At 63.6% G+C, this 57671-nt stretch carries 56 protein-coding genes and 3 pseudogenes (2 of these 59 cut by a window edge); 43 read left to right on the plus strand and 16 right to left on the minus strand.

Annotated elements, in window-relative coordinates:
* The 7 genes from MSM1_RS19005 to MSM1_RS19035 form a co-directional block, all read left to right on the plus strand.
* Window positions 1-763, plus strand: partial view of a catechol 2,3-dioxygenase gene (locus MSM1_RS19005; protein ID WP_213445292.1) — the 3' portion only. 149 nt of this gene lie to the left of the window's left edge; only the last 763 of its 912 coding nucleotides appear in the window; the start codon falls outside the window, past its left edge; the stop codon is at window positions 761-763.
* 32 nt (window positions 764-795) lie between these two features.
* Entirely contained in the window at window positions 796-1857 is a 1062-nt protein-coding gene (locus MSM1_RS19010; RefSeq protein WP_213445295.1) for an NADH:ubiquinone reductase (Na(+)-transporting) subunit F, read from the plus strand.
* Between the two features lie 104 nt (window positions 1858-1961).
* The gene (locus tag MSM1_RS19015) at window positions 1962-2414 is read left to right on the plus strand and encodes a hypothetical protein (protein WP_213445297.1); all 453 of its coding nucleotides are present in this window, start codon (window positions 1962-1964) and stop codon (window positions 2412-2414) included.
* Window positions 2415-2468: 54 nt separating this feature from the next.
* The gene (locus MSM1_RS19020; RefSeq protein WP_213445299.1) at window positions 2469-2777 is read left to right on the plus strand and encodes a hypothetical protein; all 309 of its coding nucleotides are present in this window, start codon (window positions 2469-2471) and stop codon (window positions 2775-2777) included.
* A 250-nt stretch (window positions 2778-3027) separates the two neighbouring features.
* Window positions 3028-3597: a hypothetical protein gene (locus tag MSM1_RS19025; protein WP_213445301.1), complete on the plus strand. Its 570-nt coding sequence runs from the start codon at window positions 3028-3030 to the stop codon at window positions 3595-3597.
* Complete coding sequence (locus MSM1_RS19030) at window positions 3536-4081, plus strand: hypothetical protein (protein WP_213445303.1); 546 nt, start codon at window positions 3536-3538, stop codon at window positions 4079-4081. The genes MSM1_RS19025 and MSM1_RS19030 overlap by 62 nt, the downstream gene beginning before the upstream one ends.
* A 49-nt stretch (window positions 4082-4130) precedes the next feature.
* The gene (locus tag MSM1_RS19035) at window positions 4131-4979 is read left to right on the plus strand and encodes a hypothetical protein (protein ID WP_213445305.1); all 849 of its coding nucleotides are present in this window, start codon (window positions 4131-4133) and stop codon (window positions 4977-4979) included.
* Here MSM1_RS19035 and MSM1_RS19040 read toward each other — a convergent pair.
* On the minus strand, window positions 4891-5742 hold the full coding sequence (locus tag MSM1_RS19040; RefSeq protein ID WP_213445307.1) for a TetR family transcriptional regulator: 852 nt from the start codon (window positions 5740-5742) through the stop codon (window positions 4891-4893). The two genes, MSM1_RS19035 and MSM1_RS19040, sit on opposite strands and share 89 nt — an antisense overlap.
* Window positions 5743-5919: 177 nt before the next feature.
* On the opposite strand from MSM1_RS19040, the gene MSM1_RS19045 reads away from it, so the two are divergent.
* From MSM1_RS19045 to MSM1_RS19105, 13 genes and pseudogenes are all read left to right on the plus strand, one after another.
* Window positions 5920-7125, plus strand: coding sequence for an acyl-CoA dehydrogenase family protein (locus MSM1_RS19045; RefSeq protein ID WP_213445309.1), 1206 nt, complete (start codon window positions 5920-5922; stop codon window positions 7123-7125).
* A 2-nt stretch (window positions 7126-7127) separates the two neighbouring features.
* Window positions 7128-8141 (plus strand): phosphotransferase family protein, encoded by a 1014-nt coding sequence (locus MSM1_RS19050; RefSeq protein WP_213445312.1) that lies wholly within the window; start codon window positions 7128-7130, stop codon window positions 8139-8141.
* Between the two features lie 43 nt (window positions 8142-8184).
* Window positions 8185-8946, plus strand: a complete 762-nt coding sequence (locus MSM1_RS19055) for an SDR family NAD(P)-dependent oxidoreductase (protein ID WP_213445314.1) — start codon at window positions 8185-8187, stop codon at window positions 8944-8946.
* Window positions 8947-9213: 267 nt separating this feature from the next.
* Window positions 9214-9927, plus strand: a complete 714-nt coding sequence (locus tag MSM1_RS19060; protein ID WP_213445317.1) for a TetR/AcrR family transcriptional regulator — start codon at window positions 9214-9216, stop codon at window positions 9925-9927.
* Complete coding sequence (locus MSM1_RS19065) at window positions 9924-10835, plus strand: Phenylacetic acid catabolic protein (RefSeq protein WP_213445319.1); 912 nt, start codon at window positions 9924-9926, stop codon at window positions 10833-10835. The genes MSM1_RS19060 and MSM1_RS19065 overlap by 4 nt, the downstream gene beginning before the upstream one ends.
* A complete protein-coding gene (locus MSM1_RS19070) occupies window positions 10823-11149 on the plus strand; it encodes a metal-sulfur cluster assembly factor (protein WP_213445321.1) in 327 nt (108 codons plus the stop codon). Before MSM1_RS19065 ends, MSM1_RS19070 begins: the two co-directional genes overlap by 13 nt.
* 26 nt (window positions 11150-11175) lie before the next feature.
* Window positions 11176-11397 (plus strand): hypothetical protein, encoded by a 222-nt coding sequence (locus MSM1_RS19075; RefSeq protein WP_213445324.1) that lies wholly within the window; start codon window positions 11176-11178, stop codon window positions 11395-11397.
* Between the two features lie 25 nt (window positions 11398-11422).
* A complete protein-coding gene (locus MSM1_RS19080; RefSeq protein ID WP_213445327.1) occupies window positions 11423-12184 on the plus strand; it encodes a Phenylacetic acid catabolic protein in 762 nt (253 codons plus the stop codon).
* Between the two features lie 246 nt (window positions 12185-12430).
* Window positions 12431-13195 (plus strand): SDR family oxidoreductase, encoded by a 765-nt coding sequence (locus MSM1_RS19085; protein WP_213445329.1) that lies wholly within the window; start codon window positions 12431-12433, stop codon window positions 13193-13195.
* Window positions 13196-13205: 10 nt separating this feature from the next.
* Entirely contained in the window at window positions 13206-14777 is a 1572-nt protein-coding gene (locus MSM1_RS19090) for an AMP-binding protein (protein WP_213445331.1), read from the plus strand.
* A 356-nt stretch (window positions 14778-15133) separates the two neighbouring features.
* Window positions 15134-15967: pseudogene (locus tag MSM1_RS19095) on the plus strand (DDE-type integrase/transposase/recombinase); the annotation flags it as partial.
* A gap of 254 nt (window positions 15968-16221) precedes the next feature.
* Window positions 16222-16830 (plus strand): UbiX family flavin prenyltransferase, encoded by a 609-nt coding sequence (locus MSM1_RS19100; protein WP_307857441.1) that lies wholly within the window; start codon window positions 16222-16224, stop codon window positions 16828-16830.
* The gene (locus MSM1_RS19105) at window positions 16830-18428 is read left to right on the plus strand and encodes a UbiD family decarboxylase (protein WP_213445333.1); all 1599 of its coding nucleotides are present in this window, start codon (window positions 16830-16832) and stop codon (window positions 18426-18428) included. The genes MSM1_RS19100 and MSM1_RS19105 overlap by 1 nt, the downstream gene beginning before the upstream one ends.
* A 204-nt stretch (window positions 18429-18632) precedes the next feature.
* On the opposite strand, the gene MSM1_RS19110 is transcribed toward MSM1_RS19105, so the two are convergent.
* Window positions 18633-18884, minus strand: coding sequence for a hypothetical protein (locus MSM1_RS19110; protein ID WP_213445335.1), 252 nt, complete (start codon window positions 18882-18884; stop codon window positions 18633-18635).
* A 101-nt stretch (window positions 18885-18985) separates the two neighbouring features.
* On the opposite strand from MSM1_RS19110, the gene MSM1_RS19115 reads away from it, so the two are divergent.
* A protein-coding gene (locus tag MSM1_RS19115) for an IS3 family transposase (RefSeq protein ID WP_213445337.1) occupies window positions 18986-20133 on the plus strand; the annotation gives its coding sequence in 2 pieces (ribosomal slippage) (window positions 18986-19253 and window positions 19253-20133; 1149 coding nt in all).
* A gap of 110 nt (window positions 20134-20243) precedes the next feature.
* On the opposite strand, the pseudogene MSM1_RS19120 reads toward MSM1_RS19115, so the two are convergent.
* The 13 genes and pseudogenes from MSM1_RS19120 to MSM1_RS19180 all read right to left on the minus strand — a co-directional run.
* A pseudogene (locus MSM1_RS19120) lies at window positions 20244-21059 on the minus strand (IS1634 family transposase); the annotation flags it as partial.
* Between the two features lie 50 nt (window positions 21060-21109).
* Entirely contained in the window at window positions 21110-22003 is an 894-nt protein-coding gene (locus MSM1_RS19125) for a cyclase family protein (RefSeq protein ID WP_213445340.1), read from the minus strand.
* A gap of 106 nt (window positions 22004-22109) precedes the next feature.
* Window positions 22110-22490, minus strand: a complete 381-nt coding sequence (locus MSM1_RS19130) for a Rieske 2Fe-2S domain-containing protein (protein WP_236056904.1) — start codon at window positions 22488-22490, stop codon at window positions 22110-22112.
* Window positions 22491-22738: 248 nt separating this feature from the next.
* A complete protein-coding gene (locus MSM1_RS19135; protein ID WP_213445776.1) occupies window positions 22739-23188 on the minus strand; it encodes a hypothetical protein in 450 nt (149 codons plus the stop codon).
* A gap of 121 nt (window positions 23189-23309) precedes the next feature.
* Window positions 23310-23720 (minus strand): SCP2 sterol-binding domain-containing protein, encoded by a 411-nt coding sequence (locus MSM1_RS19140; RefSeq protein ID WP_213445342.1) that lies wholly within the window; start codon window positions 23718-23720, stop codon window positions 23310-23312.
* 59 nt (window positions 23721-23779) lie between these two features.
* Window positions 23780-24805 (minus strand): toluene hydroxylase, encoded by a 1026-nt coding sequence (locus MSM1_RS19145; RefSeq protein ID WP_213445344.1) that lies wholly within the window; start codon window positions 24803-24805, stop codon window positions 23780-23782.
* Window positions 24798-25103, minus strand: coding sequence for an MmoB/DmpM family protein (locus MSM1_RS19150; RefSeq protein ID WP_213445347.1), 306 nt, complete (start codon window positions 25101-25103; stop codon window positions 24798-24800). Before MSM1_RS19150 ends, MSM1_RS19145 begins: the two co-directional genes overlap by 8 nt.
* A 228-nt stretch (window positions 25104-25331) precedes the next feature.
* Window positions 25332-25610 carry a toluene-4-monooxygenase system B family protein gene (locus MSM1_RS19155; RefSeq protein ID WP_213445349.1) on the minus strand — a complete coding sequence of 93 codons (279 nt, stop codon included), beginning with the start codon at window positions 25608-25610 and terminating at the stop codon, window positions 25332-25334.
* A gap of 244 nt (window positions 25611-25854) precedes the next feature.
* Window positions 25855-27318, minus strand: coding sequence for a YHS domain-containing protein (locus tag MSM1_RS19160; protein WP_236056907.1), 1464 nt, complete (start codon window positions 27316-27318; stop codon window positions 25855-25857).
* A gap of 163 nt (window positions 27319-27481) precedes the next feature.
* Window positions 27482-27799, minus strand: a complete 318-nt coding sequence (locus MSM1_RS19165) for a YdhR family protein (RefSeq protein ID WP_213445354.1) — start codon at window positions 27797-27799, stop codon at window positions 27482-27484.
* 657 nt (window positions 27800-28456) lie between these two features.
* Window positions 28457-29557 carry an NAD(P)-dependent alcohol dehydrogenase gene (locus MSM1_RS19170; protein ID WP_213445356.1) on the minus strand — a complete coding sequence of 367 codons (1101 nt, stop codon included), beginning with the start codon at window positions 29555-29557 and terminating at the stop codon, window positions 28457-28459.
* Window positions 29558-29595: 38 nt separating this feature from the next.
* Entirely contained in the window at window positions 29596-31056 is a 1461-nt protein-coding gene (locus MSM1_RS19175; RefSeq protein ID WP_213445358.1) for an aldehyde dehydrogenase, read from the minus strand.
* Between the two features lie 475 nt (window positions 31057-31531).
* Window positions 31532-32398, minus strand: a pseudogene (locus tag MSM1_RS19180) (IS5 family transposase); the annotation flags it as partial.
* 755 nt (window positions 32399-33153) lie between these two features.
* Here MSM1_RS19180 and MSM1_RS22585 point away from each other — a divergent pair.
* The 9 genes from MSM1_RS22585 (at window position 33154) to MSM1_RS19225 (ending at window position 43805) form a co-directional block, all read left to right on the plus strand.
* The gene (locus MSM1_RS22585) at window positions 33154-34512 is read left to right on the plus strand and encodes a 3-oxoacid CoA-transferase subunit B (RefSeq protein ID WP_213445361.1); all 1359 of its coding nucleotides are present in this window, start codon (window positions 33154-33156) and stop codon (window positions 34510-34512) included.
* A 469-nt stretch (window positions 34513-34981) separates the two neighbouring features.
* Window positions 34982-35341 carry a hypothetical protein gene (locus MSM1_RS19190; RefSeq protein WP_213445363.1) on the plus strand — a complete coding sequence of 120 codons (360 nt, stop codon included), beginning with the start codon at window positions 34982-34984 and terminating at the stop codon, window positions 35339-35341.
* A 77-nt stretch (window positions 35342-35418) separates the two neighbouring features.
* Complete coding sequence (locus MSM1_RS19195) at window positions 35419-36441, plus strand: thiamine pyrophosphate-dependent dehydrogenase E1 component subunit alpha (RefSeq protein ID WP_236056909.1); 1023 nt, start codon at window positions 35419-35421, stop codon at window positions 36439-36441.
* Entirely contained in the window at window positions 36431-37441 is a 1011-nt protein-coding gene (locus MSM1_RS19200; protein ID WP_213445365.1) for an alpha-ketoacid dehydrogenase subunit beta, read from the plus strand. The genes MSM1_RS19195 and MSM1_RS19200 overlap by 11 nt, the downstream gene beginning before the upstream one ends.
* Entirely contained in the window at window positions 37438-38844 is a 1407-nt protein-coding gene (gene lpdA, locus MSM1_RS19205) for a dihydrolipoyl dehydrogenase (protein ID WP_213445367.1), read from the plus strand. Before MSM1_RS19200 ends, lpdA begins: the two co-directional genes overlap by 4 nt.
* Window positions 38845-38855: 11 nt before the next feature.
* Window positions 38856-40160 (plus strand): dihydrolipoamide acetyltransferase family protein, encoded by a 1305-nt coding sequence (locus MSM1_RS19210; RefSeq protein WP_213445370.1) that lies wholly within the window; start codon window positions 38856-38858, stop codon window positions 40158-40160.
* Between the two features lie 89 nt (window positions 40161-40249).
* Window positions 40250-42070: a PEP-utilizing enzyme gene (locus tag MSM1_RS19215; protein ID WP_213445372.1), complete on the plus strand. Its 1821-nt coding sequence runs from the start codon at window positions 40250-40252 to the stop codon at window positions 42068-42070.
* Window positions 42067-43146, plus strand: a complete 1080-nt coding sequence (locus MSM1_RS19220; RefSeq protein WP_213445374.1) for a PEP/pyruvate-binding domain-containing protein — start codon at window positions 42067-42069, stop codon at window positions 43144-43146. The genes MSM1_RS19215 and MSM1_RS19220 overlap by 4 nt, the downstream gene beginning before the upstream one ends.
* Window positions 43143-43805 (plus strand): HAD-IA family hydrolase, encoded by a 663-nt coding sequence (locus tag MSM1_RS19225; protein WP_213445377.1) that lies wholly within the window; start codon window positions 43143-43145, stop codon window positions 43803-43805. The genes MSM1_RS19220 and MSM1_RS19225 overlap by 4 nt, the downstream gene beginning before the upstream one ends.
* Before the next feature lie 84 nt (window positions 43806-43889).
* Here MSM1_RS19225 and MSM1_RS19230 read toward each other — a convergent pair whose 3' ends face one another.
* Window positions 43890-44747: an NAD(P)-dependent oxidoreductase gene (locus MSM1_RS19230; RefSeq protein WP_213445379.1), complete on the minus strand. Its 858-nt coding sequence runs from the start codon at window positions 44745-44747 to the stop codon at window positions 43890-43892.
* 183 nt (window positions 44748-44930) lie between these two features.
* On the opposite strand from MSM1_RS19230, the gene MSM1_RS19235 reads away from it, so the two are divergent.
* From MSM1_RS19235 to murF, 13 genes are all read left to right on the plus strand, one after another.
* A complete protein-coding gene (locus MSM1_RS19235) occupies window positions 44931-45794 on the plus strand; it encodes an IclR family transcriptional regulator (RefSeq protein ID WP_213445381.1) in 864 nt (287 codons plus the stop codon).
* Window positions 45795-45973: 179 nt separating this feature from the next.
* Window positions 45974-47494, plus strand: coding sequence for an aromatic/alkene/methane monooxygenase hydroxylase/oxygenase subunit alpha (locus MSM1_RS19240; protein ID WP_213445384.1), 1521 nt, complete (start codon window positions 45974-45976; stop codon window positions 47492-47494).
* A 34-nt stretch (window positions 47495-47528) separates the two neighbouring features.
* Complete coding sequence (locus tag MSM1_RS19245; protein ID WP_213445386.1) at window positions 47529-47774, plus strand: toluene-4-monooxygenase system B family protein; 246 nt, start codon at window positions 47529-47531, stop codon at window positions 47772-47774.
* On the plus strand, window positions 47771-48157 hold the full coding sequence (locus MSM1_RS19250; RefSeq protein WP_213445388.1) for a Rieske 2Fe-2S domain-containing protein: 387 nt from the start codon (window positions 47771-47773) through the stop codon (window positions 48155-48157). Before MSM1_RS19245 ends, MSM1_RS19250 begins: the two co-directional genes overlap by 4 nt.
* Before the next feature lie 2 nt (window positions 48158-48159).
* A complete protein-coding gene (locus MSM1_RS19255; RefSeq protein ID WP_374101745.1) occupies window positions 48160-48465 on the plus strand; it encodes an MmoB/DmpM family protein in 306 nt (101 codons plus the stop codon).
* Window positions 48466-48469: 4 nt separating this feature from the next.
* Window positions 48470-49486, plus strand: coding sequence for an aromatic/alkene monooxygenase hydroxylase subunit beta (locus MSM1_RS19260; RefSeq protein WP_213445393.1), 1017 nt, complete (start codon window positions 48470-48472; stop codon window positions 49484-49486).
* Window positions 49458-50483, plus strand: a complete 1026-nt coding sequence (locus tag MSM1_RS19265) for a 2Fe-2S iron-sulfur cluster binding domain-containing protein (RefSeq protein ID WP_213445395.1) — start codon at window positions 49458-49460, stop codon at window positions 50481-50483. Before MSM1_RS19260 ends, MSM1_RS19265 begins: the two co-directional genes overlap by 29 nt.
* 51 nt (window positions 50484-50534) lie before the next feature.
* Complete coding sequence (locus MSM1_RS19270) at window positions 50535-51605, plus strand: alcohol dehydrogenase catalytic domain-containing protein (protein WP_213445397.1); 1071 nt, start codon at window positions 50535-50537, stop codon at window positions 51603-51605.
* Window positions 51606-51866: 261 nt separating this feature from the next.
* Window positions 51867-52166: a YdhR family protein gene (locus MSM1_RS19275; protein ID WP_282100977.1), complete on the plus strand. Its 300-nt coding sequence runs from the start codon at window positions 51867-51869 to the stop codon at window positions 52164-52166.
* Window positions 52167-52314: 148 nt separating this feature from the next.
* Window positions 52315-53736: a Xaa-Pro peptidase family protein gene (locus tag MSM1_RS19280; RefSeq protein ID WP_213445402.1), complete on the plus strand. Its 1422-nt coding sequence runs from the start codon at window positions 52315-52317 to the stop codon at window positions 53734-53736.
* A gap of 98 nt (window positions 53737-53834) precedes the next feature.
* Window positions 53835-54728 (plus strand): cyclase family protein, encoded by an 894-nt coding sequence (locus MSM1_RS19285; protein ID WP_213445340.1) that lies wholly within the window; start codon window positions 53835-53837, stop codon window positions 54726-54728.
* A gap of 303 nt (window positions 54729-55031) precedes the next feature.
* On the plus strand, window positions 55032-56561 hold the full coding sequence (locus tag MSM1_RS19290; protein WP_213445404.1) for a UDP-N-acetylmuramoyl-L-alanyl-D-glutamate--2,6-diaminopimelate ligase: 1530 nt from the start codon (window positions 55032-55034) through the stop codon (window positions 56559-56561).
* Between the two features lie 46 nt (window positions 56562-56607).
* Window positions 56608-57671, plus strand: the 5' portion of a protein-coding gene (gene murF, locus MSM1_RS19295) for a UDP-N-acetylmuramoyl-tripeptide--D-alanyl-D-alanine ligase (protein ID WP_213445406.1). It continues 436 nt past the right edge of the window; 1064 of the gene's 1500 nt are visible here — the first part of the coding sequence; the start codon lies at window positions 56608-56610; its stop codon lies off the right edge, out of view.

Below are 57671 nucleotides of genomic sequence, written 5' to 3' on the forward strand. Positions count from 1 at the left end.
CTCGGTGGTTCTCGAGGAAGGCGGGGTCGGGCTGGTCAAGCTCGGCTTCAAGGTGCACACCGAAGACGACCTGGCCGAGTTCGAGAACCGCATCGCCCGGTTCGGGGCGAAAAGCGAGCGGATGAGCAAGGGCGAAAACCTCGCGGTCGGCGAGGGTCTACGGGTGGTTCTGCCGTCAGAACACGTGCTCGAGCTGTACACCGAGATGGAATACGTTGGCACCGAAACCGGCACGCTCAACCCGGATCCCTGGCCCCGTCACGCCAGGGGAGTGGCGGTGCACCGGCTGGATCACGCCCTGATCGCGGCAGAAGACCCGGCGCTCGTCGAACGCTTCTTCATCGAGTGCCTCGACTTCCACATCGCCGAGCGGCTGATCACCGAGCCCGGCAACCCGGATCTTATCGGGACGTGGATGTTCTGCGGGCAGAAGCCGCATGACCTTGCGGTGATCAAGGGCGAGAACGGCAAGCTGCACCACTGGGCGTACTGGCTCGAGGACTGGAGCCAGATCCTGCGTGCCGGTGACATCTTCGCGATGGACGACGTGCCGATCGATATCGGCCCCACCCGCCACGGCATCACCCGCGGGAAGACGATCTATTTCTTCGACCCGTCGGGCAACCGCAACGAGGTGTTTGCCGGCGGCTACATCACCGGGGCCGACTTCCCGACGATCACTTGGACCGCCGACCAAATCGGAAAGGGGATCTTCTACATCACCCGCGAGCTCAACGACCGGTTCACCACCGTATTCACCTGAGCGCGACGCAGCAGCGGAGGTCAAGACGCCACATGACCGAGACCTTCACCATCACGGTCGAACCGCTCGGCCGGCAGGTGCGGTGCCGCGCCGACCAGAGCATTCTCGACGCGTGCCTGCGCGAGGGTATCTGGTTGCCGCATGCCTGCACCCACGGCACGTGCGCCACCTGCAAAGTGCAGGTGCTCGAAGGCGAGGTCGAGCACAACGACGCATCGAGCTTCGCGCTGATGGACTACGAGCGCACTGAGGGCAAGGCCCTCATCTGTGTGGCGACCCCGAACTCCGACATCGTTTTCGAAGCCGATGTCGACGTCGAGGAAGGGGTGGTGTTCCACCCGGTTCGCGACTACACCGGCACGGTGACCGCCATCGAAGACTGTGCTCGCGCGACCCGCCGGCTGCTGATCGAGCTGAACGGTGAGATGTCCTTCAACCCGGGCCAATACGTCCAGGTCTCCATCCCCGGCAAAGGCGTGAACCGCAGTTGGTCAATGGCCAATCCGCCCGGCCAGCCCGGCCTCATCGAGCTGCAGATCCGCAACACCCCGGGCGGACTGGGCACCGAGGGCTGGGTGTTCAAAGACCTTGCCGTCGGTGACGAGGTGCAGCTGGCCGGCCCCTACGGCCGGTTCTTTCTCCGGGAAGCCCGTAGCCAGCCGGCGATCCTCATCGGCGGAGGCACCGGAGTCGCCCCGCTCAAGGCGATTGTTAGGCACGTGCTGGAAACCGGCCTGCCGCACCGGCTGTATCTCTACCAAGGCGCGCGAACCGAAGCCGACCTCTATGACGTCGAGTTGTTCCGGGGCCTGGCGACACGGTTCCCTGAGCAGTTCACCTATCGGCCCTGCCTGTCCGACGAGCAGGTCGACGGTTTCGCCCACGGGCTGGTCACCGACGTCGTGGCAGACGATTTCCAGAGCTGCCGCGGCCATGTCGCCTACCTGTGCGGGCCGCCGCCGATGGTGGAGGCGGCGATCAAAATGCTGATCAAAAAGCGGTTGTTCCCCCGCGATATTTTCCGGGAGGACTTCTTCGACGCGTCCGACAAGGCCACCGGCGGTATCCGCAGCCCGTTGATTAAAACACCCTGACATGCATCGGCACAGCCAGCGCCGCAGGCCCGCTCCGAAATGCTGGCCAGCAACGCTCTCGCCGAAAAAACCTAACGAATGTGACAGGCGGGCAAGGAGATCCGATGACGAGCGACGACAGCCAACGTGACGTCGTCTTCACCCCGTTCATGTTACGGGTGCGCGACGCGGTACGTGGCGCCCGCACGGCGCCGGCCAAACTGCGGTTCGAGCCGAGCGGCACCTGCTCTATTGCCGTCGCAGTGGACGAATGGGTGGAGCTGCGCGCCTACGCGGAGCAGATGATCGCGGAGGCCAACGCGATGCTCGACGCCGACACCGAACGCATCACGCTCCATGACGAATACGGCACCGGTGTGCTGGCATTCGAGCTCAGCTGGCGCGGGCACAGATTTCGCTTGCTGGTGCACCGTGACCCGCTTGGCCACACCGCACATCTCGAGATCGGTGACGATCTACATGCCGAACCCGAGAAGCCAGCGGGCAGAACCGCACTCGATGACATCATCATCGATATGCTGGCACAGGCTACGCAAGCGGCGGCAACTGAAGGTTGAGTCACCGCCCGGGGCAATGACTTCGAGGATTTCCTGGCCGGCTGAGGAGGAGACGTGGGAACAGTACTGGCGGCCTTGGATTTTCGGGGTGACACCGACCAGCTTAAGGCATGTTACGACAAGGCGCTGCTTCGCATCGTAGAGATCTCGCCGGCGCGGCCGCTGATCCACCTCGCGGTGCCACGCGATTACGGGCTGATGGTCTGCGATGTCTGGGATTCTGAGGATGCGCTACGGGCGTTCCGGCAAAACGCGCAGATCCGCGAAGCGATCGCGGCCAGCGGCTTGCCCGAGCCGACGTACCGGGTCTTCGAAATACACAATCTCGGCTGGCCGATATCGGCAACGCCAATGTATCGCTGAGTAGACGAGGGCGAGGCAAGCACCGCGTCGTCGATCACACTAACCGCACATTGCGCGCAGCAGCAGATTGGGGCATTGTTTCAGCGCCCTACGCCCGACTTTCGCAGTTCGTAGGCAAATTTTGGGGTTGCTCGAAACGATTGTGCTGGTAGGAGGCTTTGGGGGCCGCCGGATAGGCGACTTCGTGTAGGCACACGATATGTGGCGTGTCGCTTGATTTCCCCAGCAGATATGCGGTGGCAGTGTAGGTGTGTATCTGCGGGAGACGAAGAGGCGCAACCGCGACGGGTCGACGGTGTCATACCTGCAGCTGGCGCATAGGGAATGCCACCCGGTGACCGGGGTGCCCTCGGCGAAGGTGATCCACAACTTCGGCCGCGCCGATGCCGTGGATCGCGACGCGCTGGCCCGACTGGTCGCCTCGATCTCGCGGTTCCTCGACCCGGCACAGGTGATCACGGCTGCGCAGTCCGGTGAGATCGACGTGCTGGACTCGCGGCGCTTCGGCGGGGCGTGGGTGCTCGACCAACTCTGGGGCCGGCTCGGTGTTGGCGCTGCGCTGCACCGGATCGCCGCGAAGCGGCGCCTGGATGCGGAGGTGACCGAGCGGGTGCTGTTGGCGCTGGCCGCGCAGCGAGCGCTGGATGCGGGCAGCAAGCGGGCCGTCACGCGGTGGGTGGCCGAGCGGGTCGCGATCACCGGCTGCCCAGGGTTTTCCGACGACGCGCGTATCGGGCGATGGACTTTTGCTCGACGCCTTGGACCAGATCGCCGCGGAGATATTCGATTCGGTCGCGCACCTGCTCAACCTCGACGTTGACCTCGTCTTCGTCGACACCACCTTCACCTACTGGGAGCTCGACGTGCGAGACGAGCTGTGCGAGCTGAAGCCCGAACCGGGGCCCGACGACGGCACCTCGAAAGCGGTCGAGCACGCCGCGCGCCGGTTCGGCAACTCCACGGACCATCGCGACGACTTGCCTCAGGTGGTGATCGCGATGGCGGTCACCATAGACGGCATCCCGGTGCGGGCCTGGACCTTTCCCGGCAGCGAAAGCGACCAGCGGGTCATCCGCACGGTCAAAGACGACCTGGGCGCCTGCAAGCTGCACCGGTTGGTGTGGGTCGCCGACCGCGGGGTCGCCTCCGCGGCCGACCGCGCCGACCTGGCCCGCGGGGGCGGGCACTGCATCCACGCCGAGAGGCGCCGCGTCACACCACCGCCGAGGCCGCCGCCGCGCTGGCCCGCCCCGGCCGCTACCGCGACGTGGCCGACAACCTGCGGGCCAAAGAGCTTCGGGTAGCACCCGGCGACGGCAATACCGCGGGGGCGCGCGCGGAGGGGTTCGTGGTGTGCCACAACCGGATGCCGCCCAACGTGACGCCGCGGTGCGCCAGCGGCTCATCGAGCACCTGTCGGGGCTGATCGGCGGTTCCGACGCCTGGTCCAAGCGCCGCCGCGAGGAGTTCGTCGGCTACGTGAAAGGCAAGCCCGGGCTGCGCAGGCTGTTGCGGCGCACCAAGACCGGGCTGCTGCGCATCGACCACGCTGCCGCGCAACGCGAAGCCCACGACGACGGCAAGTGGCTGCTGCGCACCTCCGACCTCACCCTGATCACCGAGGATCTGGCCGCCGCCTACAAGCAGCTGCTCGCCGTAAAACGCGGCTGGCGCGACGCCAAGAGCAGTCTGGGGCTGCGCCCGCTCTACCACCACCGCGAGGACCGCATCCGCGCTCACGCCCAATTGTGTTGGCTGGCCCTGCTTCTTATCCGCGTCGCAGAAACCCGCACCGGCGACGCCTGGCGCAACCTGCGCCACGCACTCGACCGCATGCACCTGGTCACCTTCGCCACCGCCGACGGCCGCGTCGCCCAAGGCTCCATTCTCACCACCGGCCAAAAGACCATCCTGGCCGCCCTCGACCTGCCCGAACCCCCCAAATACCTCGACTTCACACCCGGCACCGGCGCTGCGTCGCCGACTGACCAACCCGCCCGGATCCCGCGTGCCCACCATCTGCGGAAGTCAGGACAGGGGGACTTGCAAAAGTCAGGCCGCGGCATCTGCGATCGAAGGGACATTGTGCGTGAACCTGAAGCTGCTGTGGGGACTATTCGCTGCCGTAGCGCAGCATTGCGATCGCCAGCCCCGCATAGGTGTGGGCGATGTCTTCCGGTGTCGCCGGCCCGCTCTCCTTGAACCATTGCGGCAGTGACGTGCACATCGTGGCGATGGCCCGACCTACGGCGCGGGGTTCAGCCGTACTCCACCCGTTCTCGCTCACCGCACGGTCGATCGCGTCGTCGATGAAGTGCTGAATTGCGTTGCGCGAACGTGTAATCCTCGCCCTGTTCACATCTGTCAGGCTGCGCATCTCGCTGGCGCCGATAAAAGCCAGTTTGCGGCGGTGAGTGTGAAACAACGCGAGCGCCTCGACGATGAGCCGGACTTCGTTAATGCCGTCGACGGCTTCCGCACGGGCCAGGGCGACGCGTTGATGGAGTTCGTCCATGGTGATCTCCAGGATGCGAACCAGCAGGCGCTGCTTGTCCGGATAGTAGTGATAGACACCCGGCACACTCAGACCGGCACGCTTGGCGATGTCTCGCATCGAGCTGCCGTGGTATCCGGTCTCCACAAATGCATCGATGGCAGCGGACAGTGGTGGGTCGAGATCCATCGGCGGGAAGATGCGCCAATCCCCGGTATTGGGGGCCCTGATCGCGAATGTATCCGGCCGACGGTTCGACCGCATCGTGGCCGCGGGTGGCAACAGCCGCTCTAGGGGGATGTCGAGCGCTTCAGCGAACTGCGCCAACCGCGCCACCGACACCCCGGTTTTGCCCTTTTCGATCGCGCTGATGGTGGCCGGGCTGAGCTGCATGCGCTCGGCTACGGCACGGGTGGTCAGCCCGGCCCGGAGGCGGGCGTCACGAATTAACGACCCACAATCTTGCGTCATTGACAGCACCATACTATTCAGGAATTCCGAATACGGCCCCGCTTGGGCGTGTCGCATGGTCGCAGCACCGTAGACCAGTTTTTTGCATAAGAGACGGTGTCCATGTCATCCTTCATAGGGCCACCGATCGAGCGATCGGATGGTCTGAACATATCGTCGAGTCGGGGATTCGCAAACATGACGATCGATTTGACCTACAGTGCGGAGGTAGCCGCCCTGATCGAGCGCACCCGGAAATTCGTGCGCGACACCGTGTTGCCGATCGAGGACCAGCATGACGGCGATATCCAGGCTGCGGGTGGTGACGAGTTACGCCGTGAGCTGCAGACGGTTGCACGCCATGCCGGAGTGTTCGCGCCGCACGTGCCCCCGGAATTCGGCGGGCGTGGATTGAACATGTCGGACCGGGCACCGGTGTTCGAAGAGGCCGGCTACTCCTTGTTTGGCCCACTCGCACTTAATATTGCCGCACCGGACGAAGGTAACGCGCACCTGCTGGCCCACGTTGCTACGGCTGATCAACGAGAGCAGTTCCTCGCTCCCCTGGCTGCCGGGGAGGTGCGTTCGGCATTCGCCATGACCGAACCGGCGCCGGGCGCAGGATCGGACCCCTCGGCTCTGGCTACGCGTGCCGAGCGCCGGGGCAGCAACTGGGTCATCAATGGGCGTAAGTGTTTCATCACCGGCGCTGACGGCGCAGGGTTCTTTATCATCATGGCACGAACTAGCGCAGCGTCAAAACAACGCGGTGGCGCCACGATGTTTCTGGCCCCCGCCAGTTCCCCGGGGCTGGACGTCACGCGGCACATGCACACCATCGACCGGTCGATGGTGGGCGGGCACTGTGAAGTCACGTTCACCGACCTGGTGGTGCCGGACAGTGCTGTACTCGGTGAAGTCGACCGCGGCTTCGAGTACGCCCAGGTGCGGTTGGGTCCGGCCCGGATGACCCACGTCATGCGCTGGCTGGGTGCGGCGCGCCGTGCCCATGACGCTGCAGTGCGCTATGTCGCGGAGCGCCAGGCGTTCGGTGGCCGACTTAGCGATCTGGGTATGGCGCAGCAGATGATCGCCGACAATGAGATCGACATGGCAGCCACCCGGGCACTCCTGGTGCGGGCGTGCTGGGAATTGGATCGTGGTGCAACCGGCGCCCAGGCAACGTCGATCGCCAAGACTTTCGCGGCCGAGGCGCTGTTCCGGATCGCTGATCGCAGCGTTCAGCTGTGCGGCGGCCTGGGCGTCTCTGCTGAGTTGCCGGTGGCGCGGGTGGCCCGCGAGATCCGTCCATTCCGGATTTACGACGGGCCGTCAGAGGTGCATCGTTGGGCCATCGCCAAGCGCGTAATCCGGGCCGTTGCAGCGAAATTCCCCGTGGCATAAAGATGGATGGCCACGATCTCACCGCGCTGCGCACGTTCCTTGAACGCCGGGGCGTCGCCGTCGTTGGAGAGCTGATCGCTGAACGACTGCCGGGCGGACGGTCCAACGTTACCTACAAGATCAGCGACGAGCAGTCCACCTGGGTGGTTCGGCATCCGCCATTGGCCGGCGCCACCCCGTCGGCGCACGACATGGTGCGAGAATTCACGGTCACGCAGGCCCTGCAGAACAGCGCGGTGCCGGTGGCGCGAACCGTCGCACTGGATTCTGAGGGCATGGTGTTGGGCGTTCCCTTAAGCATCGTCGAGTTCGTCGAAGGTCGGGTATTCCGTCGGAGCGCAGATCTGGACGCACTGGATCCTCGGGACGCCGAGTCGTTGTCCGAATCGTTGCTGCGGATACTCGCGAGCCTGCACAACGTCGACTATCGCGCCGTGGGCCTTGGCGAATTCGGGCGTCCGGACGGCTATCTGATCCGGCAGATAAATCGATGGGCCGGCCAGTGGGGGCGGGTCAAGACCGACGACCACACCGAGATCACCGACATTGTCGCTGCCCTGCAGGAACGTGTTCCGACGGAAGTGGATACCACGCTGGTGCACGGTGATTTCCGGGTCGACAACACGATCGTCGCCGGCAACAGCAGTAACTCGGTGCTGGCGGTGGTGGACTGGGAACTGTCGACGCTCGGTGATCCGCTGTCCGATGTGGCGTTGATGTGTGCATATCGGGCGCGCGCCTTCGACCTGGTTCAAGGGTACCCGACAGCATGGGCCAGCCCTCGGTGGCCGTCCGCTGACGCGCTGGCTCAGAAGTACTCGATCTGCTCAGGACGTGAGCTGCGCAATTGGGACTTCTACCTGGGTCTGGCCAATTTCAAGATCGGGGTGATCGCGGCCGGCATCGCCTATCGCGGCCGCCTCAACGCAGCTGACCCGGCAGCCACCGGAACTACTGCAGCTCTGGCCGCACCGGAGTTCTTCGCGGCAGCTCGCGAAGCCTTGCGATCGAAATGACATGGTAACAAATTGTTTTGATAAAGATAAAGGAATACAAAAAATGAGCATCCTCGATCGGTTCCAGGTGCGCGACCGTGTGGTGATCGTGACCGGAGCGTCCTCCGGGCTCGGTGTCGCATTCGCCCGAGGTTTCGCCGAAGCCGGCGCCGACCTGGTATTGGCTGCGCGACGCCGGGACAAGCTGGACAGCACCGCAGCTCTGGTTACCGGTGTTGGCCGGCGAGCGCTGCGCGTAAAGGCCGATGTCGCCGACCCCGATCAGGTCCAGGCGATGGTCGATGCCGCGATGGCCGAGTTCGGCCGGGTTGACGTGCTGATCAACAATGCCGGCATCGGCACTGCACATCCGGCGACGCGAGAGAGTCCCGAGCAGTTCCGCAACGTCATTGACATCAACCTCAACGGCTCGTACTGGGCCGCTCAAGCCTGCGGCCGGGTGATGCGTCCGGGTTCTTCGATCGTCAACATCAGCAGCATCCTGGGCATCACCACCGCCGGCCTGCCGCAGGCCGCGTACACCGCAAGCAAGGCCGCAATTATTGGACTGACCCGCGACCTCGCCCAGCAATGGGGCCCCCGTAAGGGAATCCGGGTCAACGCTATTGCACCGGGATTTTTTAAATCCGAGATGACTGATCAGTACAAGCCTGGTTATCTGGAGAGCCAGTCACCGCGCATGCTGCTCGGCCGCATGGGCGATCTGGAAGAACTCGCCGCCACCGCAGTGTGGTTGGCCTCCGCCGCAGCGGGCTACGTCACCGGGCAGACGATTGTGGTCGACGGTGGGGTAACCATCACCTGACCGGGAGTCGTAGCGGGTGAGCAGACGACGTCGGTGAACAAACCAAACCACACCGGGTGCCATAGCCGCGATCGCGTTGCACCGATGGCTCCAGCATCGGCGCTCTTGCCCCTGGTGGGCTTCGCGCTGATCTCGGCCGCGAGACGAGGCCGGCAGTCCACTTACCTTGCCTGTCGAGGCTGTCGAGGATAACTGTGTCACGGAGCGCTAACCTGATATTGAGGGAACTGTTGAAAACATACTGACAAGATAGTATGTTTCCTAAATGTGACGACGGCGACAGACAAACTACGTACGCAAGTTGCTTTGCCGCGGCCCAGTCGTGGTTCGTGTATCCCGAACGCCCAGCGCCGAAGAGAGGCCACGGACCGTATCACTGACGCGGCGCTGACCTTGTTTATTCGCCAGGGCCTCGATGCGACGTCGATGGAGCAAATCGGGCAGGCCGCGGGCATGACCAAGGGCAGTGTGTACTTTTACTTTAACTCCAAAAATGGCGTGCTGATGCACCTGCTTGACCGGGCCGAGGAAGTTGCGGTCAACCGGACCTGTGCCCGTGTCGAGCAGTCCTCCGGTAGCGCCACCGATCGTCTCGTGGCATTTCTGCACAGCCATGCGGTCATCGGAGAGGCCGACGCGCGTTACATGATCTTGATCATGTTGATCAGCATCGAGCGCCCTGGCGTCGGTGGAGCCGTTGAGCGTCGCGTTACCGAGTTCATGGCTCGACTCACAGCGCTGGTGGAGGGCATCATTCGCCAAGGCCAGGCTGAAAAGGTATTTCGTGACGATCTTGATGCGCATGGGCTGGCGAGGATGATCATGGCCGTAGATATCGGCTGCTTCGTGGAGTGGGCGCGGCGCTTGACCGTAGACCAGTCAGGCGCCGAGTTCGTGCGGACCATGCGCCGCTTTACCCTTGCAGGCCTGATGCCCCAACATGACACCGTCGCAATTCCCTCAAGGAAGGCCGGCTCATGACCACCACCACCGTCACCACCGATCGTTTGATCGAAGATCCGGCGGAGGTTTCCCAGGAGTACCAGCAGGTTCTCGCCGAAACCATGCTGATCGCTGCCGATTTGGAATTGTCTACTCTTCCTTGGGCGTATGAGGTCTTCGCCAGCTGCCCTGATCTTGGAGCTAAGATCGCTACCGCTGCCGCGATCCAGGACGAGATGGGCCACGCGCATCAGATGTACATGATGCTTCGCGACTTTGGCTACCGGACCGAGGACACGATCTTCAACAGGGATCCGGGCAGCTTCAGGATCTTCTATATGCTTCAGTTCCCGCTTCGTAACTACATCGAACTGGTGGTGGGTCAGGCGCTGCTTGATCGTGCCGGGAGAGTGACGACACTGGATTTGGAGGAGAACTGCTCATACGCGCCGTACCGCCGCGCACTAAGGAAGGTCAACTTCGAAGAGCGGTTCCACGTCGCTCACGGCGAACGCTGGACCAAATACTACTGGGACCTGTCGGAGGCCACCCGAGAGAAGGTGCGCGAATACATCAAGTGGCTTTTCCCGCACGGAATGAGCTGGTTCGGCGTGACCGATGACCGTAAGAAACGAAGCGGGCAACTGACCTTCCGGATTCGGGGCAGGTCGAATGACGAGATGCGCCAGGTTTGGCTGAGGGAGTTGCTTGAATGGGCCAATAGCGCCGGGATTGACATTCCGGCCCATTACGATTCCGCATCCGGAAACGTCGTAGCCGATGTTTCGTTCCCGGCCACATGCGATCCCGAGCGTCGCGTCTGGAATGAGGGCTCTGCGACGTGGGAGGAGACCCTCGCGCAGTGGAAGCAGGGAGCCCCGGGCTACCGGAAGTGTATCGAGCGTCTTCAGAGTGAAGAGTGGGGTGAATCGCTATGGCAGAGCTGACCGTAGCTCCGGAGGTGATGACGGCGTTGGCGAGTGTCCTCGATCCCCATCTTCAGGTGCCGCTCGTCGAGATGGGCATGCTCAACGGTATTGAGCAGCATTCGGATGGCACTGTGGTGGTGCGCTTGGCGATGCCCTGCCTGGGATGTCCGGCATGGGAGGATCTTCAGGCCGACGTCGAGCAGGCGCTTCGCCGTGTTGACGGCGTTGACAACGTATGCGTGAAAGTCGACTGGACCAGGCGGTGGTCCAAAGACGATGTCACCGGCAGGGTTCGCGATCTCCTCTCCAGCGTGGGAGTACAGCTGTTATGAAAGAGCCAGGGATAGTGCATAAGACAATGTCTAATGCGGACCTCCCCTATGAGGTATTCGCCCGCAGGGATTGGGAACTGCCGTTGTGCCACGTCGGGACGGTGACGGCTCCCAACGCGAAACTGGCGCAGGTGCAGGCCTATACCACCTACGATGAGCATCGCTGGGTGGAGATGTGCCTAGTGCTAGCCGATGAGGTCCGCGCCGTGATGGGGGCGCATTCGAATCGGAGGTTGGGCATTGTCTAGCCCGGGGTCGCAAATCAATCCGAGCTTGCAAAACAGGCTGCTCAGTGTCGCGGACACCAAGTGGGTGCTCGGCCATTGGCTGATCAAAGTCGTGCCCAATGCCCGCAGACTCGATGATTTCACGGCGCTCATGGCCCTCGCTCAGGAGGAGTTAGGGCATACGCGTGCGCTGTTCGCCCATGTGGAGGAGATCGCCGGCCTTCCTGCCCAAACCCTCGAGCTGGACCGACAGCGCCTGGATGTGCGCAGCGTGGCGGTGCTTGATGCCCCACCCACTGGCTGGATGGACTTTCTGGTTCGCGCTTTTTGTGCCGACCTGGCCGCGTTGTCGCTCCTGGCTACATTCTCCGATGCGGAGGTCCCTCCGAACCTGGTGGCAAAGATCGCCGAGGAGGAGCACTACCATCGGCTTTACTTCGGCGGCTGCCTGGAGGCGCTTGACGCGACAGACAAGTCAGCGGCAGCGGCGCACGCCTCCGTCACCGTGGGGCAAATGGTGCGCTGGCTCGAATCCGTGTCCGGGGAGCATGACAAGAACGTTGCCGGCCGGTTCGTGGGCACGGTTGCCGACGAGATCAGTGCCGCCGGAATCCCATGGAGGGGCATCGATGCTGGCGATGCGGCATCGGTCGACTGGGACGCTCAGCGCGGGCGGCCGACGGGGACATCGGTGCCGGCGGCCCTCTATGAGTTTATGGTGCCCACCAACGATATGGCGTTGCTGGCCCGACGCCCTCGCGCCACCGCTGTGGTAGACGGCTTCAGCACCGCGGAGGAGTCAGGTTGACCGTGACGGGAAATCGGTTTGGGTCCGGGGTCTTTGACGAACAGCGTTGGCTTGGCACCCAGCGCCAGGTGCTGTGCCCCTACTGTGGATCACCGCATACACGGGTCGCGGCGCCTTTCGGATCGACCTTGTCAGAGGTGTGTATGAGGTGCGCTGACTGCCGCTCGGTATTCGGCTGGATTAAGTGGGGCGTGGCCGTCACTGGTCCGTCGCGCGATACGTTACCTGTGACCGGTGGGGCTTGTAATGATCAGTGAGCTCTTCTCGTTGAAGGGCCATCGCGTGCTCATCACTGGGGGTGTGCGCGGACTCGGTCGCACAATGGCCGAGGGTTTGCTTGAGGCCGGGGCGGCCGTAATCGTGACCTCACGCAAGACCCCAGATATCGATGCTGCCGTCAAGGATATGAGTCGGCTGGGCGACGCATGGGGATTCCCGTGCGATGTCACCCAGCCGGACTCCGTGGAGGCGCTGTTCGATGAGATCGTCCAACGATTCGGAGTGCCCGATGGCGTTATCGCCAACGCCGGTGCGACCTGGGGAGCTCCGACAACGGAGATGGATCTCAGCGCCTGGCACAAAGTGGTGAACACCAACCTCACGGGGACGTTTCTAGTGGCGCGGCGTTTCGCACGAGACGCGATCGCCCAGGCAGTAACCGGCAAGCTCCTGATCGTCTCCTCCATCGCCGGCCTTGCGGGCATCGAATTGTTCCGTACGGCAGGGTATTCGGCAAGCAAAGCTGGGCTCATTGGACTGACACGCCAGCTCGCTGTCGAGTGGGCCCCCCTGGGCATCACCGTCAACGCCATCGCACCTGGGTTTTTCCCGAGCAAGATGACCGAGCGCTTCATCGCGCAGCACCGCGATGATCTCTTGCGCTGGATTCCGCTGCGCCGCTTCGGCTCCGATACCGATCTGAAGGGCATTACGGTTTTTCTCATGTCGAGTGCCTCCGACTACATGACGGGACAAGTGCTGGCCATTGATGGCGGCCAGACGGCATGGTGAGGTGGTGTCGATGAACCTCAATGGCGCCACCATTGACAGCGTGCTTCGTCGCTCGGCCAGAGCCTTTCCCGCTAAGCCCGCGGTAATCGACGGCGCCCGGTCCTTGACCTATGGTCAGTTGGACGAAAAGGTCGATGCGCTGGCTCATGCTCTTGTGAAGCTTGGCCTGTGCAAGGGAGACAGGGTTGGCGTGCTGTTCGACAATCAATGGGAGATGTGCTGCGTCTACTTTGCGCTTGCCCGCATCGGGGCCTTGATGGTGTCCCTCAACGCTCGCTGGCTCCCCGGTGAGATTATCTATCCAGTTTCCGATGCGGCATGCAAGGCCGTCATCTACGCTACTCGATTCGACTCTGTGATCGCTGACGTGCGGCCCGCTGTGAACTGTGGGATCTGGATATCCGACGGTGATGAACCGGCGCCGTCGGCGACCGATTGCATGGAGGGGCTGATCAATCGGTCTGCGGACCAACGGCTACTCAAAGCCTGGACCGTCGGCGAAAGCGACGACAGCGGTATCTGGTATACCTCGGGAACCAGCGGACGTCCCAAGGGCGCGGTCGTACGCCATGCCAGCAGTGTGTGGTCGGCGGTGGCGACCGCCTTGTGCCTGCGTATGGATGAGCGTTCCCGGCTTCTCGCGGTCGCGCCGATGTTTCACCGCGGAGCGATGGAAGATTTCCATCTCGCTGGGTTCCTCGTCGGCGCCACCCACGTTATGTTGCCCCGATTTGACCCCGCCGCAATGCTCGAGATGATCGAAACACACCGCATCACCCACGCGTTCATCGTGCCGACCATGACTTGGCATGTGCTGTCGCTACCGACGAAGGACCAGTACGATCTGGCGTCGATGCGGGCGTGGATGACGGCCTCGGCACCGTTCCCGGATGAGTATCGCCTGCGTCTAGAACGTGAAACCACATTGCCCCGCAACGTCGTCTTCAACTGCTACGGCGCGACTGAATCGCTACTCAATACCTTCCTGCCGCCTGAAGCCGCCGCCAGCAAAGCCGGATCTGTAGGGTGGCCCGTTCCCGGCACGCTAGTACACATCGTCTCGCCGAGCGGCCAAGCGCCGCTGCCTGGGGGCGACATCGGCGAAGTTGTGACCAGCACCCTCACCGGTGCCCGCACTTACTGGGGGCTTCCTGACGCATGGGATGCGGTAACCTTTCAAGCCGAGGACCGGATCTGGTATCGCACCGGTGATTTGGGCTACTTAGACGAAGATGGCTGCCTTTACATTGTCGATCGGTGCAAGGACATGATCATTTCCGGAGGAGAGAACGTCTATAGCGTTGAGGTTGAAACGGCCCTGCTCCAGCATCCGGCTATCGCTGAGGTGGCGGTGGTCGGGCTACCCGATGACCGCTGGGGTGAGACCGTCGCGGCGCTGGTGGTGGCAAAGCACCCGCGTGCCATCTGCCCCGACGACGTGATCCGCTGGTCGCGATCCAAATTAGCGGGCTACAAATGCCCGACGAAGGTGGTCTTCGCTGACGCGCTCCCCCGCAACTCATTCGGGAAACTACAAAAACAGAAGGTAAAGGCCATGGTATGCGGTGGGCTGACCGGATAACTGACTTCGCTCCAACCACCCCCCTGAGCTGGCGCATGGCTGACCTCGATATTTCATGAAATTAGAGGTGCTGTGTTACGCCCGAGGGCCTGTATTCGAGCCACATCGTGGAGTGGCGGAAGGCCCGCGACACCGGTGCCGCTCTGGCCGGTCTTGCCGCGCCGCGCGGACGTAAGCGGCATGACCCACAGGCTGACCGGATCGCCCCCTAGAAGCAGACAAGCAGCGACTGGTGCAGGAGCTGCCAAATACCCGCTTCGTGGTGGACGTCCAGGCAAAACTGCACGCGCCTTTGGAGGATGCTCTCCGAGAGCGCGGATATCGCGCCAGGTCGACACCATGACTGACCGGCCGTCATGGAGTTGGCGCCGCAGGTGGGTGTGCGTGTGGGATTGGCTCTGGCCACTGCGGTGGCAGAGCCATCAGCCGCGTGCTTTAAGCGCCGCGGACCAGCAGGCGATCCTGGATGTGTTGCACAGCGGCCGGTTCGTCGACGTCGCACCGGCTGAGGTGCGGGCCGCACTGCTCGATGAAGGTGTCTACCTGGGCGCAGTCGACGTTTTATCGACTGCTGCGCCAAGCCGGCGAGGTGCGAGAGCGCCGCGGTCAGGCGCGCATCCGGCGAAGGTGAAACCCGAACTCGTCGCGGCCGGGCCCAAATGCAATGTCGTCGTGCGATATCACGAAATTGCGTGGTCCCGCAAAGTGGACGTACGGTACGTACCGTATTACTACGTGTATGTGATGTTGGACATCTTCTCCCGCTACGTCGTTGGCTGGATGGTCGCCAGCCGAGAATCGGCAGCGCTGGCCGAGGTGCTGATCCGCCAGACCTGCACCAAGCAAGGCATTGACCGTGTCCCAGTTGGCCATCCACGCCGACGGCAGTGCCATGATCAGCACGCTGGTCGCATTCTTGCTTGCCGATCTCGTTGTCACCCAGTCACATTCGCGACTACCGCACGTCTCCAACAACAACCGTTCAGCGAGTCCCAGGTCAAGACAGCGGGCTGGGCCTGCATACCGCCGCTGACGTCCACTGCGGCCGCGCAAAGGCCATCGCCGACAAGCGCGCCAGGGTATTCGACGCCGCCTACCCCGAACGGTGGATCCGCATACCACCCGAGCTGCCGAAGATCCCTGAAATCTCGTGGATCAACCGACCCGATCATCCACAGGAGGACGCTCAGCAAATACCACGCGACCGTCAGGTTGACAGGTTCCGCGCCAGACCAGCAATCCCACCAGTCAGGTGTTCACCATCCGGGGTCAACCCTACCTACAATAGTGAAGTTTCCGGTGTGCTGTAAGCAACAAGGAGCGACCTCGTGACCTTCATGAAGTGGCTCGGCCTTAGACTTAGGTTCTCACCGCAGTGTTGGAGATGGCGCACACGATCCCCGCGAATATTTTATGCGTGCTGTGACGAAAGTCCGTTGAACCTGTGAGCGCCCAGGTCAAATTGGTCGTTGGTATCACCGGAGCTACCGGCTCGGCACTGGGAATTCGTTTGCTTGAAGTGCTCGCGGAAGTGAACGTGGAGACGCATCTGATTCTCAGCGATTGGGCAAGGGCGACCATCAAGATTGAGACCGACTATCGCGTAGATGACATACGGCGGCTCGCGTCATTTTCCTATAGCAACGGCGATTTAGCTGCCTGCATCTCCAGCGGATCATTCCAAACCAACGGGATGATCATCTGCCCGTGTAGCATGAAGACGCTGGCAGCGATCCGGCTCGGCTACAGCGACAATCTCATCACGCGCGCTGCGGACGTCACGTTGAAGGAACAGCGCAAACTAGTTTTGGTCCCACGGGAAGCGCCGCTTAGCGAGATCCACTTGGACAACATGCATTACCTCGCTCGAGCCGGTGTCGTTATCCTGCCCCCCACGGTCGCCTATTACATGCGTCCGAAGCTGATCGAAGAGATGACCGACTACGTAGTGGGTCGCGTGCTTGATCAGGTCGGCATCCAACATTCCCTGATCGATCGTTGGAGAGGCGCAAAGGGGCGGCATAATTCGCCCGCAACATTCGAGGAGGACTGATGAGCGAGACTTTGACCAACGAGCCCAGCACGGACGCTAATGTCACCGATGGACCCGACTTGCGCAGCTGGCTGGAAACGCTTGACGCCGCTGGTGAGGTTAGACGTGTCCGCGCGCGCGTCGATTGGGAGGAAGAGGTGGGCGCCATCACCCGCGCGAATCTCGCCCTCGCTGGCCCGGCGCTGATATTCGAGCACATTGCCGGCTACGAAGCAGGTCGCTGCACCAAGCTGATGACCTGCGGGCTCGGCACCAAGCGCAAGGTCGAGCTCATGCTCGGTCTGGCCGAGAACACCAGCGACAAGGACATTGTGCGGCACTTGAAGGACACCTTCCGCAAGCCCGTCACGCCATGCGTCGTCGACACCGGTCCGGTCAAGCAGAACATCCTGCGCGGCGACGACATCAATCTCTGGGACTTGCCGGCTCCCAAGTGGCACCGGGCCGACGGTGGCCGCTACATCGACACCTTCTGCGGCGTGGTCACCGCCGACCAGGGCGGCTTCCGCGAGAATATCGGCATCTACCGCGGCCAGATCATTGGGCGTGACAAGATCGCCAAGTTGCTGGTGCCGACCCAGGGATGGGGCGCCCATTTCCAACAGCACCAGCAGCGTGCAGAGCCGATGCCGGTCGCGGTTGTGTACGGCTGGCACGACGCATTGCCGTTCTGTGCCGGTAGTCCGTTTCCTAAGCATGTCAGCGAATGGGACATGATGGGTGCGATCCTCGGCCAGCCGGTCGAGCTCGTGGCGTGCGAAACCGTGCCTCTGCACGTACCGGCCAGCGCTGAGGTGGTCGTAGAGGGCTTCATCGATCCGGATCCGGCCACGTTCGAAAACGAAGGTCCGTTCGCGGAGTATCCGGGCTACCTCGGCGGCTCGCCGTCACCCAAGCCAGTCCTGCGCGTCACGTGCATCACTCACCGCGATGACCCGATCATGCGGGGCTCGCTGGAGGGCTGCCGTCCCGGATTTCCCACCGAGGACTCCATGCTCTGCGCCTATGCCTGGTCGGCGATCGCGTGGAACATACTCGAGGATGCCGGTGTTGGGGGAGTCACCGACTGTTGGATGCCGCCCGTGTCGACGGGTACCAACATCGTGGTCCAGATCCACAAGATGTACCGCGGCCATGCTCAGCAATTGGCCGCAGCGCTGTGGGGTACTGGCGCTAGCCAGTGGTTCTGGAAGAACGTCATGGTCGTCGAGGAAGACATCGACATTCGTGATCCGGTAGCGCTGGACTGGGCGATGGCATTTCGGGTCAACGCCGGTACCGGCGATATCGTATTCTACGGCCCGACTTTCGGTTCACCGCTGGATCCCTCGGTGCCGCCAGAGAAAGCGAACGTGGGCAAGTACGGCAGCGGCGAGTGGACCCGGGTTCTCGTCGACGCCACCCGCAGTTGGGAGTTCGAACGCCGCCCCGAATTTGGGCACCGGCGCTACCCGCCGCTCAACAAGCTTGATGCCGAACTGGAAGCCAAGATCAAGGCTCGCTGGGACGAGTACGGGATCGGCATCCCTTATCTCGACGTCGAGCAGCGTGAAATGCTGACCATGGCGGAGCTGGCCAAGCGGTTGCCCGAGGTATGACGCCCCAGCTGTTACGGGTGCCGATGGTCAGAGCGAATCAGAGCCTGACAATTGGTCGGCGTGAGGGGCTACGTGACGAATGGCCCGGTCGCTCTGATTCCGGCAGCCGAGGTCATCGCGACGCATCACGACCGTAATGCATCAAGTCAAGATGCCCGCGAAATCTGATCCATGCATCACGTAGGAAATGCCTGCGAAACCGGGTCAGCTGGCTGCCTTGCGCTTGACGCGGATGCCCGCTTTGACGTCGGGTAGGGCGGTGGGGATGGCAGCGAGGTAGAGCTGGTCGGTCTTGTCCTTGGCGAGCTTGAGAAGGGTGGCCTGCAGGTCGGCGATCTGGCGTGCGATCGCCGCCGGGTTGAGGCTCGCGTCGTAGGAATACTTCGGGTTGCGTGGCCGGCGAGGTGCTTTCGCAATCTGGCAGCCCGCTGCCGGCGGTTGGGCGGCGAACCTCAACCGGCGCCGAGCATTGTCCCGCTGGCGTGTCCCCGGTGCATGAGTCCGCCTTGTTTAGAGTCCTGTGGCCCCGGGTGGGGCCGGAAGGGACGATGAATCACATGGCGGGTCGGAAGAAGCATTCCGCTGAGGACGTGGTCCGTAAGCTGCGCCGGGCGGACGAATTGGCCGCGGCGGGCAAGACCAACGAAGAGATCGTCGCCGAGTTGGAGGTGTCGGCGGCGACGCTGTACAACTGGCGCCGCGCATACGGTGGGATGGATCTCGACGCCGCGAAGGAGCTCAAAGAGCTGCGGGAGCAAAACACTCGCTTGAAGCGGCTGCTGGCTGAGGCCGAGCTGGAAAAGGATGCCTTGCGGGAGGTGGCCAAGGGAAAATTCTGAGCCCGGCTGCCAAGCGGAGCGCCGTAGACATGCTCAAAGAGGTCAAGGGCATGTCCGAGCGGCTGGCGTGCAAAGCGGTCGGGCTCGCCCGCTCCACCTACCGCCGCGTCCCTGTCGCGCAGACCCCCGCTGACCCTGATGCCCAGCTGCGCGAGTGGCTTCGTGACTACTCCGCTCAGCACCCGTGTCACGGGTTTCGGCGCGCGTGGGCGGCGCTGCACCACGACGAGCATCGAAACGTGAATAAAAAGAAGGTGCACCGCTTGTGGAAGGAGGAGGGTCTGCAGCGCCGTGTGCACAGCCCGCGCAAACGCGCAGGCCAGTCGTCGTGGCCGGTGCAGGTAATCGCTGATGCGCCCAAGGTGGTGTGGGCGATCGATTTCCCATTCGACTCCACCATCGACGGCAAAGCGGTCAAGATCGCATCGATGATCGACGAGCACACTCGCGAACCGCTGCTGAATATCGTGGAGCGCTCGATCACCGCTGAGCGGCTGATCGCGGAGTTGGAAACGTGTTTCACCGCCGCTGGCGGCCCGCCGAGAGTGCTGCGGATGGACAACGGCCCTGAGCTTATTTCCCAAGCGCTGCAATCGTTTTGTTCAGGGAAGGTGAGGTTGTCCTACATACCGCCGGGAGCGCCGTGGGAGAACGGCTACATCGAATCGTTCAACAACCGGCTGCGAAGGGAGTGCCTCAACCGCAACCACTGGACCAACCCGCTCGAGGCCCGCGTCGTCATCGGCGACTTCAAGCACGACCATAGCCATCGGCATCGTCACTCGGCGCTGGGCTATCTGACCCCGGCCGAGTACGCTGCCCGATGCAGCCACACCCGTCACCCCGTGGCCTGCGAGATCAACTGAAAACCGGTATCAACACAACCTGGCTCCAAAACCGGGTGGTGAAGCCTCCCGGGTTTCAACACCCCGGCAACGACGCGCCAACCCGGCCTACGCCCTCATCTGCGAAGAGCCCGTTTGACCGGCAGGTGGCCATCGACGACGCGTTGGGCCTTGGCGACCTGCTGGTCGATGCCGCGCAACGTCTTTCGCGCCCGGTCGTGCCGGTACTGGTAGTGGATCACTCGATCCGGGATGCCGCGGGCCTTTTCGCCGCTGGTCGACGGCCAAGGCTAGGTGAGCACCAGCTCGTCGGGGATCGCCTCGCCTGCGTGCTTGTCGCGCCATTCGCGGACCACGCCGGGCAGCGATGGGATCCGCGCGCCGAGGATGTCGGTCAGCCCGGCGTGCAGCGCGACCTGGTTGGCCTCCGAGATCATCGCGGCATCAGCGACCACGGTGACATCGGTGAGCTGATGGGCGGTCTTAAACGCGTTGATCACCGCCACCATCGTGGCGGTCTCGGCCCGGTTGCCTTCGAACGCTGTGACGTTGAGTGGCAGGCCGCTGGCGTCGGTGAGCAATCCTACCGTGATCTGCGGATCCAGCCGCCGCTCCGTAGAGAATCCAGGTTCGCACAACCCGTCACCGGCATCGGTCTCGAAATGCAGCGTGGTCACGTCATACAGCACCAGACTGGCTGGACCCAACGGGGCATGGGCCGCGCATGCGGTTAAAAGCGCGTGCCGGAATTCAGGTGTGGCGAAGACCGGCAGACGCCGCTTAAGGGCGCGGTAGGCCACCGGCTCGACTCCGGTCTCCTCGAGCACCCGCAGCGCATCGACCTTGCTGGTCGGCTCGATGATGCGCGCGCCGACCAGATCGCGAAACACCTCATCACCACCGGTGGCGCTGCCGAAACCCAGTACTCGGTAGGCCGCGCACTTACCCGATCGACACACCACGCAATCAAGACACTACGCAAGGCAGCGGGCGGGGCTTAGACGACTGCGATCGCCCTCACCGGGGATGCGGTCGCGCCGACGAATTTCACGGGCAGCAGGATGAAGCAAAAAGCATGGATGTTCTCCCGAAGCACGTTGTCGAAGTTGACATTCTCGATGAGATGCACGCCCGCTTCGACAAGGGTGTGGGTGTGCACGGGAAAGATGCGTCCCCGGGGGTTTGGAAGCACTTCAACGGCCATCGAGTCCGCGCCGATCGCGCACACCTTCTGCGCGGTGAGATACCTCGCGGCGTCGGCGTCTATACCTGGTTCTGACGCGGTGTACTTGTCGTTATCTGTCATGAAAAAGCGTCCCCAGCCGGTTCGGATCAGCACCACGTCCCCCGCTTGCAATTCGATGCGTTGTGCCGCGAGCGCCCGCTCCAACATATCGACCGTCACTGTTTCGCCACCCTCAAGATAGTCCCGGCCGGCGGCGTTCGCGACGTCTGCAACCACGCCCCGCGTTATTAATGGTGGCATTTGCTCGATACCAAATCTCTTGAGGCCCCAATTGGTGGCATTGTCGCGGTACGGGAATCCGTTATGCATCTCATCGCCGATTGTGAAATGACCGAGCGCGTCGACGTGCGTACTCGTGTGCATGCACAACTCCACTCGCTCGGTGAACACACCGACGTCATCGTCGCTTTTCAGGTGTTCCTTCAAGAGCGGTCGCGTGGTGTCCGGGACCGACCACATGCCCATTAACATCGGGGGAATGAAAGGCTCTAGCGTCGGGTGACCGACTTGGACGTTGTGGCATAGCTCAAGGATTCGACCCGCCTTTATTGTCTGAAGCGCCTGCAGCGTTACCTCTGGCGTGACGTAGTTCGTTGCTCCTCGCTGATCCTCACGCCCCCATGGCAATTGACTTAACTGCGTCACTTGACCGCCCTCCTCCAATTCTTCTTATTGTCCATCATTTTTGGAAACCAGGCTCGTGCCCGTGTCTCTTATGTCAATACTCACGGGCCGACAGACAAACCGACCCTCACGTTTCCTGATAACGGTAGTAATGAGGCTGGCCATCCTGCGGGATACCGATGCGCACACGTCCGTCGATGACCTGCACGCCGTAGCGGTACAACCGGCAGCCCGCCGGATTGATTCCCACGCCGGTTTTCAAATCAAACTCCCAATCGTGTCCCGGACACCGCAGCCTGGACGCATCAGCATCCCACGGCCCATCGGCCAGCAACATCTCCTGATGAGGACACAGCCCCTGATAGGCGGCAAAGGACCCATCCAAGTGGTGAACAATTAGCACCTGCTCGCCGTCGACCTCGGCGTCGATAAGGTCACCTTCCCACAAATCCTCGGCTTCGGGAACTTCAACCCAATGCACGGCTGGGTCAGACATCGCCGCGCTCATGACCCACCTTCCAACACACGCGCCAATCCGAACGGCGAAATGGCTGCGAGAGCCTCATGTGGTAAGCATCACACGTCGAGCGGGTACCACTACCATTAACAGCTCCTCTCCTGTAAATGGCGGGTTGTCGATTCCCCATCCACCGCCATCGAAATCACTATTTGCCCGCAACGTTAAAAGTCCTTAGCCGCAAACCAGCCAGTTACACCTATACCTAAACCCCCTATACCTAAACTTGTGAGCCCGCATCACGGAGCGACGGAGACGAGCGCGATGAATCGCAGCGCCGTGACGGCGTGGATCAACAGACCCTTGACCACCAAGCGGTGGACCAGGATAGCCCCGAGCACACCCATCCCTCGCCTGGTGAAGAAGCCAACCGGCAGCAAGCCTCCCGCTTTCATCGCTAACTGCGACACGTCGAGAATCTGGTTAACCGTCGCCTTTACCGTCACACCCGGGCGGCCAACGACACCGTTATGTACAACAGCCTCGCTGCCACCGAATACGATAGTCGCCACCCCGCCGGTATCTGTACTCACAACAGCAACCGGGCGCCCCATCCGCCGCGCCAGCTTAACACGTTTCGGAAAGGCGTCAAGATTCTGCTGAAGCAACGTTGCCAGTATGTTTGCAACGCCATTCGGGCTTTCATCGTATAGCCTCACCGAGTATTCGGCCTCTGCCTTTTTTCCCACGGCGGCTCCTAATATGCTTATTATCACTCCAGCGTTGAGCGGATGCAAAAGCTTGAATCTGTTGTCCGACACATACTGATGCTGCGTCACCACGCAGGCAGCGAACCCCGCCAATACTCGATCAGACGTCCCAGTCGGTGGGTACTTGACCCCAGCTTCGAAGGAACGCATTGAACGCTGAAGCGTTCTCAATCGCCGCGGACATCGGGCCCTTCTCAAACTTGATCTTTCCAGCCATCAGCAATACACCACCCTCGCTACGCCCTTCAGCTGCTTCACGCCAAGTCTCCACGCTAGCGTTGATGACGAGCGAAAGCTCATCCTCACCGTATTTTGGCGGGCCCCAGTAATCTAGCTTGCCTTGATTCCACTCCAAATGGGTCGATAGATCGCGATCGGAACATCCGAATGCCATCTTCATTGTGAACGCTTTGGGATCTTTAAATCCATCATAGATGGCTTTGGTCTCATTCGTGACTTTTTGCGCTGCAACGCACCACTCCGGAGAAAATAGCTTCAATGCGTTAGCCATGTTGCCACACACCCTTCCATTTCAGCTGACAACAACTGCATCCACGTCGTAAATCAAGTTTACGCCAAGCCGCATCCATGCAAATAGTCATCGTAACCGTCGATAACAGCACGTAGCGTCTCACCGGCAGCCGGCGAGCTGGGTGCCCGTTGCTCAAGCTCGGTCAATGGCGCAATGCCCTCGGTGACGAGGGGGCGCCACTTTGCAATCCAATCCTTAAGCAGTCGACAATGTTTGGGCTCACGCTCGACGGCATAATTGACCAATGCCCGGCTCCAGGCCCGGCTGCGGTCACTGTCCAATGCAAATTCATCACACATTAACCCGAGCAGCTCGTCACCGTTTTGGCGCGCCAGCACGCTCAGAGCGCGGTTAAACCACTCATCGAAAATCGGTTTGGCCACCAGGTTTAACGCTGTAAAAGCTTCCCCCCAATCGTATGCGGTGAGCATGGTTTCGAATGCCTTACGAAGCGGCTGCCACCAGTCGCCGTCTTCCCAAGCCCGCCGCGCCTTATGGCTACTCGCGATGTTTTCTGGTGACTCGTGCGAGAGCGATAGAGCCTTCGTGCGATACGCAATCCATTGGATCCTCCGCAGCTCATCAGCACCCTGAAAGTGAGCAGGATTCGCAATATATGCTGACGGTGACATCTGGCCGACGTACATCGCAGTCATTTGCAGCACATGGATCGGAAATCGCGCTGGAATAAATGCGGCATCTAAAAACTCGACCCATTGCTGGCCCAAAGTCTCGTCATAATCCCGCTGCTCGAATTCGTCGATGAGGCCGTCCATGTACGTCTCTCGCTGGTGTTGCAGGGTGACGTATGCGCGATAGGTAAGCGCATGAGGATCGCGGAAATCCTCCCAGGAAGACACCTGGAATGGCGACTGTTCACGGTGTCGCAAATACCAGGCGTTGATCGGTGCTTGCGGATCGATCTCGAAGGGTGCCGGTTCCCAGCGGAAATCATAATGAAACTGTCCCGTCAACACTTCGTATTCGGTTGGGCGACGCCGCAGAGAGCCGAACCTGCTCCACGTGCGCAGCCGTCGGGCAGACTTCTCTTGCTGCTCAGTCATTTGCTTGCTCCTTGATCAAGTACCAGACCAACTCTTCCTCATCTCCCCGCATGCGTCCTGCGAATGACGCCATGACGGGTTCAATCTCAGCGAGGCTGACCTCCCGTCCCAGCTTTTCCTCGAGGGTGACGCGGCGTAGACGGCATTCATCGGGGCAGGACACCCGAACGTATCCCCCCCGGTCTATAATCTCAAGCGGGCGATCCGAATTATCTTCTTGCAATGCCATCAGCAACGCTTCTACAAGTTCCGCGTCAGCGGCCTGCAATACGGGTCCCACATCCTTTCGTTCGGACATATATATACCTGCCTAATCGTTTCGTAGGGAATGGTTTAGTGGTGGTGGTTGAGGTCCCGGTCCGTCGTGTCCAACCTGCTGTTAGTCGATTGGCTTGTGTTCCCCATGCCGGCGGGACGTTATGTGAGATACCGGCGAACTCGAGCGATTGAGCACCGCCTGCGGGAGCAAACCGAAGTCCCACGCCCCATCGGCACGTCAACATTCGGCACCTGACTCCAAGCACTGTCAGGCACGCTGCACGTCCCAGCGGTCAACTTCATCGGCCCACATCACGTCCACGACATCCATGGGTCCAACACCCGCGGCCGCGAGCGTTGTGTCGGGATCGAGGACCTTTCCCTTGAACAATACCGTCTTCGCTTGCTGGCGCGCCGGCAACCGCCGGCCAACGACGTGATAGGCAACCTTCTCCGCCGCTTGTGCGACCGTGTCCTGGTCATCGACCGGCACAAGTAAGGGCGCGAAATCTCCGCGGAACCACCCTTGGATAGGTAACAATGCCACTATTGTTCCATCCTGTTCATGTTCATCCCCTAAGTGCTGTATTCAAGTAAGTATTCTGTATTCAAACAATTGTCACGTCTTTTGTATTGTGTATTGGTAACCGTCCTCCCGGGTCGGATCGACGACCCGGGAGGATGGTTTAAGGTATCAGGCCGCAATAGCACCACCCAGCAGCCTGGGCAAACATCGTGACCCGCCGCGACCGCGGGACGCGTCGAATCCGCGGCGGGTCACACATGGCCATCTACCCCGCGGCGGCACCGGCCGATTCGTAGGCCCAGTTGTAGCCGTCCGCATCCTGGCCGCTCTCCTCCGGAGATACGCCCATGTACTGCAAAGCGCCCTCCATCGTCGGCGGTTGCACGTATCCGGCCAAAAACCGATCGAGGATATTCAGGTGACCCGCATACCGTTCAGGGGCCTGCTCAAATATCCACTGGCACGGTTCTGAACAGAACTGGTATTTCCGTCCGCCGTACTCCAGTGTCAACGGACCCGGAGTCTTGCGGTATCCGCCGAGGAACCCCGCTGGCGCCACGACCGGAATCTGACACATGTTGCACATGGTGGGAAGCGTTTCTGAGAATGTGCTGTCCGCTTTACCCGCTCGAATAGCGGTAGCGCTTTCATCCCAGTATTGGCCGAACAGCGATGTCCAACCGGGGTAATGCTGTTCTAACCATTGCCGTTCCGCTGACGACATCCCCGCATGCGGACTGAACCAGATGGTGGCGCGCCAGTACCACAAGCCAAGAGCAATAGCGTGGTGCCACCAGTTGAGATCAGTCAAGAAATGATCATCCCAATACCAGGGTTTCTCCAGCCCAAACGAAGTGATCTGATCCAGGAATTGCTTGCCAATCCACTCCTGGCAGAATTCCTTAAACGGCATCTCTCGCGATTCCAGCGGTGTGTAGTAATCCATCGACGGCCCAGCGAGCAGCGCAAAGAGCCGCCAGTTTCGCCAGAAGGCCACGTCGATGAGCTGCTGGGCCTCTGCCTTCTTGCCATTGGCCAGGAGCACCTTGAGGGTCGGCTCGCCCTGTTGGGCATGGCGGGCCTCGTCGGTTTGGATGCTCGAGAGAAGAGATCCGAAGCTGACATCACCCACGCGCATGGCCTCGGCTGCCATGCCCAAAAATTGCAGGTTGGTGAATCCGGTCTCCGTCGCGAACGTGAGTTGGATAGCGGTGCGCACCGCATCGTTGGCAGTAAAGATATCGTCATCGAAGCTGCGGACCGCAATAGCGCCCCAGTCGTTCGTGTGGAGCAATTTGTGCGCCCAGTCCATCCGCGGTTCCTTCGGCAACAGCCCGTAGGCGAAAGCGGCCTGGATTTGCCCGTGTCGCGTCTCGTCGAGCGTGCCGTATGTCGCCGTGTTCCGCCAGGCAGCCGCCCTGCCGAACCGAGCCATCCGCGACTCGCCCATCGTAATCGCATATTCGGGCATTGCGATGGCGCCGTAGTGTGCGGTGATCGCCGCTTTCCATCCGGGGTCAAGCTTCTCGATCAGACTCGACCTGGCCACCGCCGCGTTCACCGCGTACACCATTGCTTCTTTTTCGGCTTGATTGTGCGCGTATTCGCGATATGCCACCTTGTAGGGCTCATCCCAAGCCCACCATTCCGACAGTGGTATGCCAAAGTCGTCGGACATTTCTCGCGGAAATGCGGCTTCTGGTGTGACATACCGCAGCGACCAATTCATGTCGCGGGTTAAATCGTACCATTCATGTCGTGCCAAACGTGGCATTCGATATCTCTCCTCGTGTGAGTTGGACTTTGACCATTGTGACCTGGATCATTATTCAGGAATCATCGTAGGTGACTGAAGTTAAGTTCGCCGCTCTGCTGATTCTCCTCTCATTCGGTCACGGCCCGGGTCGAATTACTTTGTATCGTGTATTATCCACAAGTATCGGGACGTCGAAATCTGATGCTGTAGGGGCGACCCCCCATATCGCCGGTATCTGATTCTTCCATCGGTCTGACGTGACGAATTCGTTTAGTGTTTGTTCATTCTCGAAAAGGTACACTGCACCGAATTTTTTTGCCTCTGGATTCAACAGATAAGCTTTGTATACGAGCCCGGGCCGTTTAAGATAATTATTCACTCCTTTTTCCGAGCTCTCGAGAATCTTTTGTGTGTCAAAGTCGGGAAGCTCGAACGACGTGATGAGGGCCTTCATGGAGATACTCCTGTGCGTCCAGTAGTGAAAGGTGGTTGATCATGTAAATGGTTGACGGCTGATTCGTAAGCTCGTCGTCGCTTGCCGGTGAAAGTCCGGTCCGGGTAGCTGTCAGGAGGCCCGGTAGCAGGCTGGCGGTGTCGTCTGGAAACGGGCGGGGTCGAAGCCCAGCGTCGAACGCCCCGGTTATCGGGGTGTGCAACCGAACGGTCCGTAACGTGAAGTGAAGCCTGCCGCGTCGTTAAGCGATCAGGGAGTGCCGAGCCCGGAGGAGAAGGGCGAAGGCCATGGAAGCGGTGAAGATCCTGGAAGTGCAGCCGTGAAGGACTCCCCGGCCTAAGGGGCTCGGAACGTTCGGATAGTGGTGACGGGAACTGGAGAGGCCCTCCCCGGCCCAACCGACTGCGTAGAGCGGTTGGAGCGCGGCGACCTATAACCGGCGACGAGCCGGGAAGTGGAAGCCAGCCGGGGGCCACTCCACAGCGACGCGCTCCGAGCGCAACCGTTGCCCTCCCACAAATGGGCGATAAATCGGCGCGGCTGGGATGCGAATGGTCGACCACTGCTGGTACCCCGCTGCGGGGGACGGGGGATGCGACCCTGGATTTACCCACCAAGTAAGTGAGGACGTCCGCGCAATACTGGGACCATAGCATCTTAAAACACCAAGACGGGTTTGATCGTACGACCTTGTGCAGCGTCTTCGACCGCAGAATTGATGTCTGCGATGGGATAGGTTTGGATGATCCGATCAAATGGAAAACGCCCGGCCAAATACAGCTCCACCAGACGCGGAATGAAAATGCTTGGAATGCTGTCCCCCTCGACAATCCCCTTGACTGTGCGGCCTAGCAGCAGATGCAACAGATCCAATGACACTTCCTGCCCGACAGCTCCCGCCCCCACAAGGCATGCGGTGCCGCCTACGTTGAGTGCATCCACCGCAGAGCGCAGGGTCGCGGGGAGACCAACGGCGTCTACCGAGAAATCCGCGCCGCCGCCCGTGATGTCGTGGATCTGCTCGATGACATCGGAAGCCGATGCGCCAATCCCGTGGCTTGCACCAAGCTCGGTTGCTCGACCGAGGCGAGCGGTGTTCAAGTCCACCACAATGATCGGATCACAGGCAGCGACCGCCGCTGCCATGACTGCGGCAAGTCCCACACCCCCGGCGCCGAAGATCACGATGCTGCTGCCGACGGGGGGGTTAAGGACATTTAAAACCGCTCCAGCACCGGTTTGCAGCCCACAGCCCAGTGGTCCCAAAAGCTCCAGTGGCGCTTCGCGCGGAACTTTGGCAACGCTGCGTTCCGCGGCAAGCAGGTAGCTACCGAAAGATGACTGGCCAAAAAAGTGTGCGTTCAGCTCTGCCCCTTCGGCGTCGCGATACGCGGTGGAGCCGTCCGCTCGCCGCCCGCCGAAATTCAGCGGAATAAACGACTCGCAGTGCATCGGGTGGCCCGCCAGACAATTGCGGCATCGACCACACGACATGGGAGCGAGCACCACATGGTCGCCCGGGGCAATCGATTGCACCTTCGAGCCGACCGCTTCCACAATCCCCGATCCTTCGTGTCCCAAAATGACCGGCGGCTGCGGCGGAAGAATCTGGTCACGCACGATTAGGTCCGTGTGACAAATTCCGGTCGCGACAGTGCGGACAAGGACTTCATCATCACGCGGATCATCGATCGACACATCTTCGATGTGAAATTGACCCGACTTTTCCCGTAGGACAGCTGCTGTGGTCGCGACCATCTTGGAATCTTTACCTCAGTTTCGTACGTGGCGAAGGTCTAAGACTGGCTGGAGAGGTATACAGACTTGGTGTACTCGTAGGCTGTAAGCCCTTCTGGGCCGAGTTCCCGGCCTATGCCACTTCCTTTGACGCCACCGAACGGCGCAGCCGGATCGGGCAGATATGCGTTGACCCCGACGGTACCGGTTTGAAGACGACGCGCCACTTCGGTCGCGCGATCGGCATCACTGCTCCAGACCGTGCCGCCTAATCCGTAGGTGGAGTCGTTGGCCAGCCGGATCGCGTCGTCGACGTCTCGGTAAGGGATCAGCGACAGTACTGGTCCGAAAATCTCTTCCTGCGCGATGGTGAAATTGTTGTCCACATCCGAAAACACCGTAGGTTCGACGAACCATCCTCTGTCCCGATCCGAGGGTCGTCCGCCGCCGGTGGTTAACTTGGCTCCCTCACTGAGTCCCTTGGCGATATACCCTTCCACGCGATCCCGCTGTTTCTGACTCACCATGGGACCGATCATGGTGTCGGGAGCTAGTGGGTCACCCACCTTCAGCGACCTGGCGAACTCGGTGAACAGCTCGACTATCTCCCCGTAACGGCTTTGGGGAGCCAACACGCGCGTACACAGATAACAGGTTTGCCCGTTGTTCATTAGCGTGGCACCAAACAGCTGCTGTCCGATCTCGGCCAAATTCAAATCAGCGTCGTCAAGAACTATCGCCGCCGACTTACCGCCCAGTTCCAAGGTCACCGGACGCAGCAGTCGCCCACACGTTTCAGCGATCTGACGTCCGGTATAAGTCGAGCCGGTGAAGGCAACCTTGTCGATCGACGGATGACTGACTAAATAAGCACCTGTTTCCCGGCCACCCGGTACAATATTAATGACGCCCGCCGGAAGCTCTGCTTCGCTGACGGCCTCCGCCAATAGATAACTATCGAGCACGGTTTCCGGCGACGGTTTGATCACAAGGGTGCAACCCGCAGCCAATGCGGGTGCGTACTTGAATGCCGCAAGGGTCTGCGGATAGTTCCACGGCACGATCGCCCCCACCACACCAACCGGTTCGTGGCGCACCATGACTGTCCCGCCCAGCAGCCCGGCGCGCTGCTCCTCAGGAGTCCGATCACGCACCATCGACGCGTAGTAACGCAACAGCACGGGGGGAAAAACCGCTTCGACCTGTTGAGACACCGCGACGGGCATGCCATTTTGGGAGCTGACCAAACTCGCCATCTCCGCAGCCCGGGCTTCCAGTGCGGCGGCAAGGCGCTCCATAGCCTCGGCACGCTGGGCTGGGCTCCAGCACGACCAACCCGCGGGGTCGTCATACGCTTGGCGGGCCGCCGCCACCGCGGCATCAACATCGGCGTGATCGGCTTCCGGCACGCTACCGAGCACCTCCTCGGTGCTGGGCGAGATAACGGTAATCGTGTCGGATCCCGCCGAACCAACCCACTCACCACCGATGAACAGCGCTGCATGCACGGTCGGACCCATCGAAACCGCCCTTTCAATCCTCGATCGATGACGGTGGCCACATCTCACTAGCCACTGTGATCCCTGCTACACTTTCTGACCGTAACGTTAGAAAGTTGGCCGCCCGATGTCAAGCTGCCGACGTGCCTCGTACGGAAATGGTGGTGATCGACCATGGCTGGTGAGCATCGACGTCAATGACCTGCCGGGTGGTCGACCGCCTGAGGGGTTTGGTCTTGGCCAACTCCACGTCCGGGTTTTACTACAGCGGCTTTGAGATGTCTGTTCCCAGGCTGGGTTTTGGGGATTTGATTGGACCCCGCTGGCGGGCTGGTCGGCTCCGGCGACAAGCCGGCCCGGAGGACAAGTTCGACGGTTGGCGGGGAACACGCTCTTAGAGCCTGTTCGTAAACGGTTACGCTGCCCGCTCGATGGGCGTGGGCGGGCCGGTGCGGGGGCGTCCCCATCTGGTATCCGGTGGTGCCCCTGAGGTCGCTTGTTGGAGTTTTCTGGTCATGATCGTGACGTTGACCCAGAGCACCATGGCTTCGTGATGGTCGGGGCGGCGTTCGTAGTCGCGGACCAGGCGGCGATGACGCAGCATCCAGCCGAAGGTGCGTTCGACGACCCAGCGGCGCGGCAGCACCGTGAAGCCGACCATGTCGTCGCTGCGCTTGACGATTTGGACGGTAAGTGCCAGAACGGATTTCGCCCAGTCGACCAAACGCCCGGCATAGCCGCCGTCGGCCCATACCAGCGAGATCGTGGCGAAGCGTTCCCGCACCACGCCCAGCACCCGAAACGCGGCGTCGCGGTCCTGCATCGAGGCCGAGGTGACGACCACGACCAGCAGCAGGCCCAGCGAGTCCACCACGATGTGGCGCTTGCGGCCGTTGATCTTCTTGCCGGCGTCGTAGCCGCGGGTGGCGGCGCCCACGGTGTCGGCGGCCTTGACTGACTGTGAGTCGATCACTCCGGCCGTGGGCAGCGCGGCCCGGCCCCACGTCACACGCAGCCGGGCGCACAACCCGTCGACCAGCCGCTGCGGCATCCCCCGCTGGCTCCAGCGTTCAAAGAACGCATACACCGCCCGCCACGGCGGGAAATCGGCTGGCAGAGCCCGCCATTCGATACCGTAGCGGGTGAGGTAACCGATCGCATCCAGCACCGCCCGCAGATCATGGACCATCGCCCGCCCGCCTGGGCCGCGGCGCAACTCGGCCATCACGGCCTCGACCTCCGGGCGCAAAAGCGTCCACTGCTCATCGGTCAGATCAGATGGATACTGCGGTTTTCGGTAACGACAAAGGCAACCCGCCGCGGCGCAACTGGTCTTCGGGAACTCGACAGGGTAGACAGGCATTCACGGGGCTCCGGCAGCAAGGGATATGGTGTCCATCTGCTACCGCGAGCCCCGTCTTGTGCCGTTGAACGACACCCAATCGTTATCACACTGTTACCATTAGTCACTACAGCAACACAAGTTTACGAACAGGCTCTTATCCCCTCCGGCCACGGCATGACCACCTCGGGTTGCAGCCCCGATGGGCGAATTCTCACCAACCTCAAAATTTCACGGTGGTCGGGCTTTCGCCCTGCGGGCTGCAGCCACTCGACCAGGATCTTCCATCCCGGCCGCGCAGACCAACGTGCTCACCTTGCTAGTCATCTCGGGGAGTCTCCCTATCCCCGCCCTCAGGTCACTAATTATCAGGGGGCGGGCACCTCAACCCAGGTTGGCAGAGAGGGGCAAGACCTCGGGCCGTGACAATTCCTCAGACAAACCGCTGGTCAGACCGGTCGCATCAGCTAGCTAGCATGTGCGGGATCACATTGCCGGTGTGCCCAACCACATCGTCGCCGGCGATCTCAACTCGAAGATTCTTCGACCAATCGGTGGTAGCCTGCTTCTGATAGATGCACTCCCATCTTGGATATCTGGACTTTGAACAGTCCGATTATCCTTGTGGCAGTGCGTCTTTCGCGTTCACGACACTCGCAAACACCCAATTCATGAAGTTTCGAGGTAAGTGTTGGCTAACCTTCGGGTCAGCCTGAATATGGTTGGCCGTGTCGAATAGTGCGATGCAGCCGTGTTAACCCAGCCAGGAGTATCACGTGAGCAAAGTCCATCCCGATGCCGAGTCTGCGCTACGGGGCTTGCTGCACGACGGGATGACCATCGCCGCCGGTGGGTTTGGTTTGTGCGGCATCCCCGAGAACCTGATCCAAGCGTTGGTGGAGAGCGGCGTCAAGGGTCTCACGATCGTGGGAAACAACGCCGGAGTAGACAATTTCGGTATGGGTCTGCTGCTCAAGGAGCGGCAGGTGAAAAAGGTGATCGCCTCCTACGTCGGCGAGAACAAGGAGTTTGAACGTCAGGTGCTTTCCGGCGAGCTGGATCTGACCTTGGTGCCCCAGGGCACGTTGGCGGAAAAGTTACGCGCCGGCGGTGCCGGTATTCCCGCCTTCTACACTCACACCGGCTTCGGCACGCTGCTTGCTGAAGGCAAAGATACCCGGGTCTTCGACGGCACCGAATACCTTCTCGAAGAAAGCATTCGGGCCGATGTCGCGTTGGTCAAAGCGTGGAGGGGCGATCACGCCGGCAACCTCGTCTATCATGAGACGGCCCGTAATTTCAACCCCATGGTCGCCACCTGCGCTGCGGTGACGGTCGCCGAGGTCGAAGAGCTCGTCGGGGTCGGCGAACTCGACCCCGACCAGATTCACACCCCCGGTATCTACGTGGATCGCATTATCGCCGGGTGCAACTACGAAAAACGCATCGAGTACCGCACCGTCGCTGGCGCCGGGAGCACCAGCGAGAGCCCGATTCGCCAGTGGATGGCTCAGCGAGCCGCCGCCGAATTACGCGACGGCTACTACGTGAATTTGGGCATCGGTATTCCGACGCTGGTAGCCAACTACATTCCCGACGGCATCAACGTGACCTTGCACTCGGAGAACGGGTTGCTTGGCATCGGTGGTTACCCGAGCGAGGAGACGATCGACCCCGACCTGATCAACGCCGGCAAGCAGACCATCACCGCCATCCCGGGTGCAAGCTTTTTCAGCAGTGCCGAATCCTTTGCGATGGTCCGGGGCGGCCACATCGACCTTTCGATCCTGGGCGGTCTGCAGGTGGCGGCGAATGGTGATCTGGCTAACTGGATGGTGCCAGGCAAGATGATCAAGGGCCCTGGCGGGGCGATGGATCTGGTGGCGGGCGTCAAACGGGTGATCGTCGTGATGGAACACATCGCCAAAGACGGCAGCCCGAAAATCCTCGATTGCTGTACCCTGCCCATCACTGGCAAATCCGTTGTGAACATGATCATTACGGATCTCTGTGTGTTCGACGTTCAGCCTGAACGAGGGCTCACGCTCATTGAGTTGCGTCCTGGGGTGACCCTCGACGAGGTGCGAGCCAAAACTGGCTGCGATTTCAGCGTCGCGGTAAGCCGGCCCGCTTGAGAATCACGCTATGGCAGTGACGGCGGCTACCTCGAGCATGACCACCCGGGGCGCCGGTGTTCTCGCGTGTACGAGACCGGAGAGTGCTGTGACACGTTGTTTGGCCGGGCTGGGGGCGGCAATTGGCCGCTGCACCGCGTTCGAGGACGGCATGCGGTTACATGGCCGCCGGGCAGCGCGCTCTTTGCAGAACGGTCACGATGCCAGGGGTCGGGGCGCACTGTAATTACGTTCTCTGATCGTGTTCTCTGATACGGAACACTTGGCCATCGACCAGCAGGTTCGGGCCAGTATTACGGGAGTATCACAGGCAATCGGCGCACAGATCTGATGGCGCACAGATCTGTGTGATTGGGGCCGGATTCGGGCCAGGGGAGAAGGGCGACTACAGATGGTCGGCGAACGGCCGGTGATCGGTGGATCGGTGGTCGTAAATGGTAGCCGGACCGATCGCCGCTGGCGGCCGGCCATGCCCGACCTCGCCGAGCGCCACCGAGAGATCCCCGTCGCCTTGGTTCGCTTCGGCGTCACCGAGCGGCGCGCCGGTGTCACTCGCGGTGTCGACTCGATGGTGACAGTCGAAGGGGGCACCGCCGAACGTCCCCACCTGACGTCGATCGTTCGCTGCCGAGACGAGCGGGTAATTCCGTCGGCTACGTCACTGGGCGTGCTCCACCTCAGCGCCGACGCTCCGCCGAGTGTCCGTGGACGTTACGCGCATGGCGGGCATCGGACACAGATCGAGCACAGCACCGAATTCAACCGGGCAGTCGCCGAGTTTCCGGCGGCCCAAGGACAAGGGGCGGCTCGTGGCGAAGTGCGTGATTAGCATCAGCTAGCCGATTTCGGCGACACCGACAATGGCGACACCGACAATGTGGGAAATGTGGGAAAGGCGCAAGAACGATGACTGTCACCGGCAAGACCACCAAGGCGGGCACCGGCGACCGCCGCCGGGCGGCGCCACCGGCGCCCGACCGCGAACTGTACCTGCGGATGTTCCGCACGATGGTGCTGCAGCGAGCGGTCGAGGACCGGATGGTCAGCATGTACCGGCAAGGTGAGCTGCTTGGCTCGCTCTACACCGGGCACTGGCACGAGGCGATCGCGGTGGGCACCACCGCGGCGTTGCGGCCCAGCGACTTCCTCGCTCCGCTGCACCGGGATCTCGGGGCGCACCTGTGGCGCGGCGTCGACCCGCGCGAGGTGATGGCCAGTTTCATGGGCAAGGCCACCTCACCGACCGGTGGCCGGGACGGCACCCTGCACTACGGCCGGCTCGACTTGAGCATCTACAACCCGCCCAGCCATATTCCCGATAACTATCCGGTGGCCACCGGCGCGGCGTTCGCGTTCAAATACCGCGGCAGCGACGGGGTGGCGCTGGCGTACTGCGGCGACGGGTCCACGGGACGCGGGGATTTCCACGAGGCGCTCAACATCGCCGCGGTGCTCGAGCTGCCGTGTATCTTCATCGTGGAGAACAACCAGTACTCCTACTCCACGCCGCTGCGGCTGACATCGAAATCGAAGGATCTGGCCACCAAGGCGATCGCCTATGGCATGCCCGGCGAGCGTGTCGACGGCATCGACGTGATCGCGGTGTACGAGGCAACCGTGCGCGCGGTCGCACGCGCCCGAGCCGGTGAGGGCCCGTCGCTGATCGAGGCGGTCACCATGCGCATGCACGGGCACGCCGAGCACGATCCCGCCGACTACGTACCCCGCGAGATGCTCGCCGAGTGGGCGAAACGGGATCCGATCGAGGAGTTCGCCGCGACGTTGCGGGAGTTGAAATTCGCCACCGACGACGACATCACCACCATCAAGCACGAAGCACGGCAGGCGGCGATCGACGCCCGGGCGAAGGCGATCGCGGACCCGATGCCGGAGCCGATCGGTTTGGAGGAGCGGGTCTATGCCGACTAAGACCGCCGCGCCCACCAGCGCGGCAGCAGCAAACGGGGAGGTCAGCTACCTCGAGGCTGTCAGCCGGGCGCTGGCCGCGGAGATGGACGCCGATGAGGACGTCTTCTTGATCGGCGAGGACGTCGGGCAATTCGGTGGCGCCTTCAAGGTCACCAAAGGCTTTTTGGACAGGTTCGGCGCGCGACGGGTGGTGGACACCCCGATCGCGGAGTCCGGGTTCACCGGGCTGGCCGCCGGCGCGGCGCTGATGGGGCTGCGTCCCGTCGTCGAGTTCCAGTTCGCCGACTTCATCTCCTGCGCGTTCGACCAGATCATCAATGTGGTTGCGCGCCACCACTTCCGCACCGGCGACCCATTGCCGATCACGTTTCGGTGCCCGTTCGGGGCCCGGCTGCGCGCCGGCCCGACGCATTCGCAAAGCATCGAATCCTACTTCGCCCACGTGCCGGGATTGAAGATCGTCGCGCCGGCGATGGTGAGCGACGCGGCGGGCCTTTTGATCAGTGCGATCCGGGACAACAACCCGGTGCTGTATCTGGAGAGCAAGTACCTCTACCGGCGAATCAAGGCGCCGCTGTCGCTGGATCCGGTGCCCATCGGCGTGGCGAAGGTGGTCCGGGAGGGAACGAACGTCACGCTCATCACCTACTCGGTGGGTGTGCATCAGGGACTCGAGGCCGCCGCCGAGCTGGAAAAGGAGGGGATCTCCGTTGAGGTCGTCGACATCAGGACCCTGGTGCCGCTCGACGTCGAGACGATCGCCAACTCGGTGCGCAAGACCGCCCGCGCCGTCGTGCTGCACGAGGCGGCGCGCCGGCTCGGTTACGGTGCCGAGATCGCCGCCGTCATCGCCGAGGAGTGCTTTTGGGCCCTGGATCACCCGGTCGTGCGGATCGCCGGCAAAAACACCCCGATCCCCACCAGCCCGCCCCTGGAGGACGACGTCGTCCCGCAAACCGCCGAGGTCATCCAAACGCTGCGCAAGGTGGCGACGACATGAGCGGCCGCAACCACGATTACGACGTGGTGGTCATCGGCGGGGGGCCGGGTGGTTACGCGGCGGCACTCTACGGCGCCTCGGCGGGCCTGTCTATTGCGCTCGTCGAGAGCGACACGGTCGGCGGCACCTGCCTGAATCGGGGCTGCATCCCCGCCAAAGCGCTACTGCACACCGCCGAGGTGTACCGAACCACCGCGCACGCGGCGGATTTCGGGATCCGCGCCGGCGGCTCCGGCGCTCTGACGGCCGACTGGACGCGGGTCGCGGAGCGCACCACGGGGATCGTCGACCGGCTGGTGGGCGGGCTGACGGGTCTGATCAAAAAACGCAAGGTCGAACTGGTCTCCGGGCGGGGCCGGCTGACGGCCTCCGGCGGGGTGTCGGTGGACGGCACGTCGCTGCGCGGGCGGGCGGTGATCCTGGCGACCGGGTCGGTGCCGCGGACCCTTCCCGGTTTCGAGTTCGAGGGGGAGCGGATCGTCAGCTCCGACCACAGCACCCGCAGTGCCAGCCTGCCGGGCCGGGTCGCGGTCATCGGCGGTGGCGTCATCGGCTCGGAGTTCGCGTCGATGTTCACCGATGTCGGTGCGCAGACCACGCTGCTGGAGGCGCTGCCCGGGGGCATCCTTCCAATCGGTCCGGACCCGGAGCTCGCCGACGTGCTGCGCCGGGCTCTTGTCAAGCGGGGCACCACGATTCACGCCGGAGCGAAAGTGAGCCCACCCGAAAGGTCAGACGGCGGAGTCGTTCTCGGATTCGAAGCCAACGGCACGCCGGAGAAGATCGAGGTCGACCAGGTGCTGGTGGCGGTCGGACGCCGCCCGGCAACCGCGGACATGGGGCTGGCCGAAGCGGGAGTCCGCGTCTCGGACAAGGGATTCATCGACGTCGACACCACCACGATGGCCACCACTCGGCCGGGTGTCTACGCGGTCGGCGACGTGGTCGACACGTGCGGCCTTGCGCACGTCGCCTACGCCGAGGCGATCGTGGCGATCAAGGCGATCCTCGGCGAGAGACCCGTTCCGGTCGACTATGCGCGCATCCCGTGGGTGGTCTACACCCATCCCGAGGTCGCCTGGACCGGCTACACCGAGGCGGGCGCCCGGGCCGCGGGCTATGACGTCGTGGTGCACAAGCACAAGTTCGCCGGCAACGGCCGGGCCATGATCATCGGCGACACCGACGGGATGGTAAAAGTCGTCGCCCAGCGCGACGGGCCCATCCTGGGCGTCCATATCGTCGGGCCGTGGGCGAGCGAACTGCTCGCGGAAAGCTACCTGGCGGTCAATTGGCAGGCCCTGCCCGAAGAAGTTGGCGCGTTCATCCATCCGCACCCCAGCCTCTCGGAGGCCGTGGGTGAGACGATGCTCGCCCTCACCGGGCGCGCCCTGCACGGCTGAGACGGAGGATCATGGCAGACGACGTGCACGTGGTGACCATGCCGAAACTCGGTGAGACGGTCACCGAGGGCACCGTGTCACGGTGGTTGAAGTCGATCGGCGACCCGGTCGCCTTCGACGATCCGCTGCTGGAGGTCGCCACCGACAAGGTCGACTCGGAGGTGCCCAGCCCGTATGACGGGGTGCTGCTGGACGTGCTGGTCGCAGAGGGCGAAACCGTTCCGGTGGGCACCGAGCTCGCCCGGATCGGCCCGGCCGGGGCCGCTGCTGGCGGCGGGGCTCCCGCCACGCCGCCGGCCACCGCCCCCGCGCAGCCCGCCGCGGCCCCGGCCGAGCCGGTTGCGCAAGCGCCCACCACCACGCTGACGGCATCCGCGCCGCCCGGGCGCGCGCACCCGGGCAACGGCGGGAGATCCTTGCTGTCTCCGGTCGTGCGCCGCCTGGCCGCGGACAACAACATCGACCTGACAACCGTGTCGGGTTCGGGCGCGGGTGGGCGGATCACCCGCGAAGACGTCGTCGCGGCCATCGCCGCCCGCGTCGGTGCGCCGCCGGTGGCTCCCGTCACCGCTGCGCCCGTCACGCCCGCCCCGGCAGCGGCGGCGGGGGACCGTGAGGAGGTGGTGCCGCTGTCGCGGATCCGGTTGCTCACCGCCGAGCGGATGCTGCAGTCGCGGCAGATCTCACCGCACGTGTGGACCTCCGTGGAGGTCGACCTGGAGCGGGTCGAACAGGTTCGGCGGCGGCACAAGGAGCAGTTCCAAAAACACGAGGGCGCCTCCCTGACGTATCTGGCCTTCATCGCCAGGGCGACCGTCGACGCGCTGCGCGCCTTCCCGGCGGTGAACTCCTCACTCGACATGGTCGGCAAGACGATGACGCTGCACCGCTACGTGAACCTGGCCATCGCCGTCGACCTCAACGAGCAGGGGCTGATGGCGCCGGTGATCAAAGACGCCGACGCACTCAATTTGCGCGGCCTCGCGCGGGCCATCAGGAGAGTTGGTGACGCCGCGAAAGCGAAAAAGCTTACCGCCGACGACCTGTCCGGCTCGACGTTCACGATCACCAACCCCGGGCCGCTGGGCAGCTACGCGTCGGCGGCGATCATCAACCAGCCCAACGTCGCGATCATGTCCACCGACGCTGTGGCGCGCCGGCCGGCCGTCGTCGGCGACGCGATCGCCATCCACCACATGTGCATCCTCGGGCTCTCCTATGACCACCGCGCGTTCGACGGTGTCACCGCTTCCCGATTTTTGATGTATGTTCGCGATGCACTGCAAGACCGGGATTGGGAGACCGAACTGGGGTGAGCAAGCCGATGGGCGGCAACCGCGCCGATGCCGGCGCCGCCTGGTGGTCGACGGGCCGTCAGCCCGGTGGACCCGTCTGGGGTTGACGAATGGCCACCGTAGTGCCGATCGACGAGTTCGTCGCAGACGCCGGGTATCCGGGGGATCCCGGCTTTGCCGGCGATTCGGCGCCCTGGCTCAGCGAGCCGTACTCGCGGTTCCGGACCGAGGATCAGCGCCGCTTTTGGTTTCTGGACTTTCACTGGCCGCGGGGGCTCACCCCGATGGGCCTGATCAGCATGGTCGACTACGCCTGGGGTACCCAACATGCGGCGGAGCACCTGCCGCTGCCGTCGGGACGCGGCATTGCCGTGCGCACCGCCGCAACGCACACCTACGCCGCAGAGATCCCCCTCGATTCGACGGCAGGCCACAGCGACCGAGCGGCGCGGTTCGCCCAGGCCCTGCCGGTCTTCATCCGGGACTTCCACCGGATTTGGCGTGCGCGTCGCACCGAGATCGACGAGGAGTGGCAGCGCCTTCGCCGCGCCGACCTGGCCGGCATGTCACGCGAGCAGCTGCGCGATCATCTGCTGCGGGCCCGAGCCCACCACCGGCGGGCATGGGAGATCCACTTCGAGTTGATGTACCCGCTGCTGGCCAATTACCTGGCCTTTCGGGGCCTGTGCGTCGAGCTGGGTATCGATCCGGCCGACATCTGCCAATTCCTCGAGCGCGGCGACACCCGGATTATGGCGACGGACCGCGAGCTGTGGCGGCTGGCGGAGTCGGCCCGCAGCGCCGGGCTGGACGCCATTTTCGCGGCCACCCCGCCCGAGCGGCTGGCGGTGACGCTCGCCAGGGCGGGCGGCCGGGCCGCGGGCTGGCTGTCGGAGTTCGAGGACTTTCTGAACATCTACGGGTGGCGGACCGAGGGGATCGACGACATCGCGCTGCCCAGCTGGGTCGAGGATCCCACATCGCCGTTGGGCACGATCAGGACCTTTTTGCAGATGCCAGCCCCGCACGACTTCACGGCCGCGCGGGCGGCGGCCACAGAGGCGCGTCAGAGCGCGCTCGACGCGGCACGATCCAAGCTGACACGAGAAGAGCAGGCGGCCTTCGACGCCGGGCTGGTGTCCTGCCAGCAGGCCAATTTCACCTGGTGGAACGAGGAACACGATTACTACATTGACCTGCGCGCGATGTTGCCGCTGCGCCGGGCTTGCTTGGCCGTTGCCGAGGCGCTGGGGGCCGACCAGCCCGACGACACGATATTCCTGTTCTGGCCGGAAATCCTGGCGCTGCTTGACGGGGAGGCCGATCTTCGCGGATTCAAGACCCTGATCACCGAACGCCGCCAGTACTTCAGCTACTGGCGCCAGCGCCGGGCCACGATGCCCAAGGTGCTGGGCACGGTGCCGGACACCATCACCGATCCGATTTTGATCGAGGTCTTCGGGCTCAATAAGCACTTCCTGCACGCGGTGCGTACCGGGGGCGCGGACGCCCCGGTGGAGACGTTGCGCGGTGTGCCCGCCGCCGGCGGTCGTGCGCGCGGACCCGTGCGGGTGCTCAGCAACGCCGACGCCCTGCACCAAATCGAATCGGGTGAGGTGTTGGTGTGCGAGTCGACGTCGCCCAACTGGACCCCGGCGTTCGCGAAGATCGCGGGCTGTGTTTGCGACGAGGGCGGCTCGCTGTCGCACGCGGCGATCGTCGGCCGGGAGTATGGCGTGCCGACCGTCACGGCGGTCGGCCTCGCCACGGCCCTGATCCGGGATGGTGACGAGGTGGAGGTCGACGGGTCGACCGGTGACGTCTTCATTTACCGGCGCCGCGACGACGCACGACCCGAGACGCCGAAGCCCGAGACGCCGAAGCCCGAGACGCCGAAGCCCGAGACGCCGAAGCCCGAGACGCCGACATGAGCCGGTTCATCGCCTGGCTGGAGGACGTGGATCCGGCGTCGGCGATCGCCATCGCCGGGGCGAAGATGGGTCGCCTCACCGAGTTGGCGCGCATCGGCATGAAGGTGCCGCGCGGTTTCACCATCACCGTCGACGCCTATGCCTATCAATGCGCCGAGTCCGGCCTGGATGCCGTTATCGACGAACACCTGTCGACGATCACCGCGCCCGTCGACCGCGAGCGGCTCACGGCAGTCGCGGATACCATCCGCACCGCGTTCGAGCACACCCCGGTGCAGCCGAAGCTCGCTACCGCCATCGGTGACGCGTACGCCGATTTGGCCTTCCGCTGCCTCGACGTCGGTCAACCGGTGGCGGTCCGCAGTTCGGCGACCGGGGAGGACAGCGCCCAAGCCAGCTTCGCCGGCATCTTCGACACCTACCTGGGCGTCTCGGGCGAGACCCAGGTGCTCGACGCCGTCCGGCGGTGCTGGGCCAGCCTCTTTTCGGCCCGGGCGCTGTCCTATCGCCTCGAGCACGGGCGCTCGCACCACGACATGCCGATGGCGGTAGGCGTGCTTGAACTGATTCCCGCACGGGTGTCCGGCGTCGCATTTTCCCTCCATCCGGTCTCGGGTAAGCGCGACCGGATGGTGATCGAGGGCACCTGGGGATGGGGCGAGGCCGTCGTGCAGGGCGTGGTGACGCCCGACCACGTCGAAGTGGGCAAGGGCGATCGGCGCGTGCTGGCCTATTACGTCGCGGACAAGCGGGTGGTGTCCACCTTCGACTACGCCAGGGGTGGCGTTGTCCAAACCGACATGCCCGATCGCTTCCGTGCCGCTCGGGTCCTCGACGAGGAGGAGATCGCGGCGATCGCCAACGCGGTCTGCGCGATCGAAGATCACTTCGGGTATCCGGTGGATGTGGAATGGGTGATCGAACGGACGCGCCGCGCGGGGGAACCGGTCGTCATCGTGCAGACCCGGCCGGTGACGGCGGCCACCGGACCCGGCGTCGCGGCGATCGGCGAGTCCGGGGCCACGTGGGATCCGAGCGTCTATGCCGCCAAATACGCGTTCGGCGGACCGCCATGACGATGCGGGCGCTGGTGCTCGACTTCGGCGGCCCGGTGCTGCTCACCCCCTTCGAGGTGGTGCGGGGCTTCGAGCGCCGACTCGGTGTGGCGCCCGGAACATTCGATTGGACCGGGCCCTTCGACCCCGCTCGGGACTCGCTGTGGCGCAGGATGCTGGCCGGGGAGATCCGCGAGCAGGAGTATTGGGCTGCCCGAGCCGAGGAGGTGGCCGCGGTGACCGGACGCCCGGGCGTGCGCGCGATGATGGCCCAGTTGTACCCGGTTGACGTGGTCGACTCGCTGATTCGTCGCCAGGCGCGCGAAACGGTGCGCGCCGCCAAGGCGGCTGGACTGCGGACCGCCGTGCTGACCAATGACCTCGCCAGTTACTTCGGCGACGAGTGGATCGGTCGCGTGACCTTTCTGAACGAGGTCGACGTGGTGATCGATTGCTCCCGAACGGGTGTGCTCAAACCCGACCCGGCCGCGTACCGGCCCGTCTTGGACGCGCTCGCGATCCCGGCCGGGTTGGCGCTGTTCGTCGACGACCAGCCCGGAAACACCGACGCCGCGCGGGCGCTCGGCATGCCGACGCTGCTCTTCGACGTGACCAGGCCCGCGACGTCCTACCGTGAGGTTATCCAGTCGCTGCGGCTGCATGAGCTGGATCAGGTGTAGCACCGCACACCAGAGCGCCGAACACGCCCGCCGGTCGACTGCCGAGGCGATGGTCATCGGCGGCCCGAAAGAGAAGGTGCTGCTTTAGTCCCGGCCGCGCGCCTCGGCGACCGGGTGGCGGCCGTCGCGGTGTTCGACGAGCAGCTTGAGCGTGTCGGCGACGCCCAGGTCGTTGCGGTCTTTGAGCGGTGCCCAGCGCTCGAGCGCCGCGGCGGCGCCGAGCGCCAACCCGGTGGGCAGCCCGGCGGCGCACAGGGTATCGGCTACCTCGCGCATTTCCGGCGCCCATCGCCAGGCCTTGGCCGCCACCTCGGGGAAGTGGTCGACATCGGCGAGGGGGAAACTGCGCAGCAGGGCCGCCTCCCGGGTGAGGTATTCGCCGACCCCGTGCCCGGCGGCCAAGGCGTGCGCCACGGCGGCCAGCACGCGGCTGGCCTTCTGATACGACGCGTAGGCCATCTTCAGCGCGGAGGCCTGCCCGATGCCGCCGGGCAGCGTCACCACCTCCAGCGCGGTGCCCTCGAACAAGTTGGGTAACCCGCGGGCATCACCGGACAGATACAGCCGGGTGGTGCCGCGCCGTCGGGGCGGTGGACCGATGATGCCGCCATCTACTACTCGAGCTGCGGGTAGCGCTGCGGCGATGCGCTGCACCCGGGCCGGGGAGATGGCGTTCGCCTCGACGTAGATACCCGGGTACCCGGAAACCGCGCGGGCCACGTCCTCGGCATGCGCGGGCGGGCAGATCGACAACACGACATCCGTGCCGTCCAGGGCGGCGGTCAGCCCGTTGTGCTCCTCGAGCCCGGCCTCGGCGGCGCGCCGGCGGGTGGCGGCGCTGCGCCCCGCGGCCACCCAGCGCACCGTGGCACCGCCGGATACGGCCTGCCGGCCGACCGCGGCACCCATCGCGCCCGGATGCAACAACGTCACGACGGTCATCGGCCCGATCATAGGCACCCGGGCGGGGCGGCCCGTTCCCTGGGCCCGGCCTAGGCATGCCAACTATGCCGGGGTCGGCTAGCCAGGCAGTCCGTCCCACCCAACGGAACGCACTTGTTGCTAGTATCACGGTGGTAGCGCATTGTGATAGGTACCACATCCGGTGGTGACGAGGAGGTCTGCGTGATCGAGAGCATGGCGACGCCGGTGAGCGGTCTGCACTCGGTGGCGACGGCGCTTGACTTGCTGGACTGCTTCGGGACGCAGGAAGAGTTGGGCGTGTCCGACCTTAGCCGCCGGCTCGGCGTCGCCAAGAGCACCGTGCATCGGTTGCTGACAACGCTGTGCTCGCGGGGATTCGCCGAGCGCAACCCGGAAACCGGTCGGTATCGGCTGGGGCTGCACCTCTATGAGCTGGGCACACTGGCGATCGGCCGCTACGGTCTGCGCCGCGCGGCGATGCCGCTCCTGTACGAGCTGCAGCAGCGCAGCGGGTGCACCGTGCACCTTGCGGTCGCGGACGGGGCCGACGTGATTCAGCTGGAGCGGCTGGAAAGTGGGCGCTGCACGCCGCTGTTTTCCACGGTTGCGCGCCGACAGCCGGTGCACAGCACCGCCTGCGGCAAAGCGATCGCGGCGTTTGACCCTAGCTGTGCCACGGCGCGAATGCGCGCGGGCTTCCCGGAACTTACGCCGTCAACGATCCGCAGCGCCGGTGAGTTCGAGCGTGACCTGGCGCTGACGCGGCGGCGCGGTTTCGCGCTGAACCACGACGAGACCCGAGCCGGGCTGACCTCGGTCGGCGTGCCGGTGCGCGACCGCTCCGGTCAGGCGTTTGCCGCGCTGTCCGTCGTCGCGCCGACCGCTTACGCCGAGCGTCACATCGACCGGCACGCACGACTGGCGAGCCTCGCCGCGGTGAAGCTGGCCAAAACGGTGGCCGTTGACCCCACCCAGCCGACCCGTTCGGGGCCAAAAGCGCGCTCGCGCAGCATTGGTAACGACGATCGGCCCGGTCAGGCCGTGGGCGTGCCGGCGGCGAGTTGACCTGACGAGGCGCCCGCGGCGGGCGGCGCAACACGGATCGACTGTGATGTTCCTCATCGTGGAACGCGCGTTGACGCCGTGTCGGGACGGGCCAAGACTTCCACGCATGGGTCCGTTGCAAACGGATCCGAGCGCCAAACCGGACCCTTGCTGTGCGGTCCCGAGGACAGGAGCTAACAATGCCCAAACTTGCCCGTTCGGAGTGGTATGACCTCACCCGGGACATGAACTGGACGCTGTCCTATGTCAGCGAAGAGGAGGCCTGGCCGACCGAGCTGTCCAACGGCTTCGGGTTGCCCGCCGAGGCCTGGTGGACGTGGGATGAGCCCTACAAAATCACCTACCCCGAGTACATGCACAACCAGCATGACAAGGACACCGAAGTGTATGCGGTCAACGCCGCCATAGCGCGGTCGAAGGTGTTCGAACAGCTCGATCCCGGCTGGAAGTCGGCCATCATCGCCCACTACGGCGCGATCGCGGTGCCCGAGTATCTGGCGAGCATCGGCGAGTCGCGGATGGGCCGCTTCGGCCGGGCGGCGGCGTGGCGCAACATGGCGCTCTACGGCACCTTGGACGAGATGCGCCACGGCCAGATACAGCTCTACATTCCCTACGGCTTGCTGGGAAGGGAGCCCCGATTCGACTGGGCGCTCAAGACGGTGCACACCAACGAGTGGGGCGCGATCGCCGCGCGCAGCCTGTTCGACGACATGTTCACCGCCAATGACGCGGTGTCGACCGCGGTCCAGCTAACCTTCACCTTCGAGACCGGGTTCACCAACCTGCAATTCCTGGGCATGGCCGCCGACGCGATGAACGTCGGTGACGTCAGCTTCGGCGCGCTGATCTCCTCCATCCAAACCGACGAGGCCCGTCACGCCCAGCAGGGCGAGCCGACCATTAAGCTGCTCGTCAAGCACGGGCGCAAGGACGTCGCGCAACAGCTGGTGGATCACATGTTCTGGCGCTCATGGCGGATCTTCGCGCTGCTAACCGGACTGTCGATGGACTACTACACACCGGTGGAGCAGCGCGGCCACTCGTTCAAGGAGTTCATGCAGGAGTGGATCTGCAAGCAGTTCCTCGACCAGTTCCGCGATTTCGGCCTGGAAAAGCCCTGGTATTGGGACGACATCTTCATCCCGGAGCTGGACTGGTATCACCACGCGCTGCACCTGGGGGTGTGGTACTGGCGTCCCACCGTGTGGTGGAACCCAGATGGCGGCGTCACCCCGGGCAAGGGACGGGACTGGCTGGAGGCCAAGTATCCCGGCTGGAACGACAACTTCGGCCGGCACTGGGACGTGATCACGGAGAACATCCGGGCCGGCAACCCCGAAGCCACCCTGCCCGAGACGTTGCCCATGGTCTGCAACATGTGCCACATCCCGGTGGTTGCCCCGGCTGGCTACAACGCCGGCAAGCTCTCCAGCCCGCTGCCGAGGATCCTCGATCGCGAGGGGCGGCGCTACACCTTCTGCTCGGAGCCCTGCCAGTGGGTCTTCGAGCAGTCACCGGCACGGTTCCAGGGGCACCTCAACATTGTCGACCGGTTCCTCACCGGTCAGATCCAGCCACCGACGATGGAGGGCACGCTCGCCTACATGGGCCTGTCCCCGGCGGAGATGGGGCAGGACGCCGTGAACTACGCCTGGGCGTTCGCTGGGCTCCCGCACCGGGGATCTTCGGTCGCCTGACGACGAGGCGCAAGACGAAAGGAGGGCTGCGGCAATGGCGCTGTTTCCGCTGCAGGCGGTGTTCGACGGGGATTTCGTGGCGCTGGTGGTGCCTGTCGATGACACCGACCCGATGAATGTGGTCGCCGAGAAGGTGGCCCACCACGTGGTGGGCCATCGGGTTGCGGCGCAAGACCGGCCGCTGGCGGTTCGGCACAACGGCGCCACCCTGCCCGGCGACGCGACCCTGGCCAGCACGCAAATTACCCCGATGGATGTGATCCAGGTGGGATACGAATGAGCAACGAGGCGCCGCTGCGCTGGGTTGAGGTCCCCGAAGCCCAAGACCTGTGGGAGGGCGACCTCATCGACGCCGAGGTCGAGGGCGAGCAGGTGCTCATCGTGCACCACCTGGACGGCTCGTTCGCCGCCTATCAGGGGCTGTGCCCGCATCAGGAGGTGCTGCTGGCCGACGGGAAGTGGGACGAGCAGTCGGCGACCCTAGAGTGCGCCGGTCACTCCTGGCTGTTCGACCTGAAGGCCGGTGTGTGCATCAACCCCGCGGGGTGCCGGCTGTTCCGGTTCCCGATGAAGGTCACCGACGACGGGACGGTGCGTGTCGGTGTTCCGCAGGACGGCCAGCGCCACTACTACCGCTACCAAGAAGTCGAGGGCGAACAATGACCGTGAGTGAAAATACCAACGAAAAGCTCGTCGGCCCGGTGATCCGCGGCATAGACGGGGAACTCGCCGAGGCCGTGGTGGCCGCGATCGAGTTGGACAACCCCGGCGCCGATGTGACGGTGGACGACCAGAGCGGCTACGTGCGGATCAGCGTGCCCCACCGGTGCGTGCTGACCCGGCGCAGCCTGGAAGACGAACTCGGCCGGGAGTTCCCGCTCACCGATCTCGAGCCCGCCCTCTCGGCGTTCGCCGGGCGGCTCAAGCAAACAGACGACCAGTGGGTCTGGTACCTAGAAAGGCAGGACTGAGGCTGTGACCAGCGCGCAGGGCCAGCAACGGCGAAAGACAAAGACGTGGAGTTTGTTCGGCGACGTCCGGCGAAAGCCCACACCGTATGAGGTTGTCACCGGCAAGCTGCACCATCACTTCCGGCACGAGCCTGCCCCGTTTGAGATGGACCCACAGTGGGCGATCAACCAGTGGTATCTCACCCACCGCGAGGGCTCGCCGCTGCAGGTCGATGACTGGGAGGACTTCCGCGACCCCGACCGGCTGATCTATAAGGACTACGTCGCCCACCAGCACGAGCGCGAGGTGTACGTGGACGGCCTGATCGATGAGCATGAGGAGGTCGGATCGGTCACCACCCTCTCCCCGGGGTGGGTGGACACCCTGCGGACGCTGTTCGTGCCGTTGCGGTTTCCCCTGCACGTGCTGCAGATGGTCGGCCTGTACATCGGCCAGATGGCGCCGTCGTCCTACATCACCAACTGCGCTCATTTCCAGGCCGCCGATGAGCTGCGGCGCATCCAGCGGTTCGCCTACTGGACCAAGGTGCTGGCCAATGCCCACGGCGACGACATCGCGCAGACCGCCACCGCGCGGCGCTCCTGGGAGCAGGACCCCGCCTGGCAGCCGCTGCGGGAAGCACTGGAAAAGTTGCTGATCGCCTATGACTGGGGGGAGGCGTTCACCGCGCTCAACGTCGTCGTCAAACCCATGGTCGACGCCCTGGTCAACCAGGAGTTCGGCGCGCTGGCCGAAAACAACGACGATCGCTTGCTGGCCGCGCTGTGCACCGAGTTCGCCCACGACGCCCGCCGCAGCCAACGGTGGACCCAGGCGCTTACCGAATACGCCGTGCAGCGCAAACCGGAGTTGAGCGGCGTGCTCGACGGGTGGGTGCGCCAATGGCAGCCGCGCGCCGAAAAGGCGGTCGCGGGCCTGGCGGGCCAATTCGCCCGGGCACCGCGGCCGCTGGATCCCGGCGCGGTCGCCTCGCGGGTGAAAGAGACCCACCGTGAGTTCCTTGCCGGAATTGTGCGCTGAGGGGGGCGCTGCCACCGGCTCGTTCGAGGCCCATGTCGCCGGAACGGATGTGCGGTTTCGGGTCCGTTCCGGCGAACGGATCCTCGGTGCCGCCCGCCGGGCGGGGGTGTGGCTGCCATTCGAATGCGGGTGGGGCAGTTGCAGCACGTGCAAGGCGACCCTGGTCGAGGGGGAGGTGCAACTGCTCTTCCCGGAGGCCCCCGCGGTCGACCCCCGCGACGCGCGCCGGCGGCGATTCCTGGCCTGCCAGTCCACCGCCTGCTCCGACATCACCCTCAAGGTGCTGCGGTTCGGGCCGTTCGAGGAACGGCCCACCCGCGACTACCGCGCCGAGCTGCTGACCGCCGAGGAGCTGGGGCCGGGTATCCGCCGATTCCGGTTTCGTCTTGACGCCGCCAGCGTGTACCGGCCGGGCCAGCACGCCATCCTCGAGTTCGGCCCCAACCTGCGGCGCTGCTACTCGATGGCCGGTCTGCCGGGCGCCGACACCGTCGAGTTCATCGCCAAGCGCTACCCGGGCGGCCCGGGAAGCGGCGCCCTTTTCTCGCTGTCTCCCGGCGAGCCGATCCCCATCGAGCTGCCCTACGGGGACATGTGGGTGCGCGCGGGGCAACGCGATGTGGTGCTCACCGCGGGCGGGACCGGGATCTCGGCGATTATCGCCCTGGTGCGCCAGCTCGCCGATACCGCCACCAGCCGGAGGGTGCATGTGTTCTACGGCGCGAACACCCGAGACGAGCTGGTGTGCTGGGACGAGCTGCAGGCGCTTGTCGCCCGATTGCCGTCGGCCCGGCTGCACGGCGCCTTGGCTAAGCCTGCCGGGGGTTGGCCGGGCACCACGGGGTTTGTCACCGACGCGCTGGGGCCGCAACTGGAAGCGCTGAGGGACGCCGAGCACTACCTGGCGGGGCCGCCGGTGATGGTCGACGCGGTGCTCGCGCTGCTGCGCGAGCACAACACGCCGATCGACCGTATCCACTATGACCGCTTCGGCTGAGCGTTTGCAGCGGCGGACCGTCGACTAATCCACCCGCACGAGGAGGTTTACATGCGAGCAGCCGTCTATCAAGGACCCCGCACGGTAACCATCGAAAACGTCGCGGATCCCACGATCCAGGACCCCGGAGACCTGATCGTCAAGACCAAGGTCGCCTCGATGTGCGGATCGGATCTTTACCTGTTCAACGGCGAGGTCGCCGACCTTGTCGCCCCCGGGCACACCACGCTCGGTCACGAGATCTGCGGTGAGGTCGTCGAGGTGGGCTCCGCCGTGAGCCAATTCGCGGTGGGTGACCGGGTCACCTTCCCGTACTCGGTCAGCTGCGGACGCTGCGAGATGTGCCGGGCCGGCCAGACCGCGCACTGCCTGACGAGTGGCAAGGCGATCTACGGCTTCGGCACCGCCTTCGGCGACCTGGGAGGCAGCCAGGCCGAATACGTCCGTGTCCCGCTCGCCGACGCCCACCTCGAGCACGTGCCCGACACCATCCCCGACGAGATCGCACCGTTTCTCTCCTGCAACCTGCCCGCCGCCACCATCGCCGTGCACGCGGCCGCTATCGAGCCCACCGACACCGTGGCCCTCGTCGGGTGCGGGCCTACCGGACTGCTCGCGCTTGATCTGCTGCGGCGGCGCACCGATGCCGCGGTGTATGCGCTGGACCCGGTGGCCTATCGCCGGGAGCGGGCCGAAAAGCTCGGCGCGATCGCGCTCGATGCCGGCCCACAGGCGGTCGACACCTCTATTCAGACAATCCTGGACGCCACGAACGGGCTTGGTGTGCACAAGGTTGTCGAGTTCGCCGGCCGCGGCGCGGGCTTTGACCTGGCCGTTGCCCTGGCTCGGCCCGGCGCGACGATCAGCGGTGGGGGAGTGTATCTCGAGCGCGATCACCCGGCGTCGCTGTTCGACATGTTCTTCAAGAATCTCCAGCTGCGTCTCAACGGCTTCGCCAACGCCAAAACCGCGCAGTGGCAAGCGATGCAGCTCATCGAGAACAACGTCATCGACCCGACCGCGGTCATCACCCACCGGATCCGGCTCGATGAGTTTCCCGGGGCGGCGACCCAATTCGCCGGCCGGGAAGCCGGTTTCCTGAAGATGCTGATCACGCCCTGATCGCGGCGACGGACATGTGCCCGTCGGGTGCGCATTCCGAACTGAGCAGTCCCCAGATTGGCGAAGGACAATTGCTTATGCAAAGAGTGTAAATATTCAACTACGGCGAGGCGGATCGACGCCGCGCTACCACCCTGGGCACACTATCGGTATTGCTAGCGATCGTGTGCGGCGGTTAACGGCATCACGGCGTGGCTGGTGGCGATCACTTGATGAGGGAGAAGGAATGAGGGAGAAGGAGGGCCGATAATGATATTAGCAATGGTCGAATTTCCGATTAAGGGAATGACCGCCGAGGAGATCGATACCGTCTTCAAGGAGTCCTCGGAACGGTACCGACACGTAAAGGGTTTGATCCGAAAGTATTACATCCGGACCGAAGATAACACCAGGGGCGGCGGAATTTATTTATTCGACACTCAAGAATCCGCCGACCGCTTGTATGACGCGGCATGGCGCAAGTCATTCGTCGAACGCTACCGCGAAGAGCCTAATATCCGATTTTTTAAGTGTCCCATCGTGGTGGACAACAAGGTGGGTGAAATTGTGATCGAATCGTGACGCGTAATACGTCAGGGGTGGTGTCCGTCCCAGCGAGGCAGGAATTGATGGCGCCGGCCAGGGTAAGCCGGCGCCGTCTTGAAAGGCATGACGCCGTATTGGAGACAAGTACGCCAGGCAGAGGCACGGAGCAAGCGAGGCGATCGATATGACCAGCGTTAAGGGGCCCGTCGAAAGCGGCAACCCATACGATGAGAATGCGCTATTTAATTACCGGCGCGCACTGGTCAAGATGGATGAAAATGATCTGACAGCCATCGTAGGGGCAACTTTTTATAACAGCTATTATATGTCCGGGGTCCGTACACTTTTCAATGAGTGGTGTTACAGTGAGCCCTATGAAGCGGCGATATTGCCTCGCGATCCGGCAAAAGATCCCACATTTGTCACGCTGACCGCCGTCCTTCCCGCCCTGGTCGATGGCGAACCGACATGGATGCCTAACGTGTGCCTCTACGATTGGCTCAGCACGGATCCGACGCCCGAGCCGGTCGATGCGGAGAGCAAATTAAACGCGGCGATCCGGAAATTTGTCGACGAACGTGTCAGCGGAGATCTGGAAAATGACATCGTGACGGCCACGGTGAAGGCGTTTCGACGTCTTGGTCTCACGAACGGCCGTGTCGGATTTGATGACCTTCGATTCGGGAGCCACATCAAAGAGCATATCCCCGAGATCGAGGTGGTGGATGCGCATCAGATCTTCTGGGACATTCGAAAGGTCAGGACTAGGCAAGAGCTCAAGCTTTTGAGTAATTCCGCGCGAATCAACCAGATCGCTCTCGGCGCGGTTATAAAGGAAATGCGTCCAGGGGTCAACTGGCGCGATTTAGCGTACCTGTATAAGAACACGTGGACAAGGCATGGTGGCCGGAGTGTTTCTGATAAAGGACTCTTTTGGGGTGGCAAGTTTGGTGATGAGTACGTAGCCGATAGTTTTTTTATGCCCAATAATGACTTTGAGCTCGAAGAGGGCAAGTTTTACGTGCTCGAAGGCCAAGGGCACATGTTGCAGTACAATGCCGACGCGAGCCGAACGGTGTTCCTTGGTGATCCTCCGGCAAGCTACCTGAAGGGCGTTGATGCCGTGATGCACGCCTATGAGGCAATGGAAGCCGCGCTACGGCCCGGGCTGTCAAGCAAGGGAGTGTATCAAGCCGGCATGGAGGCGATGAAAGCCTCGGGAGTGCCGTATCCCGGAAAGACAATTATCTTGTCGCACGGCGTGGGTCAAGAATTTGTGGAGTGGTATACGCTGTTTCCCACACAGCGCGGGCGCCCGGAAAGCTTCATTCTTGAGGAGGGCATGACGATCGGCATGGACTGTCTGTACTACGGGCATACTCTCGGGACTTTCCACTTCGAAAACGGGATGATGATCACGAACGACGGCCCACGGTCATTTTATGCTCCGCCCAACACGGATGACATATTTTATCGGGGGCTGGTCATTACGGATGGGAATGTGGTCGATACCTATTGTCCCGACGTCACCCTAACGCAGGAAAAGGGCATACCGGAGGAATTTGTATCGGCAGTCAGTCCAGCGCCTTCGTGGTGCAACATTTAAATTTGAGTGGCCTGTGATCTGCGGCGATGTCTGAGTTGGACCTGATGCGGCTATAGTTTTGGGAGAAGTTTACAGGAGAATTGGAGGAGGGCGGTCAAGTGACGCAGTTAAGTCAATTGCCATGGGGGCGTGAGGATCAGCGAGGAGCAACGAACTACGTCACGCCAGAGGTAACGCTGCAGGCGCTACAGACAATAAAGGCGGGTCGAATCCTTGAGCTATGCCACAACGTCCAAGTCGGTCACCCGACGCTAGAGCCTTTCATTCCCCCGATGTTAATGGGCATGTGGTCGGTCCCGGACACCACGCGACCGCTCTTGAAGGAACACCTGAAAAGCGACGATGACGTCGGTGTGTTCACCGAGCGAGTGGAGTTGTGCATGCACACGAGTACGCACGTCGACGCGCTCGGTCATTTCACAATCGGCGATGAGATGCATAACGGATTCCCGTACCGCGACAATGCCACCAATTGGGGCCTCAAGAGATTTGGTATCGAGCAAATGCCACCATTAATAACGCGGGGCGTGGTTGCAGACGTCGCGAACGCCGCCGGCCGGGACTATCTTGAGGGTGGCGAAACAGTGACGGTCGATATGTTGGAGCGGGCGCTCGCGGCACAACGCATCGAATTGCAAGCGGGGGACGTGGTGCTGATCCGAACCGGCTGGGGACGCTTTTTCATGACAGATAACGACAAGTACACCGCGTCAGAACCAGGTATAGACGCCGACGCCGCGAGGTATCTCACCGCGCAGAAGGTGTGCGCGATCGGCGCGGACTCGATGGCCGTTGAAGTGCTTCCAAACCCCCGGGGACGCATCTTTCCCGTGCACACCCACACCCTTGTCGAAGCGGGCGTGCATCTCATCGAGAATGTCAACTTCGACAACGTGCTTCGGGAGAACATCCATGCTTTTTGCTTCATCCTGCTGCCCGTGAAATTCGTTGGCGCGACCGCATCCCCGGTGAGGGCGATCGCAGTCGTCTAAGCCCCGCCCGCGTGCCTCGATTGCCGGGCAGCGACCAGGCTCGTGCACGTGAACGACGCGGCGACAACCGAGCCGGTACACCCTGCTGCCACCCGCATCGGCCCGCGGCGCCCGAACGGCTCAAGACCTCAAGACAACCCTCAATGAGGTAGCGACCAGGCGTCCCTCCTGGCTCCCGCTCCCTCCCGACTCCCGCTGCGCCGGGCGCGGTGGGCTTTGCGGATACTGGAATCCCGGTGATGCAATCCCGGTGAATCCCCGGTGATGCCATCCCGGTGATCGGACGGGCAGCGGGCGGAGGTGATGTCGGTGCCGGGTGAGCTGCGGCCCACCGCGGGCGCTGGGGTGCCGCTGCCGGTGCTGGCGGCGCAGGTGGGCGCGGCGCCCGCCGGGGGCGGTGTCGTGCCCGACGTGTGCATCACCGGTATGACGCTTCGGGGTCAAAACGCCCGGCCCGGTGATCTGTTCGCCGCGTTGGCGGGCGCGACCACGCACGGCATCCGCTACGCCGGGGAAGCGATCGGCCACGGCGCGGTCGCGGTGCTCACCGACGCCGGTGGGGTCGCCGAACTGCCCGACGACGTTCGCGTGCCGGTTTTGACTCATCCCGAGCCACGAGCGGTGCTGGGCGAGCTGGCCGCGACGGTGTACGGGCGGCCATCGGAGCGGGTCACCCTCATCGGGATTACCGGCACCTCGGGCAAGACCACCTCGACGTATCTGGTGGAGGCCGGTGCGCGGGCCGCCGGGCGAACCACGGGGCTGATCGGCACCATCGGCGTCCGCATCGGCGGCGCCGACGTCCCCGCGGCGCTGACCACCCCGGAAGCACCCACGCTGCAGGCGCTGCTCGCGGTGATGGCCGAACGCGGGGTCGACACCGCGGTGATGGAGGTGTCCAGTCACGCGCTGGCACTGCACCGTGTTGACGGGGCGCGGTTCGCTGTGGGTGCGTTCACCAACCTGTCCCGCGACCACCTCGACTTTCACCCCAGCATGGCCGACTACTTCGCGGCCAAGGCGCGGCTGTTCGACCCGGCTTCCCCGTTGCGGGCCCGCGCCGCGGTGATCTGCGTCGACGACGACGCCGGCCGCGCGATGGCCGCCCGTGCCGGCGACGCGATCACCGTCAGCGCCGAGGGCCGGCGGGCGCATTGGCGCGCCGAGGGCATCGGGGCGTTCGGCGCCGAGGGACAGCAGTTCACCGCGATCGACCCGGCCGGCGTGCACCACCGGTTGGGCATCGCATTGCCGGGACCGTACAACGTCGCCAATTGTCTTGTCGCACTGGCGGTTCTCGACCAGATCGGGATCTCTCCGGAGCAGGCGGCACCCGGATTGCGGGCCGCTCGCGTCCCCGGGCGCCTGGAAGAGATCGACCGCGGCCAGGACTTCTTGGCGCTGGTCGACTACGCGCACAAGCCGGGCGCGCTGCGGGCGGTGCTGCGGGCAGTGCGCCGCCCGGATAGCCGGGTCGCGGTGGTGTTCGGCGCCGGCGGTGAGCGCGACCCGGGCAAGCGCGCCCCGATGGGCAGGATCGCCGCCGAGCTGGCCGATCTGGTCGTCGTCACCGACGACAACCCGCGCGGGGAGGATCCCGCCGCGATCCGCCGCGCCATCCTCGCCGGGGCCGCCCAGGCAAACGGCGACGCCGAACTCGTCGAGATAGCCGACCGGCGCGCCGCGATCAGGCACGCCGTCTGCTGGGCACAACCGGGCGACGTGGTGCTGGTCACCGGCAAAGGCCATGAGACCGGGCAGAGCCGCGGGGGGCAGATTCGGCCCTTCGATGATCGTCTGGAGTTAGCGGCCGCCTTGGAGGCGCGGGCGTGACCGCCGGCGACGAGGCAGAGCGAACCGATGAGAAGGAGCGGCGCCGGTGCTAGCCCTGAGCGTCGCCCGTATCGCCGAGATCGTCGGCGGTGACCTGGCCGGCATCACGCCGCCGGACGCAGCCCGGCGGCACGTGACCGGTAGTGTCGAATTCGATTCGCGCACCGTCACTCCCGGGGGGTTGTTCGTCGCGCTCCCCGGGGCGCACACCGATGGTCATGAGCACGCGGCGGCGGCGGTGGCGGCCGGAGCGGTCGCGGTGCTGGCTGCCCGGCCGGTCGGGGTGCCGGCCATCGTGGTCCGCCCCGGCCCCCACACCGCGGCCCACGCCGGCGTGCTCGAGCACGACGCCGACGGCTCGGGCGCAGCGGTGCTGGCCGCGCTGGCCAAGCTCGCCGGGGCGGTGGCCGCGCAGCTGATCGCCGGGGGGCTGACCGTCATCGGGATCACCGGCTCGTCGGGCAAGACCTCGACCAAGGACCTGCTGGGCGCCGTGCTTCAGCCGCTGGGCGCGGTGGTGGCCCCGCCGGGCTCGTTCAACAACGAGCTGGGCCACCCCTGGACGGTGCTGCGCGCCACCCGCGAAACCGACTATCTGGTTCTGGAGTTCTCGGCGCGTCATCGCGGCGATATCGCAGCGCTGGCGGCGATCGCGCCGCCCGCGATCGGGGTGGTGCTTAACGTCGGGACCGCGCATCTGGGCGAGTTCGGCTCCCGGGAGGCGATCGCGGCGACCAAATCTGAACTACTGCAAGCTATTTCAGGGGATGGCGCGGCCGTCCTCAATGTCGATGACCCGGCGGTGGCGGCGATGGCCGACAAAACCGCCGCCCGGATCGTGCGGGTCAGCCGTAGCCGGCACACCGACGCCGGGCCCAGTGATGTCTGGGCCGGCCCGGTGACGCTCGACGACTTGGCCCGGCCGCGCTTCACGCTGCACGCCCGTGACGCGCAGGCCGAGGTGCAGCTGCGGGTGTCGGGCGAGCATCAGGTCACTAACGCGCTGTGCGCGGCGGCGGTCGCGCTGCACTGCGGTGCCGACCTGGATCAGGTAGCGGCCGCGCTGGCCGGCGCGGGTGCGGTGTCGCGGCACCGCATGCAGGTGATCAC

This window comes from Mycobacterium sp. SM1 (assembly GCF_018361265.1).
Taxonomy (GTDB): domain Bacteria; phylum Actinomycetota; class Actinomycetes; order Mycobacteriales; family Mycobacteriaceae; genus Mycobacterium.

Coding starts and splice junctions, on each gene's coding strand:
- MSM1_RS19215 (WP_213445372.1), top strand. CDS start 40,250: ATGGCCACCGTAGTGCCGATCGACGAGTTCGTCGCAGACGCCGGGTAT.
- MSM1_RS19190 (WP_213445363.1), top strand. CDS start 34,982: ATGCCCGACCTCGCCGAGCGCCACCGAGAGATCCCCGTCGCCTTGGTT.
- MSM1_RS19065 (WP_213445319.1), top strand. CDS start 9,924: ATGACCACCACCACCGTCACCACCGATCGTTTGATCGAAGATCCGGCG.
- MSM1_RS19195 (WP_236056909.1), top strand. CDS start 35,419: ATGACTGTCACCGGCAAGACCACCAAGGCGGGCACCGGCGACCGCCGC.
- MSM1_RS19075 (WP_213445324.1), top strand. CDS start 11,176: ATGTCTAATGCGGACCTCCCCTATGAGGTATTCGCCCGCAGGGATTGG.
- MSM1_RS19250 (WP_213445388.1), top strand. CDS start 47,771: ATGAGCAACGAGGCGCCGCTGCGCTGGGTTGAGGTCCCCGAAGCCCAA.
- MSM1_RS19105 (WP_213445333.1), top strand. CDS start 16,830: ATGAGCGAGACTTTGACCAACGAGCCCAGCACGGACGCTAATGTCACC.
- MSM1_RS19210 (WP_213445370.1), top strand. CDS start 38,856: ATGGCAGACGACGTGCACGTGGTGACCATGCCGAAACTCGGTGAGACG.
- MSM1_RS19010 (WP_213445295.1), top strand. CDS start 796: ATGACCGAGACCTTCACCATCACGGTCGAACCGCTCGGCCGGCAGGTG.
- MSM1_RS19040 (WP_213445307.1), bottom strand. CDS start 5,742: ATGACGCAAGATTGTGGGTCGTTAATTCGTGACGCCCGCCTCCGGGCC.
- MSM1_RS19170 (WP_213445356.1), bottom strand. CDS start 29,557: ATGGTCGCGACCACAGCAGCTGTCCTACGGGAAAAGTCGGGTCAATTT.
- MSM1_RS19270 (WP_213445397.1), top strand. CDS start 50,535: ATGCGAGCAGCCGTCTATCAAGGACCCCGCACGGTAACCATCGAAAAC.
- MSM1_RS19175 (WP_213445358.1), bottom strand. CDS start 31,056: ATGGGTCCGACCGTGCATGCAGCGCTGTTCATCGGTGGTGAGTGGGTT.
- MSM1_RS19045 (WP_213445309.1), top strand. CDS start 5,920: ATGACGATCGATTTGACCTACAGTGCGGAGGTAGCCGCCCTGATCGAG.
- MSM1_RS19130 (WP_236056904.1), bottom strand. CDS start 22,490: ATGAGCGCGGCGATGTCTGACCCAGCCGTGCATTGGGTTGAAGTTCCC.
- MSM1_RS19240 (WP_213445384.1), top strand. CDS start 45,974: ATGCCCAAACTTGCCCGTTCGGAGTGGTATGACCTCACCCGGGACATG.
- MSM1_RS19225 (WP_213445377.1), top strand. CDS start 43,143: ATGACGATGCGGGCGCTGGTGCTCGACTTCGGCGGCCCGGTGCTGCTC.
- MSM1_RS19275 (WP_282100977.1), top strand. CDS start 51,867: ATGGTCGAATTTCCGATTAAGGGAATGACCGCCGAGGAGATCGATACC.
- MSM1_RS19050 (WP_213445312.1), top strand. CDS start 7,128: ATGGATGGCCACGATCTCACCGCGCTGCGCACGTTCCTTGAACGCCGG.
- MSM1_RS19230 (WP_213445379.1), bottom strand. CDS start 44,747: ATGACCGTCGTGACGTTGTTGCATCCGGGCGCGATGGGTGCCGCGGTC.
- MSM1_RS19165 (WP_213445354.1), bottom strand. CDS start 27,799: ATGAAGGCCCTCATCACGTCGTTCGAGCTTCCCGACTTTGACACACAA.
- MSM1_RS19245 (WP_213445386.1), top strand. CDS start 47,529: ATGGCGCTGTTTCCGCTGCAGGCGGTGTTCGACGGGGATTTCGTGGCG.
- MSM1_RS19220 (WP_213445374.1), top strand. CDS start 42,067: ATGAGCCGGTTCATCGCCTGGCTGGAGGACGTGGATCCGGCGTCGGCG.
- MSM1_RS19160 (WP_236056907.1), bottom strand. CDS start 27,318: ATGAATTGGTCGCTGCGGTATGTCACACCAGAAGCCGCATTTCCGCGA.
- MSM1_RS19085 (WP_213445329.1), top strand. CDS start 12,431: ATGATCAGTGAGCTCTTCTCGTTGAAGGGCCATCGCGTGCTCATCACT.
- MSM1_RS19070 (WP_213445321.1), top strand. CDS start 10,823: ATGGCAGAGCTGACCGTAGCTCCGGAGGTGATGACGGCGTTGGCGAGT.
- MSM1_RS19145 (WP_213445344.1), bottom strand. CDS start 24,805: ATGACTGAGCAGCAAGAGAAGTCTGCCCGACGGCTGCGCACGTGGAGC.
- MSM1_RS19015 (WP_213445297.1), top strand. CDS start 1,962: ATGACGAGCGACGACAGCCAACGTGACGTCGTCTTCACCCCGTTCATG.
- MSM1_RS19090 (WP_213445331.1), top strand. CDS start 13,206: ATGAACCTCAATGGCGCCACCATTGACAGCGTGCTTCGTCGCTCGGCC.
- MSM1_RS19200 (WP_213445365.1), top strand. CDS start 36,431: ATGCCGACTAAGACCGCCGCGCCCACCAGCGCGGCAGCAGCAAACGGG.
- MSM1_RS19280 (WP_213445402.1), top strand. CDS start 52,315: ATGACCAGCGTTAAGGGGCCCGTCGAAAGCGGCAACCCATACGATGAG.
- MSM1_RS19140 (WP_213445342.1), bottom strand. CDS start 23,720: ATGGCTAACGCATTGAAGCTATTTTCTCCGGAGTGGTGCGTTGCAGCG.
- lpdA (WP_213445367.1), top strand. CDS start 37,438: ATGAGCGGCCGCAACCACGATTACGACGTGGTGGTCATCGGCGGGGGG.
- MSM1_RS19055 (WP_213445314.1), top strand. CDS start 8,185: ATGAGCATCCTCGATCGGTTCCAGGTGCGCGACCGTGTGGTGATCGTG.
- MSM1_RS19150 (WP_213445347.1), bottom strand. CDS start 25,103: ATGTCCGAACGAAAGGATGTGGGACCCGTATTGCAGGCCGCTGACGCG.
- MSM1_RS19290 (WP_213445404.1), top strand. CDS start 55,032: ATGTCGGTGCCGGGTGAGCTGCGGCCCACCGCGGGCGCTGGGGTGCCG.